At 44.1% G+C, this 57,671-nt stretch carries 48 protein-coding genes, 6 tRNA genes and 1 pseudogene (1 of these 55 running past the window's edge); 6 read left to right on the top strand and 49 right to left on the bottom strand.

The features are described 5' to 3' along the window. Nucleotides 1-137, bottom strand: the beginning of a protein-coding gene (locus tag I2D56_RS09940) for a sensor histidine kinase (protein WP_350019127.1). 448 nt of this gene lie to the left of the window's left edge; only the first 137 of its 585 coding nucleotides appear in the window; the start codon lies at nt 135-137; its stop codon lies beyond the left edge, outside the window. Here I2D56_RS09940 and I2D56_RS09935 point away from each other — a divergent pair. After that, nucleotides 92-205, top strand: a pseudogene (locus I2D56_RS09935) (hypothetical protein); the annotation flags it as partial. The gene I2D56_RS09940 and the pseudogene I2D56_RS09935 overlap by 46 nt on opposite strands. 666 nt (nt 206-871) lie before the next feature. Here the strand turns inward: I2D56_RS09935 and I2D56_RS09040 are convergent. The 5 genes from I2D56_RS09040 to I2D56_RS09020 form a co-directional block, all read right to left on the bottom strand. Next, on the bottom strand, nt 872-1,858 hold the full coding sequence (locus tag I2D56_RS09040; RefSeq protein ID WP_006595117.1) for a substrate-binding domain-containing protein: 987 nt from the start codon (nt 1,856-1,858) through the stop codon (nt 872-874). Nucleotides 1,859-2,077: 219 nt separating this feature from the next. After that, on the bottom strand, nt 2,078-2,473 hold the full coding sequence (locus tag I2D56_RS09035) for a single-stranded DNA-binding protein (protein ID WP_006595118.1): 396 nt from the start codon (nt 2,471-2,473) through the stop codon (nt 2,078-2,080). Between the two features lie 237 nt (nt 2,474-2,710). Then, nucleotides 2,711-3,337 carry a YtpR family tRNA-binding protein gene (gene ytpR / locus I2D56_RS09030; protein ID WP_006595119.1) on the bottom strand — a complete coding sequence of 209 codons (627 nt, stop codon included), beginning with the start codon at nt 3,335-3,337 and terminating at the stop codon, nt 2,711-2,713. Nucleotides 3,338-3,351: 14 nt separating this feature from the next. After that, complete coding sequence (locus tag I2D56_RS09025; protein WP_006595120.1) at nt 3,352-3,669, bottom strand: thioredoxin family protein; 318 nt, start codon at nt 3,667-3,669, stop codon at nt 3,352-3,354. Continuing rightward, nucleotides 3,666-3,956, bottom strand: a complete 291-nt coding sequence (locus tag I2D56_RS09020) for a DUF4651 domain-containing protein (RefSeq protein WP_006595121.1) — start codon at nt 3,954-3,956, stop codon at nt 3,666-3,668. The genes I2D56_RS09025 and I2D56_RS09020 overlap by 4 nt, the downstream gene beginning before the upstream one ends. 146 nt (nt 3,957-4,102) lie before the next feature. On the opposite strand from I2D56_RS09020, the gene pepA reads away from it, so the two are divergent. Beyond that, complete coding sequence (pepA, locus tag I2D56_RS09015; RefSeq protein WP_006595122.1) at nt 4,103-5,167, top strand: glutamyl aminopeptidase; 1,065 nt, start codon at nt 4,103-4,105, stop codon at nt 5,165-5,167. Between the two features lie 158 nt (nt 5,168-5,325). Further along, nucleotides 5,326-6,810, top strand: a complete 1,485-nt coding sequence (locus tag I2D56_RS09010) for a DUF1846 domain-containing protein (protein WP_006595123.1) — start codon at nt 5,326-5,328, stop codon at nt 6,808-6,810. Nucleotides 6,811-7,171: 361 nt separating this feature from the next. Here the strand turns inward: I2D56_RS09010 and folK are convergent, their stop codons facing one another. The 22 genes from folK to pbp1b all read right to left on the bottom strand — a co-directional run bounded on the left by folK (nt 7,172) and on the right by pbp1b (nt 33,615). After that, entirely contained in the window at nt 7,172-7,987 is an 816-nt protein-coding gene (folK, locus tag I2D56_RS09005; protein ID WP_040803178.1) for a 2-amino-4-hydroxy-6-hydroxymethyldihydropteridine diphosphokinase, read from the bottom strand. 26 nt (nt 7,988-8,013) lie between these two features. Further along, the gene (gene folE, locus I2D56_RS09000) at nt 8,014-8,568 is read right to left on the bottom strand and encodes a GTP cyclohydrolase I FolE (protein WP_006595126.1); all 555 of its coding nucleotides are present in this window, start codon (nt 8,566-8,568) and stop codon (nt 8,014-8,016) included. 1 nt (nt 8,569) lies between these two features. Beyond that, nucleotides 8,570-9,874 (bottom strand): bifunctional folylpolyglutamate synthase/dihydrofolate synthase, encoded by a 1,305-nt coding sequence (locus I2D56_RS08995; RefSeq protein ID WP_006595127.1) that lies wholly within the window; start codon nt 9,872-9,874, stop codon nt 8,570-8,572. A gap of 16 nt (nt 9,875-9,890) precedes the next feature. Next, the gene (gene folP, locus I2D56_RS08990; protein ID WP_023022082.1) at nt 9,891-10,847 is read right to left on the bottom strand and encodes a dihydropteroate synthase; all 957 of its coding nucleotides are present in this window, start codon (nt 10,845-10,847) and stop codon (nt 9,891-9,893) included. 159 nt (nt 10,848-11,006) lie between these two features. Further along, entirely contained in the window at nt 11,007-11,681 is a 675-nt protein-coding gene (locus I2D56_RS08985; RefSeq protein WP_229050209.1) for a CPBP family intramembrane glutamic endopeptidase, read from the bottom strand. A 152-nt stretch (nt 11,682-11,833) separates the two neighbouring features. Then, entirely contained in the window at nt 11,834-13,030 is a 1,197-nt protein-coding gene (locus I2D56_RS08980; RefSeq protein ID WP_023022080.1) for an acetate kinase, read from the bottom strand. Nucleotides 13,031-13,078: 48 nt separating this feature from the next. Then, nucleotides 13,079-14,032 (bottom strand): class I SAM-dependent methyltransferase, encoded by a 954-nt coding sequence (locus tag I2D56_RS08975; RefSeq protein ID WP_023022079.1) that lies wholly within the window; start codon nt 14,030-14,032, stop codon nt 13,079-13,081. Between the two features lie 31 nt (nt 14,033-14,063). Then, complete coding sequence (gene comGG, locus I2D56_RS08970) at nt 14,064-14,510, bottom strand: competence type IV pilus minor pilin ComGG (protein WP_006595132.1); 447 nt, start codon at nt 14,508-14,510, stop codon at nt 14,064-14,066. Continuing rightward, nucleotides 14,476-14,928, bottom strand: a complete 453-nt coding sequence (gene comGF, locus I2D56_RS08965) for a competence type IV pilus minor pilin ComGF (protein WP_040803180.1) — start codon at nt 14,926-14,928, stop codon at nt 14,476-14,478. Before comGF ends, comGG begins: the two co-directional genes overlap by 35 nt. Next, complete coding sequence (gene comGE, locus I2D56_RS08960) at nt 14,912-15,205, bottom strand: competence type IV pilus minor pilin ComGE (protein ID WP_006595134.1); 294 nt, start codon at nt 15,203-15,205, stop codon at nt 14,912-14,914. Before comGE ends, comGF begins: the two co-directional genes overlap by 17 nt. Beyond that, on the bottom strand, nt 15,171-15,596 hold the full coding sequence (comGD, locus tag I2D56_RS08955; protein ID WP_042507426.1) for a competence type IV pilus minor pilin ComGD: 426 nt from the start codon (nt 15,594-15,596) through the stop codon (nt 15,171-15,173). The genes comGE and comGD overlap by 35 nt, the downstream gene beginning before the upstream one ends. Beyond that, nucleotides 15,565-15,882: a competence type IV pilus major pilin ComGC gene (gene comGC, locus I2D56_RS08950; protein WP_023022076.1), complete on the bottom strand. Its 318-nt coding sequence runs from the start codon at nt 15,880-15,882 to the stop codon at nt 15,565-15,567. The genes comGD and comGC overlap by 32 nt, the downstream gene beginning before the upstream one ends. Next, nucleotides 15,879-16,901: a competence type IV pilus assembly protein ComGB gene (gene comGB / locus I2D56_RS08945; protein WP_023022075.1), complete on the bottom strand. Its 1,023-nt coding sequence runs from the start codon at nt 16,899-16,901 to the stop codon at nt 15,879-15,881. The genes comGC and comGB overlap by 4 nt, the downstream gene beginning before the upstream one ends. Next, nucleotides 16,843-17,784 carry a competence type IV pilus ATPase ComGA gene (gene comGA, locus I2D56_RS08940; RefSeq protein ID WP_129270326.1) on the bottom strand — a complete coding sequence of 314 codons (942 nt, stop codon included), beginning with the start codon at nt 17,782-17,784 and terminating at the stop codon, nt 16,843-16,845. The genes comGB and comGA overlap by 59 nt, the downstream gene beginning before the upstream one ends. Before the next feature lie 105 nt (nt 17,785-17,889). Further along, entirely contained in the window at nt 17,890-18,267 is a 378-nt protein-coding gene (locus I2D56_RS08935) for a DUF1033 family protein (RefSeq protein ID WP_006595139.1), read from the bottom strand. Between the two features lie 207 nt (nt 18,268-18,474). Beyond that, on the bottom strand, nt 18,475-19,578 hold the full coding sequence (locus I2D56_RS08930; RefSeq protein WP_195348404.1) for a glycosyl hydrolase family 8: 1,104 nt from the start codon (nt 19,576-19,578) through the stop codon (nt 18,475-18,477). Nucleotides 19,579-19,586: 8 nt separating this feature from the next. Continuing rightward, nucleotides 19,587-20,897 (bottom strand): glycosyltransferase family 2 protein, encoded by a 1,311-nt coding sequence (locus tag I2D56_RS08925; protein ID WP_117744984.1) that lies wholly within the window; start codon nt 20,895-20,897, stop codon nt 19,587-19,589. 142 nt (nt 20,898-21,039) lie between these two features. Beyond that, the gene (locus I2D56_RS08920; protein WP_129822642.1) at nt 21,040-21,828 is read right to left on the bottom strand and encodes a hypothetical protein; all 789 of its coding nucleotides are present in this window, start codon (nt 21,826-21,828) and stop codon (nt 21,040-21,042) included. A 2-nt stretch (nt 21,829-21,830) separates the two neighbouring features. Next, nucleotides 21,831-22,982: a non-hydrolyzing UDP-N-acetylglucosamine 2-epimerase gene (gene wecB, locus I2D56_RS08915; protein ID WP_195348403.1), complete on the bottom strand. Its 1,152-nt coding sequence runs from the start codon at nt 22,980-22,982 to the stop codon at nt 21,831-21,833. A gap of 387 nt (nt 22,983-23,369) precedes the next feature. Continuing rightward, nucleotides 23,370-27,023, bottom strand: coding sequence for a DNA-directed RNA polymerase subunit beta' (gene rpoC, locus I2D56_RS08910; RefSeq protein WP_123160787.1), 3,654 nt, complete (start codon nt 27,021-27,023; stop codon nt 23,370-23,372). A gap of 150 nt (nt 27,024-27,173) precedes the next feature. Continuing rightward, nucleotides 27,174-30,743, bottom strand: a complete 3,570-nt coding sequence (rpoB, locus tag I2D56_RS08905; RefSeq protein ID WP_195348402.1) for a DNA-directed RNA polymerase subunit beta — start codon at nt 30,741-30,743, stop codon at nt 27,174-27,176. Nucleotides 30,744-31,164: 421 nt separating this feature from the next. Beyond that, complete coding sequence (pbp1b, locus tag I2D56_RS08900; RefSeq protein WP_416385327.1) at nt 31,165-33,615, bottom strand: penicillin-binding protein PBP1B; 2,451 nt, start codon at nt 33,613-33,615, stop codon at nt 31,165-31,167. A 208-nt stretch (nt 33,616-33,823) separates the two neighbouring features. Between pbp1b and tyrS the strand changes: the two genes are divergently transcribed. Both tyrS and I2D56_RS08890 read left to right on the top strand, forming a co-directional pair. Beyond that, nucleotides 33,824-35,080, top strand: a complete 1,257-nt coding sequence (gene tyrS / locus I2D56_RS08895; RefSeq protein WP_023022070.1) for a tyrosine--tRNA ligase — start codon at nt 33,824-33,826, stop codon at nt 35,078-35,080. A gap of 56 nt (nt 35,081-35,136) precedes the next feature. Continuing rightward, entirely contained in the window at nt 35,137-35,979 is an 843-nt protein-coding gene (locus tag I2D56_RS08890) for a methyltransferase domain-containing protein (RefSeq protein ID WP_195348400.1), read from the top strand. Between the two features lie 50 nt (nt 35,980-36,029). Here I2D56_RS08890 and I2D56_RS08885 read toward each other — a convergent pair whose 3' ends face one another. The 10 genes from I2D56_RS08885 to I2D56_RS08840 all read right to left on the bottom strand — a co-directional run bounded on the left by I2D56_RS08885 (nt 36,030) and on the right by I2D56_RS08840 (nt 50,264). Further along, on the bottom strand, nt 36,030-37,328 hold the full coding sequence (locus I2D56_RS08885; RefSeq protein WP_195348399.1) for a response regulator transcription factor: 1,299 nt from the start codon (nt 37,326-37,328) through the stop codon (nt 36,030-36,032). Between the two features lie 12 nt (nt 37,329-37,340). Then, complete coding sequence (locus tag I2D56_RS08880) at nt 37,341-38,987, bottom strand: sensor histidine kinase (protein WP_195348398.1); 1,647 nt, start codon at nt 38,985-38,987, stop codon at nt 37,341-37,343. Between the two features lie 2 nt (nt 38,988-38,989). Next, nucleotides 38,990-39,601, bottom strand: coding sequence for a YesL family protein (locus tag I2D56_RS08875; protein ID WP_195214344.1), 612 nt, complete (start codon nt 39,599-39,601; stop codon nt 38,990-38,992). Nucleotides 39,602-39,795: 194 nt separating this feature from the next. Continuing rightward, nucleotides 39,796-41,277 carry an ABC transporter substrate-binding protein gene (locus I2D56_RS08870; protein ID WP_195348397.1) on the bottom strand — a complete coding sequence of 494 codons (1,482 nt, stop codon included), beginning with the start codon at nt 41,275-41,277 and terminating at the stop codon, nt 39,796-39,798. 63 nt (nt 41,278-41,340) lie between these two features. Further along, nucleotides 41,341-42,273 (bottom strand): carbohydrate ABC transporter permease, encoded by a 933-nt coding sequence (locus tag I2D56_RS08865; protein ID WP_023022064.1) that lies wholly within the window; start codon nt 42,271-42,273, stop codon nt 41,341-41,343. A 13-nt stretch (nt 42,274-42,286) separates the two neighbouring features. Continuing rightward, complete coding sequence (locus I2D56_RS08860) at nt 42,287-43,216, bottom strand: ABC transporter permease (protein ID WP_126403651.1); 930 nt, start codon at nt 43,214-43,216, stop codon at nt 42,287-42,289. Between the two features lie 217 nt (nt 43,217-43,433). Further along, nucleotides 43,434-45,314: a beta-N-acetylhexosaminidase gene (locus I2D56_RS08855; protein ID WP_195348396.1), complete on the bottom strand. Its 1,881-nt coding sequence runs from the start codon at nt 45,312-45,314 to the stop codon at nt 43,434-43,436. Continuing rightward, nucleotides 45,308-46,177 (bottom strand): ROK family protein, encoded by an 870-nt coding sequence (locus I2D56_RS08850; protein WP_195348395.1) that lies wholly within the window; start codon nt 46,175-46,177, stop codon nt 45,308-45,310. Before I2D56_RS08850 ends, I2D56_RS08855 begins: the two co-directional genes overlap by 7 nt. Nucleotides 46,178-46,261: 84 nt before the next feature. Continuing rightward, nucleotides 46,262-48,907, bottom strand: coding sequence for an alpha-mannosidase (locus tag I2D56_RS08845; RefSeq protein ID WP_154854095.1), 2,646 nt, complete (start codon nt 48,905-48,907; stop codon nt 46,262-46,264). 76 nt (nt 48,908-48,983) lie between these two features. Further along, on the bottom strand, nt 48,984-50,264 hold the full coding sequence (locus I2D56_RS08840) for a glycoside hydrolase family 125 protein (RefSeq protein WP_195348394.1): 1,281 nt from the start codon (nt 50,262-50,264) through the stop codon (nt 48,984-48,986). A gap of 193 nt (nt 50,265-50,457) precedes the next feature. Here I2D56_RS08840 and I2D56_RS08835 point away from each other — a divergent pair, with 193 nt between their 5' ends. After that, nucleotides 50,458-52,536: a GH92 family glycosyl hydrolase gene (locus I2D56_RS08835; RefSeq protein WP_195214348.1), complete on the top strand. Its 2,079-nt coding sequence runs from the start codon at nt 50,458-50,460 to the stop codon at nt 52,534-52,536. 60 nt (nt 52,537-52,596) lie between these two features. Here the strand turns inward: I2D56_RS08835 and I2D56_RS08830 are convergent, their stop codons facing one another. From I2D56_RS08830 to I2D56_RS08780, 11 genes are all read right to left on the bottom strand, one after another. After that, nucleotides 52,597-53,142, bottom strand: coding sequence for a DUF6287 domain-containing protein (locus tag I2D56_RS08830; RefSeq protein WP_195214349.1), 546 nt, complete (start codon nt 53,140-53,142; stop codon nt 52,597-52,599). A 384-nt stretch (nt 53,143-53,526) separates the two neighbouring features. Then, on the bottom strand, nt 53,527-55,026 hold the full coding sequence (locus I2D56_RS08825) for a zinc ABC transporter substrate-binding protein AdcA (RefSeq protein ID WP_195348393.1): 1,500 nt from the start codon (nt 55,024-55,026) through the stop codon (nt 53,527-53,529). 8 nt (nt 55,027-55,034) lie between these two features. After that, nucleotides 55,035-55,838, bottom strand: a complete 804-nt coding sequence (locus I2D56_RS08820) for a metal ABC transporter permease (protein WP_125374845.1) — start codon at nt 55,836-55,838, stop codon at nt 55,035-55,037. Further along, nucleotides 55,831-56,535: a metal ABC transporter ATP-binding protein gene (locus I2D56_RS08815; RefSeq protein ID WP_195324385.1), complete on the bottom strand. Its 705-nt coding sequence runs from the start codon at nt 56,533-56,535 to the stop codon at nt 55,831-55,833. The genes I2D56_RS08820 and I2D56_RS08815 overlap by 8 nt, the downstream gene beginning before the upstream one ends. Further along, the gene (locus I2D56_RS08810) at nt 56,535-56,972 is read right to left on the bottom strand and encodes a zinc-dependent MarR family transcriptional regulator (protein WP_195348392.1); all 438 of its coding nucleotides are present in this window, start codon (nt 56,970-56,972) and stop codon (nt 56,535-56,537) included. Before I2D56_RS08810 ends, I2D56_RS08815 begins: the two co-directional genes overlap by 1 nt. Before the next feature lie 186 nt (nt 56,973-57,158). After that, nucleotides 57,159-57,242, bottom strand: a tRNA-Leu gene (locus I2D56_RS08805). Nucleotides 57,243-57,251: 9 nt separating this feature from the next. Further along, nucleotides 57,252-57,323 (bottom strand) — tRNA-Gln (locus I2D56_RS08800). A gap of 13 nt (nt 57,324-57,336) precedes the next feature. After that, a tRNA-His gene (locus I2D56_RS08795) sits at nt 57,337-57,409 on the bottom strand. A gap of 12 nt (nt 57,410-57,421) precedes the next feature. Then, nucleotides 57,422-57,492 (bottom strand) — tRNA-Trp (locus I2D56_RS08790). Between the two features lie 6 nt (nt 57,493-57,498). Beyond that, nucleotides 57,499-57,579 (bottom strand) — tRNA-Tyr (locus I2D56_RS08785). Between the two features lie 16 nt (nt 57,580-57,595). Then, nucleotides 57,596-57,668, bottom strand: a tRNA-Phe gene (locus I2D56_RS08780). Nucleotides 57,669-57,671: the final 3 nt, after the last annotated feature.

Here is a 57,671-nt window from a genome sequence, read left to right as displayed (position 1 = left end):
CGTACCACCGTAGAGACCGATTGCAGCTGGGTCTTGGCACGACCAGGGTCAATATCAATCAGAACCCCAACTGCATCAATCCCAGCAGAAATGCCTGTCAAGGCATGGCCTAGAGTATCATGAATTTCCCGTGCTATCCGCTTGCGCTCCCGGTCCTCCGCAATCTTTTCCGAAAGGGCCATGTAGCTATTTAATTCCGTATTAACTTGCGATACCATTTCTAACTCTTTTTCGATTCGATGGTGCTCTGCTACTACCGATAAAATGTAAAAGAGAAGAGAAATAATAAAGACAACCATATTTAAGGAAGCTAGCGCATTTTTAGCAAATAGAATAAGCATCCGAATCGATGAAGGATAAAAGGCGATATAGGTATCCAGCGAAGGCAACTGTACAACGAGAGAGAGAATGTCATAATTGGTCACAAGGAGGACTATGAAACTCAGAAGGATAAAGGCAAACCAGTAGCGCCTGTCCTTGGAACTACTAAACTCTTTAGAACCATAAAAGATATCAGCAAATACCAAGAGGATGATCCCATTGTAGGAGAAGCTGAGGGACATCATGACACCTAACATCAGCAATATTTCTAGGATATTCCACTTGTCAAAAACCGACCACTCCTGTGTCCCTGGGCGCATCCGATAAAAGGTAATGAGAAGAATCCCTCCAAAGAGAAGGATGGAGATCCAAAAATTCTGAGCTGGGGAACTCGGTATTTCTCTCAATTGCTCCAACAATTGATAGCCTTGCCCCTTGGCGATGATGTAATTGGTCGCATGTAAGTAGAGCGAACTACTAAATAAAATGGCGATGAAATTAATAATTTTCAATAAAATCAAACTATAACGAATGCCACGAAGCTTGGTCATTACTGCCACCCGTTGACATCGTATCGGTCAACATTATCCTTATCAATCATCTCAACTGGAATCTTATATTGCTCCTTGTAGGATTTACCTGTCCTCATGCACTCAATCACTTGCATCACCTGTCTCCCCATTTTAAGAGGAGATTGGGCAACCGTCCCTTCGATATCATCCGTCGTTGAGAGCAATACCTTCATATCTGGAGAGCCATCGATTCCATAGATAGAAATCGGCATGGCTAGTTGGTTTTCCTTGATTGCCGCAAGGGCTCCGATGGCCGCTCGATCATTTAAGGCTACGACGGTATCAAATACCAGACCATCCTGAATGACCTGGGAAACAGCTGGCAAGGCCAATTCTGTTTGACCACGAGTCTCTTCTCTCCCAACAACCTGATAGGCAGGCTCCGACTGAATCGTATCTAAGAACCCTTGAATACGTTGCTCAGCCGACACTGTCCCCTTATGCTCTAAGAGTAGGATTTTCGCCCCATTTTTCTGCTTCATCAGGCGCTGGGCGACCAAGACCCCTGCCTGGTAATTATCCGACACCACACTGGCATCCACCGTGAAATGGCTGAGCTGACTATCCACTGCAATGATTTTAATCCCTGCTTGTTGGGCTCTCTTCAGGGAAGCAATGATTTTAGGACTATCTCCTTTTACAGGATTAATCACAATCACATTGACCTTTTGTTTACGAAAATAATCAATCTGTTGACTTTGTTTTTCTTCGTCTAACTCTGGATTACGAACTAGAAGCAAGTCCCCTTTTTCGTCAGCCACTCGTTCAATCTCTGCATTAAGCGTTTGATAGAATTCATTGTTCATGGTCATGTAAGTCACGCCAATCCGCATTTGACCAGGAACAGGCTTTAGTTGACTAGCATTCAAGTAGATGACCACTACCACAAAAATCAGGCTCCAAAATATCGCATAAATCATCGCTCGATTCCGTTTCTTTTGAACGATTTCCTCTTCTAATTCCATCTCTTCTCCTCTTAAAAACGGATTATTTTGCTACATCAAACATTTTCGTTCGCATTTAATACCTTTTATTATAGCATTTTTTACCAAGAGCTTGAAGGTCTCTCGGAAATGAATGCGTTTTACGTCTCTATCTAGATAATAACTTCTCCCTACAACTTCAGTAAGAAGTTTCGAAAAAGAAAAAACGACACAGCTGACCAGCTGCACCGTTTTCTTCTGTTAAAATGGAAGCTCTTCCTCTTCGAGGATCAGATCCGCTAAATCTCCTCCTGCTCCATTAGCCCGCATCGCTCGTTGAGCGCGACTTTCTAAGAGCTGGAATCCTTGACAGAGCACTTCTGTCACATATTGGGTCGTCCCATTCTTCTCATAACGTCTGGTTCGAAGCTCGCCATCTACTGAGAGCAAGCTCCCCTTGTTGGCATAGGATACAAGGGTCTCTGCTAATTTCCCCCAGACCACTAGGGTGATAAAGTCCGCCTCACGCTCGCCATTTTGATCCTTGTAACGCCGATTGACAGCCAGGGTCGCACGCGCAACGGACTTATCCGTACTGGTCTTATGAAGCTCCGGGTCAGCCACAAGGCGCCCGATTAAAATTACTTTATTGTACATATTTCTTCCTCCTACTTATATAATTCGTAGTTTTCTAGCTATTTGAGGAAAAAATAAAAAAAAGAGAGTGGGACAGAAATCGGTAATTCGTTAGAATTCGATTTCGTCGTCCCACCTCCGCACAGTTGAGTAGGGCTGTAAAAACTGATGAAATCAGCGTAGTAGAGCCCACTCAACCACTGCGTCTTGCTCGACAATCCAAAGACAATTGAGGGGCCGGATTTCTGTCCCACTCTCTTATCCTTGCCAGTGACGAGCGGGGTCAAATGGAGTTCCCACCTCTTCTGTATCCTGCAATTCAATAATACCACGTTTTTGTGGTGCATTTGGCAAGTGCAATTCGCGTGGGCTACACATCATGCCAAAGCTCTTTTCTCCACGAAGGGCTCCTGGGAAAATCAAGCTGCCATCTGGCATCATCGCACCTGGTAGAGCCACGATTGTCTTGAGGCCTTCACGCGCATTTGGTGCACCTGCTACGATCTGAACCGTCTTGTCTAGTCCAACAGCCACTTGGCAGATGTTGAGGTGGTCACTATCTGGATGAGCAACCATTTCAACGATTTGCCCCACGACAAACTTAGGCTCCTTGTCATTAACCAAGACCTCTGCAAATCCTTCAGCTTGTAATTCTTGATTGAGGCGTGCAACTTGCTCATCACTCAAGAAAAGTTGCCCCTTGCCGTCAAGGGCAAAGAAAGTCGAAGCCTCAAAAATATTCCAGGCCACTGTTTCTTGCTTGTCTTCACGGTAGACACGGGCTACTTTGCCTTTGCGCTCGACTGCTAACTTGGCATCCCCACTATTTTTCAAGGTGAGCATTAAGACATCACCGACTTGTTCTTTATTATAGGTTACAATCATTCTTTCTCTTTCTCCTACTTCAATCCTGCTAAAAATTCTGAAATCTGAGCCTTGGTTTTGCGATCACGATTGACGAAACGCCCCAGTTCCCGATCCTTGTCTAGGACCACTAAACTCGGAATGCCATAGATATCCCAAAGCTTAGCCAGGTCTAGATACTGGTCTCGGTCAACCAAAATGAAGGTAAATTCAGGGTTTTCTGCTTCAATCTCTGGCAAAAAGGGCTGGATATACCGGCAATCGCCACACCAATCCGCTGAAAAGAAGAAAACCTTCTTTCCTTCTTGCTCGACGTAGCGGGCTAATTCCTCTAAGGACTGTGGAATGATCATAGTTTTTCCTCTTCATACTGAAGGAGACCCTCTTCATAGACAAAGCGATAGTGGCGCTCATCCTCAAATACGATCCCTCCTACCAAACGCTCTTCGCTTGATTCATAGAGTTCCACATAAAGGGTCGCAATCTTCCCCATATTCTCCATTTGCTCACGGACTTCTGCGACTAACTCTTCTTGCGTCCGTAGACGTTTTTGATCTTTGGCAATTTTATAGGCCCCAAGGGCAAGAGCACTTGCACTAGCTGCTGCAAGGCTGGATAAAATGATTTTTTTAGCTTTCATACCTCATATTGTAACACAAAATACAAGCTGGGACAACGAAGGAGAATAGTTCTCCCCATCATGACGATCTGCTTTCATTCCCGTCAACTGCCACTACCATCTCAACTAAAAAAGTGATAAAATAACAATCAGAAAGAAGGTAACTTATGACTGATTTATTTTCTAAAATCAAAGAAGTAACAGAACTTCCTGCCATCTCTGGCCACGAAGCGCCTGTTCGCGATTATCTACGCAAACAGATCACTCCACATGTGGATGAAGTGGTCACAGACGGCTTGGGAAGTATTTTTGGGGTATGCCACTCAGAAGTGGCTGATGCTCCTCGCATCATGGTCGCAGGCCATATGGATGAAGTTGGCTTTATGGTCAGTGAGATCAAGGCAGACGGCACCTTCCGCGTGGTGGAAATCGGTGGTTGGAACCCTATGGTGGTCAGCAGCCAACGTTTCACCCTTTTGACCCGCGATGGCCATTCCTACCCTGTCATTTCTGGATCTGTTCCTCCGCATTTGACACGGGGCGCAAACGGTCCTGCCCTTCCCGCAATCGGAGATATTGTCTTTGATGGTGGCTTTGCCAACAAAGAAGAAGCTGAGAGCTTTGGGATCCGTCCAGGTGACACCTTGGTCCCTGAAAGCACTGCAATCTTAACAGCCAATCAGAAAAACATCATTTCCAAAGCTTGGGACAACCGTTATGGGGTCTTGATGGTCAGCGAATTGGCACAAGCCCTCTCTGGACAAGCCCTAGCAAACGAGCTCTATGTCGGAGCAACTGTCCAAGAAGAAGTCGGACTGCGCGGTGCAGGGACTTCTGTGACCAAGTTTGATCCGGAAATCTTCCTAGCTGTTGACTGTTCTCCCGCTGCAGATGTCTACGGAGGCCAAGGAGCCATCGGCGAGGGAACCCTCCTTCGCATCTTTGACCCAGGTCACCTCATGTTGCCAAATATGAAGGACTTCCTCCTCACCACCGCTGAAGAAGCCGGCATCAAGTACCAATACTACTGTGGAAAAGGCGGAACGGATGCTGGAGTAGCCCACTTACGAAGCGGTGGAGTGCCATCTACTACCATCGGAGTCTGCGCACGCTACATCCACTCCCACCAGACCCTTTACGCTATGGATGACTTCCTTCAAGCCCAAGCCTTCCTTCAAGCCTTGGTCAAAAAATTGGATCGTTCAACCGTTGATTTAATTAAGAATTATTAATATTTTTCCAAAATAATTCTTTTAAACCCCCATTTTGGGGTTTTTTTGATATAATACTGAATGAATATTGCAACGGGTGTTCTTTTGCACTCCCCTTTCCCTATGTGAAAGGCGGAGCACCGCTAAAGATCACCCTCGCTTCTTTATTGGAGGTTTAAATGAAGAAACAAGCTTTTAGTTCCGAAAAGTATTTGAATTTGCAACGCGATCACATCCTCGAACGCATCAACCAATTTGATGGCAAGCTCTACCTAGAGTTTGGAGGAAAAATGTTGGAAGATTTCCATGCAGCTCGTGTCCTTCCTGGTTATGAACCAGATAACAAAATTAAGCTTCTCCAAGAACTTCGTGACCAAGTGGAGATTGTGATTGCTATTAATGCCAATAACATTGAGCATTCAAAAGCGCGTGGTGACCTAGGAATCTCTTATGACCAAGAGGTCTTCCGCTTGATTGATAAATTCAATGAATTGGGCATCTATGTCGGCTCTGTCGTCATCACTCAATATGCTGGTCAACCAGCTGCAGACCTTTTCCGCAAACAGTTGGAAAAGAACGGTATCGCCTCTTACCTCCACTACCCAATCAAGGGCTACCCAACGGATATGGACCACATCATTTCTCCTGAGGGAATGGGGAAAAACGACTACATTCAAACTAGCCGTAATCTCGTTGTCGTGACAGCTCCTGGTCCTGGTTCTGGTAAATTGGCGACTTGTATGTCCAACATGTACCATGACCAATTAAATGGCATCAAATCTGGTTATGCTAAATTTGAAACCTTCCCAGTTTGGAACCTGCCTTTGCATCACCCAGTGAATTTGGCCTATGAAGCTGCTACTGCAGACCTTGACGATGTCAATATGATTGACCCATTCCACCTCCAAACCTATGGCGAAACAACGGTCAACTACAACCGGGATATCGAAATCTTCCCTGTCTTGAAGCGGATGTTGGAACGCATCCTTGGAGAATCTCCTTACGCTTCCCCAACAGATATGGGTGTGAACATGGTCGGCTTTGCCATCGTGGACAATGACGCAGCGATTGAAGCCTCTAAGCAAGAAATTATCCGCCGTTACTACCAAACCATTCTAGATGTGAAGGCAGAGCGTGTCGGAAACGGAGCTATTAAGAAAATTGAACTCTTGATGAATGACTTAGGCATTTCACCAAAAGACCGCCAAGTCACCGTCCTTGCCCGTCAAAAAGAGGAAGAAACCGGTGAACCTGCCTTGGCACTGGAATTGCCGAACGGAGAAACCGTGACAGGTAAGACTTCTGACTTATTTGGTCCAACGGCAGCTGTTCTCATCAACGCCATCAAGAAATTGGCCCATATTGATAAAGAAACCAAGTTGATTGAGCCAGAATATGTGAAACCAATCCAAGGCTTGAAGATCAACCACTTGGGCAGTCGCAACCCTCGCCTCCACTCAAATGAAATCCTCATCGCCCTCGCCATTACCGCCATGAACCATCCAGAGGCAAATCTTGCCATGCAAGAATTAGGTCGATTGAAAGGGAGCGAAGCCCATTCAACAGTCATGTTGACAGACGAAGATAAGAACGTTCTTCGCAAACTGGGCATTCATGTGACCATGGATCCAGTTTACCAATACGATCGCTTGTACCGCAAATAAAGAAAGGCAAGGCTAGACCGTTGGTCCTAGCTCCATATACAAAAAATCCCCTGAGTGCCTGAACCAGTTGGCACCCAGGGGATTTTTCATAGTTTAATTGGATGGAGAGTTACCTCTCCTTAAAAAGATAGAGGCCCACAATCAGTATCGGGACAAGGAGAAGGGGATACGCTTCTTTTGGCAGTAAGTCCGTTTCCAAACTCAACCAAAGGAAAAAAACAGCCAAGACAATCGCGATCAACCATTTTACAAGATAAGATTTCATGACGCCCACCTACCCCTAATCTATTTATGCATAGTATACTCCTGCTCAGTCAACCTGTCAAGGTAAAAAAGGTAGTTGACCTAAGGGTCAACTACCTTATGTTTCTTTCACAGCCTCCCACAGTTGTCGGATCTGTTTTCTTTGGACAGGATCCACAAAGTAAGGAGCAATTTCATTCAAGGATTCTAGGACAAATGCCCGTTCTGCCACATACGGATGAGGGAGAATCAAATCTGGACTATAGAGGATCAAATCCTCCATATAAAGGAGATCCAAATCGATGACCCGTGGTCCCCATTTGATCTCACGAATCCGGCCCATTTCTAGTTCGATTCCTAGCAAGGTCTCAATCAAGTCTTGGGGCGTAAACCAAGTTTCGACCTCTACGACTTGGTTGAGGAAGCTATCCTGCTCGACCCCTCCCCAAGGTGCTGTCTCAATCTGAGAAGAGGTTTGGAGAATCGTAAGCCCCTTTTCTTCTAGTCTAGATACAGCCGTCTCCAACTGTTGTCCCTTATCGCCCATATTGGTTCCCAGACCAATAAAGGCTCGTCTTTTTTCTCGTTCAATCGTGACCGAACAAGTATCCAAAGGTAGAGGAACTGGCGCCCAAGGTTTTTTCAGCTCCAGTCGAGCCTTTTTGACAAAGTCATAGGTTGCAAAAATCTTCTCCACAAGCTGAAAAGCTACTGTCTCAATCAAATCAATTTTCTCAGCTTGAACCCAATTTGTCAGTTGCTCTGCTAAGATTCCATAATGGATTGAAGCCGTCAAATCGCCCGTCCGAGCAGACTTTGTCATCTCATAATCGACACAGACATCCAGGACAAAGCGTTGCCCCAATTCCTTTTCAGCGGAAAACACACCATGATAAGCATAAATTTCCAAATCTTTGATCCGTAATTGATCCACCATCGTCACCTCAGTTTATCTAGGGATTAGTGTCCCATTAGTTTATAGGCTTCGTTTTTCAGGTCTTTATCTGTCTCTAACAAGCCACGCGCTGCTGTCGTTACAGTAGCTGTCCCTGGTTTGCGTACCCCACGCATGTTCATGCACATGTGCTCTGCTTCCACCCAGACAAGGGCTCCCTGCGCTCCCAGATACTCCATCAAGGCATCCGCGATTTCCACTGTCAAGCGCTCCTGGATTTGAGGCTTTTTGGCGTACACTTCCACTGTCCGAGCTAGCTTAGAGAGGCCCGCTACGCGCCCATTTGGGATATAGGCAATGTGGACCTTGCCATAGAAGGGCAAGAAATGGTGTTCACACATCGAGTGGAAGAAGATATCCTTTTCTACCACCATATTGTTGTCCACAATCTCAAAAGATTTTGATAGGTGGACTTCCGCAGTTTGGTTGAGACCTGCAAAAATCTCTTGGTACATCTTGGCAATGCGTTCTGGTGTTTCTTGCAAGCCCTCACGGCTTCCGTCTTCACCGACTGCGTCGATAATCATCTTCACGGCTTCTTGAATTTTCTTTGTATCCATGTTATCTCCTACTGATTTCTTCGATTAGAAAGGCTCTCACCTGAGCCAAAAAGTACAAGGATCCCGTCACTAAGAGGAGATCAGATTGTTGCAATTTTCTTTCTAGATATTGGGTTAAAAACACCTTCCATTCTTGATAAGGCAGGCCTTTTTGATGGGCTATTTCCTGCATGTCTCTCACGGAATAGGCGCGTGAATCCTCAAAGGTCGTCAAGGTTAATTGACTCTTTTCCAATCCGCTCCATAGTTCTAGCATCTCCTCAATCGCCTTAGTCTGGATACAGGTAAACAAGACTTGTTTGTCCAACTGTCCATACCGTTCTTTTATGGTGGCTACAAGAGGGGCTACTGCATGCGGATTATGGGCGCCATCTAGAATGATGAGGGGCTGGGTCGAAATAACCTCTAGGCGTCCCGGCCACTGGACCCCTTCCCAAGCTTGGAGGATTTCTTCTCGGCTTAAGAAAGAGAGCCCCTTTTCTTGACAGAAGGTATCGCAGAGAGCCAGGGCCAGTCCAGCATTGTCGACTTGATGAAGTCCCAAGAGCCCTGTCTTTAGTTGCATTTCTTCCCGATACTGGCTCTGATAGCCAAAAACTTCCCCGTCTGCCAGTGACTCTTGGTAGCTAACTAAAAAGTCCTGACCTAACAGCTCTACTGGTGCCGATAAGCAGTTCGCCCGCTGCACAATGACTTCTTGGGCTTCCAGTTCCATCCGGCCTAGCAAGACCGGAATCTTTTCCTTGATGATTCCCGCCTTCTCTTGAGCAATGGAGGCCAAATCCGGCCCTAAGAGAGCCACATGGTCCAAGCCAATCGTCGTGATGGCTGTCAAAATAGGCTGACAAACATTGGTACTATCGAGACGACCACCCATGCCCACTTCCAAAATGACCACATCCGGCTTTTCTGCTGCAAAATAATCAAAAGCCAGGACGGTCAGCAACTCGAACTCGGTCAAGCCCAGCAAGGTCTGATCAGAACTGTTTTTTGCAAGTAAGTCCTGATAGAGGGACAGATAAGTTTCTAAATCCTGATCTGAGATGGGAAGCCCATTAATACTGATTTGCTCATGAAAGGAAACTAGATAGGGGGAGGAGAAAACACCAACCCGCAACCCTTTCGCCTCTAGTAAAGACCGTAAATGGGCTAGGGTCGATCCTTTTCCATTGGTCCCAGCTAGATGGATTACAGGACAGGCTAAGTGTGGGTTTCCCCTCAAGGCCAGCAGGGCTTCCATTCGCTCCAAGCCAAAATGGGGCTCGGAAGAACGATAAGTAGCTAACCAACTGAGATCTACTGTCATATCTCTTCTCTTTTCTTTAGCGATATTGTTTCAAATGAAGGTCCTGCGCTTGATCGGCTTGGTAGATCGCACTACCGATAGCTACCGCCATCTTATGGAGGGGGATATCATGCACACGCACAATTTCTACCCCTTGGCTGGCAGCCACACTCGTCAAATGACTGGATGCCAAATCCCGATTGTAGAATCCTTCTTTCGTTTCAGGGTCAGTCTCAAATCCCTCTTCTTCCAGAATATTAACCACAAAGCGCTTCCGAGAGACTCCTAAAAAGATTGGATACCCCTTAGCATGAATGGTTTTTAAGTCCTGCAAAAGTTGGAGGTTTTCCCGCTTGGTCAAGCCAAAACCAATCCCAGGATCTAAGAAGAGTTGATCCGGACTCAATCCCGCCTCCTCTGCTAGCTCAAGGCTCTTAGCAAAGAAGGTCCACATGCAGTCTTGGATAGAGAGACCTTCAAACTGCGCCAACTCCTCTGATGAAAAGGCCGGCTCAAAACCAAAGGTCGGAAAAATGACGGAACTTGGATGATGAGGACGAGCCATGACTGGATTAAACATAAGAATGGCTCCAGCCTGAGCTTCTGCAATCACCCCAGCCATTTGCGGATCTCCTAGCAGGCCTGTGATATCATTGACCAAGTCTGCGCCAGCTGCTAGGGCTGCACGAGCGACCTCTGACTTCCAAGTATCAACCGAAATCAAGATATCACTCTCTGCTCGAATCGCTTCAATGACGGGCACGACTCGCTGGATTTCTTCCTGAATTTCCACAAAATGACTCCCTGGACGTGTGGACTCCCCACCAATATCCAGTATGCTTGCCCCTTCTGCTATTAACTTTCGAGCTTGCTCGAGAGCTCTATCTACCGTTTGGTAACGCCCCCCATCTGAAAAGGAGTCGGGGGTGACATTGAGGATGCCACATAGAAGTGTCCTATCCTTGCCTAGTTGTCTCCATTCACTCTTTGACATATCTTCCTTCATCTTTCTACAGAAATGCCAACCAAGCATAGAAAAGAGGTTAGAATCTTTCCAACCTCCGAGTTTGTCTCTATCTGCGCCTAGATGCTTCTTTGGTAGCTTACCAAAGCTTCTGAATAAAACCCATTGGTCCTATCATTCTACCATATTTTAAGCAGGAAGAAAAGAAACCAGAACAGTTATCAGAAAAGCAAAAGCATTCATGGTAAAGTGCAATAAAATCGAATATTCTACTCGTTTGTAGCGGTAGGCGACCCAAGTCAAGATGAGGGACATGCCACCATAGATGATCCAGGAACCAAGATTACTTGGTGTGTGTAAATAGGCAAATACAAGAGCCCCAACCAAATAACCAATTTTTTCGTGCCCCTTAAAGATCAAGCGAGGAATCACAGCTCGACAGATAATTTCTTCTCCTAAAGGCGCCACTACGACAATGAGCAAACCCATTGCCAGCTGAGGGGCCAAGGAAGCCACCCCTTGGATGGTCTCTTGGTTAGCTGTCGTCGCCTCTCCCAACTGTCGAAGAAGGTTAACCCCAAGAGCATTATTTGCCAGCAACAGGAGAAAATAAAGGAAATTTCGCCCAATATCTCTGCCTTTGATTCGTGAAAAATCTAGTGGATCAAGTGGACTCCATTTCATAAACCACCAAAGCAAATAGACGAGAAGCATGGTAACCCCAAGGACCAGGCTATTGATCGTCCAATTTGACCAAGCATTTTCAATCCCCAAGATCAAAGCGACCATCGGTAGTTGAGTTGCAAACAATAGCGGTATTCCAATTAGTAACCATAGACCATTTGAAATCCATTTTTTCTCCATCCAATTTTCCATTATTTTACCTCGATTATCAAACTATTTTTCTAGTATAGCATAGATGAGCTACTGGGGCAAGCCCAAGCAGAAGTCACACAACAGAAAAAAGAGGCGTTTCGAATCAGCCTCTTCTTTCTTGTTTTTTTAGAATAAAAGTCTTATCCCTTGTTTTTAAAGCGTTCAACATCACGGGCAATGACTAATTCTTCGTCCGTTGGGATGACCAAGACTCTCACTTTAGCATCCGCTGTTGAAATATCGCCTTCTGCACCAAAGACATTCTTTTCTGGATCAAGCTCACAACCAAACCAAGTTAAGCCGTCAATGACTTGTCCACGGATCGTTTTAGAATTTTCCCCGATACCAGCTGTAAAGATGATGGCGTCTGCTCCATTCAAGACAGCAAAGTATTGACCGATGTATTTCTTAATACGGTCGACAAAAATGTCGTTGGCCAAAAGTGCCTTGTCGTTTCCACTGCGCATGGCTTCGTGGATATCGCGCATATCACTAGAAAGCTCAGACACCCCTAGAAGACCAGATTCACGGTTCAAGATACGACTAATATCTTCTGGACTGTTGAAGTCCTCTGTGTGCTCCATCAAGTAAGGAATAATAGCAGGGTCAATATCCCCTGTACGTGTTCCCATCATGATGCCACCAAGTGGTGTGAAGCCCATAGACGTATCGACAGAAATCCCTTTGTCTACCGCTGTAATAGAAGCTCCATTCCCAATGTGGCAGGTGATTAATTTCAACTCTTCGATTGGTTTTCCAAGAAGCTTCGCAGCTTCGTGGGCTACATACTCATGGCTGGTCCCGTGAGCCCCATATTTACGAACCTTGTTTTCTGTATAGTACTTAGTTGGAAGAGGATAACGATAAGCTTTTTCAGGCATTGTTGTATGGAAAGAGGTATCAAATACAACAACGCTGGTAATATCTGGTAACAATTCTTTAAAGGCACGGATCCCAGCAGCGTTGGCAGGGTTGTGCAATGGGGCCAACAAAGAAAGTTCCTCAACCTTTTGAATGACTTCTTCATCTACAAGAGCAGACTCTTTGAAGTACTCGCCACCTGCAACGACACGGTGCCCTACTCCAGTGATTTCATCGTAGGAAGAAATAATATCGAAACGAATCAAATCATCGAGAAGGATTTTAACCGCTTGTGTGTGGTTCTCGATATCTAAAACCTGTTTTTCCGCTCGACCGTCAAATTTTACTGTCGAAATGGAATCTTTAAGTCCAATTCTCTCGATGAGCCCTTTTGCCAAAACTGTTTCTTCTGGCATTTGGTATAATTGCCATTTCAAACTTGAACTACCTGCATTAATTGCAATTGTTTTCGTCATTTTTTTACCTCTTTAAGCGTTTTCACTCCTATTATAGCAAAATTTTGTTTAAATTTCACTTTCTTTATTCCAGTTTTGAAAACTTTCACGGAATTTCATGAGGTCTTCCTGGTCTTGCAAATCAGTCAAAGGATAGACAAATGGTTGGACCACCGCTTCTTCTTGCTTGCGGAAAACAAAGATGGTTTTTGCTAGATTGGCTGATCGAAAGAGGTTCTCTGGCAAGGTCACCATGGCCAAGACCTGAGCATGATCCTGCATCCATTGTTTCAGCAGAGGACTCTGCTCGCTCGTCAAGAGATCATTCGGAGCTAGAAAAATAGCGACGCCACCTGGTTTTAAGTATTTTAGCGATTGTTCAATCAATAAATGATGGGCATAGGTGTGGCCCTGAGGGGAAGCGACCTGGTAACGACTCGCAATGGCATCATCTGGATAATAACCGACAGGTAAATCGCTGATAATCACATCGCTCTCTTTCAAAACTTGTGGACGAATGGCATCACCTTGGGCAAAATTCACATCCGCCTTCATCACTTCTGCCATACTAGCCGCAAGGTCAATCAAGAGATCATCAATTTCCAAGCCCAAATAATCTAAGGAACGCTGACAGTTGTTCATCAAGGTTTGGGCCAAGTTCCCTGTTCCACTCCCCATTTCTAGCACATCTACTTGATCGGAACTCGCCAACTGATCCACTAGGAAGACCAGAAGAAATCCAATCCCATCTGGCGTAAATTGGTGATTGGCCTGTAGGGGCTCTGTTTGGGCAGCCTTCATCAAAAGATACTGGAAGGAACGACGCCACTCTTCCTTGTTTAAGTTCAAGTCCTTCAGGCGCTGGTTGTTTTCCTTCACTAGAGTCAACTCTGTTTGCCCATCCAGATAGATGGCATTCTGCTCAACTAGAGCATCATAAAAGTTGGTCTGCAAATCATTTTGGATAGTTTGGGTATTCTCTAATAGGTAGCCGTAGGCTTTCTCAATTTTTTCGAAATTCATGCTTTCCTCCATCTCTTAATCATATCAAATTTTAAGAGTTTTCGCTATGCTTTTCGAAGGCCTGAGGCTTCTCTTCCTCAGTCGTGGTCGGGTGGTCTGTGGCCGAATCTGGAGCCTGCTTCTCCTTTTCCTTCTTGTCGGTTTTTTTCTTTTCACGAGGAGGTAGAGCAAAGGTGAAATGATAGCTTCCCCCATCTTGTAAGTGACTCGTTACGTTGGCAAAGCCCGATTTTTCTTCCAAATCGACTCGACCAGTTGAGAAGGTTATGGTTTTTTCTTCCCGATCCCAAGTATCAATCGCCAATTGAGCTTGCGCATAAGCCTGGATCCGGTGCTGACTAGCAAGGAGGATCCGTCTCTCTGCCACTTGTCTGTTCAGGTAAAACTGAAGCAAGAGACTAAAAACCGCCGACATAAAAAGGGCATAAAGAAGGATCCCGGCCTCAATCTGCTTCTTTTTTATCCTTTTCCACCACACGGTAGACCACCTCCCTTTCTAACCCTTCTTCAAAGCGCAGTTGAATAGACACCAGATCTCCTCTTTTTTCAATCCTGGCGGATTCAACTCCATCTATCATCGGTTGATAGCCACGGCCAGTCGCATCTGTCTTTCGGATATCTCCCCCCTTAGCCAGTCCAATGGCTATGGGTTTTTGATCCTGAACAAGATAGAATTTGTTATCTCTGACCTCTTCAAATTGGCTACGAGACAATTCAATGTCCAGCTGGTCCTGAAAGAGCAACCATTCCTCTTGCTTGATGTGACTTTGGTACTGGAGTTCTTGACGCAAAAGGCTTGTCAATCCTTGAAACACCAATAAACCACCGCTGATGACGAGCAGGGCAACCAAGGCCTCCAGTAAAGTAAAGGCTGGCAGTTTAGTTCTTTTCAACAGCAATCACAACCTTTCCTTCATGATAGACCTTTAAGGACTTGGCAGACCTCTCCACCTGGACACTGACCTGATTGATGCTCAATTGATCCTGCCTGGTCTGGATCGCCATTTTTGCGACTCGCAAGACTTCTCCTTGTCTCAACTCTTCTAAGCGCTGCTGTCGCGAGTCCCCTAGCTCTCCCAGCACAAGGGTCGTGAGGACACCAAACATCGCTAAGGCAATCAGTCCTTCTAACAAAAGACTAGCGGGGAGCCGTCGATTTTTTAATTTTTCCATTCCCAATTGCCAACTGATAAGTCACCACCTCTTTCTCTGTCTGAAATTGAATCTTGGTCAGGCTTGAATTGCCTCCTGCTGGATCAAAGGTCAGTTGCTTCTCTCTGACCACTTCCACCCCTTTTGGAAGCGGTAATTCTTGATAGGGACTATGAACCCCACCGTGGTCGATGGAAAGAAGAGCTCTCTCCTCTTTTGCAATACTCATCTTTTGTGTCTCCTGATAGACCCGTTCAAATTCCGAGAAAAACAATGTTTCTTCCACCTGCCCAAAGGCTTGATGGACTGACCCAGCTAGCAGCCAACATAGAAGACTGACGATACCTAGAGTTAGTAAGCTCTCTAGAAGGGTGAAAGCTTTAATCTGCAACCGCACGGTGATCACCTGCATTCTTCACATAGTGAGCACGGTAAGCTTCTGCTTGTTTTTGAGTGATTTGTCCTTCTGCGACAAGCTTAGAAAGACTAGCTTTTTCATTCTGATGATTGAGTTCATAGAGCTCAGCCTGGCTCTCCACGACTTTGACGACTGCTCGATTTCCTGTATCTGTTACCGAATCTTTCTGCTTGGTCAAGTTCGGAACAAAGAGCAAGAGAAGAACGCTGATAATGAGCAAAACAACTAACATTTCAATCAGAGTAAAAGCTTTTACCTTGAGTGTGCGCAATGATTTCATAAAGGAACCTCCAAATTTTCATAAATTGGCAGCAACATGGCTGCATAGAGCAAAACAATCATAAGAGCAACAAAGACAAAGACCAGTGGTTGGACGACATTCATGGCCTTGTTCAAACGATGGAAAAAGCCTGCCCAGGTCTTGTCTGCATAGATTTCCAGCTCACTACCGAGCTTGGACTTGGCCTCCCCATATTCAATCATGAGGGCCAGCTCTCGTTTAAAGAAAGGATAAGTCTGAATATGGTCAGAAAAAGACCTGCCACGAGCCAATGCCCGTTCTAAATCCTGTCCAATCTCTCGAAAGAGACGGGAACGTTGCCCCTGCATCACAGGAAAAATTTGATTCAGCTCCAACCCTTGGGCAATCATACTTCCCCATTCTCGAGCATAAAAAGCGGTCAGATAATCCTGTAAGAAGGGGCGAAGAAAAGGAAATCTAGCCAAACATGAAACCAGGGCCAGCCGTTTGGCACGACGGCCTAGGAAAAGGAGCATCAAAACTCCAATCGTCAGCAACACACTCCCTAACAAAACATACTGGGGAAAGATACTAATCAGTCGTGTCGCCCCATTTTGATTCTCCAACTGGGGCAAGAGATAATTTTTCAGCCCCAGCATAATCAAGATCAAAAATCCCAACAAGAGCACGGGATAGGTCGCCACCTCAACTAGTTTCTTTCGAACCTGGGTCAGATTTTCCAAGTAGCTACGGATTTTTTCCAAACTTAAGGTAACATTTCCATGCTGCTCCGCCAGTGCCAATTGAGTCGTTACCTGATCGGAGAAACCTAGATCAGAGAGAATGGCTGACAGGGGCTTCCCGTTGGCAAGTCCGACCTGCATCCTCTCGACAAAATCTGCCTCTACCAATTGACTGCGCCGAAGAAAGTCGATGACCTCTGATAGATGAAAGCCACTGCTGTAGAGATTGTGAAAGAGTTCAATGACATGTTCTTGCTTAGCAATCGATAATTTTTTCGGCTTGCGCCTGATCCAGCTCAATATGTCCCGCTTCATAAAGCGCATCCATTTGCTGGTTCCACTGCTGACTGGAGTGGTTTTGGTAATCTTGGATGGCAAAGTCAGTGACACCTCCTCCCTTTATCAAACGCTGGTAACAGATCCCTTGAAGGACAATCCGTAACTCCTCCTCACTCACCCCCAACTCCAGTAGGCGTTCATAGACCCCAGGAATGCTCTTGGCATGGATGGTAGAAAAGACCGTCACACCTGTCAGACTAGCCCGAATAACTGCACGAGCTGTCTCCGTGTCACGAATTTCTCCGATGAGGAGGAGATCCGGGCGATGACGCAGAGACAGTTTAATCAAGCTATCATAGGTCATGCCAATCGCTTCATTGAGCTGCAGTTGTAGCATCTCTTCTTGCTTAATTTCTACGGGATCTTCAATCGACATGACTTGTTGCCCCGAAAATTTTTTCTTGGCCAGGACATGCATCAGTGTCGTCTTCCCCGATCCGACTGGACCCGCAAATAAGTAGAGCCCCCGCTTACTCACCTTCTCTTCTAGCTCTTGAAGTTGGTCAAACCAGAAACGGAGCTCTCGGTCCTCATTATGGAGCAGGCGAATGACCAAACTCTCATACCCCCTATAGTCTCCCACAGTAGACAAGCGTAAGGACAAGACCTTATCCCCTAGAGAATAGTCACAAGATCCCAATTGACTCCGGCGCCTTTCCCCCACATTCATCCCTGCCATAAACTTAAAATGGCTGATGACCGCTACCATTTGTTCTTGCGAATAGGTCTCGACAAAGCGTCGCTCATCCCCAACCCTTAGAAAGAGCTGATAGTCTGATGCTCGAGGAACAAAATAAATATCCTGAGCTTCGGCATTCGATGCCATTCGAATTATGGATTGTGCAATTTCTTGAACCATATTTCCTCCTTTCACTATATAATTCGCAATAAATTGGCCAACTAGCGTTGGATTTAGAAAAAAGAGCAAAAAAAAGAAACTCAACTGCATATTGAATTTCTCTTCCTATAGATTATTGCTCTCGTAGTCTAGCTTACAAGAGCGATGAGCCGTGTGGGCATTCTCTTTTTCGTAGCCTGGACGGCGCTTGCTTCTCGGTATCTTCTGATCGTTTTCTAACAAGGCGACTGAATGATATTGTTGCACGTATTCCGCACACTCTTCACACCAGCGCTGATCCTCAGGATCCCAAAAAATTGTCATTAAATCACTTCTACTTTTAAATAATGGGGATTGCTCTCTTAAAAGTAACCATTGGCGTTTGTAGTATTTTAGGGCTTCATAATAGTCATCAAAACTCTGACTAGTGACAATGTCCTTCTCCCAATCTTCTAAAAACCACCAGGGTTCGTAATCCCCATACATTTCAATTACTTGATACATATTTCTCTCCGTCCTTTGTATCCAATATTATATATAAAATCCTTTGATAACAAAAGAATTCTGCTTATGAAAGAAAAATGCAGTAAATTTTCCGAACATTTTCACTGTTTTCTTTCAAAATCTCCCCTTATGGAGGAGAGAAAGGCTATTTTTTGACAAGAAAAAACTGAGAAGCCTAAAGTTCTCAGTTTTTCAAATGATGATCCATTAGAACAATTGAAGGGCAATCATGGTTGTCATGGTTGCATCGTAATAATTTTCTGTTGATAGATCTTGCATAAAGATAAACTTGTTCTGCTGCACCAATTTGAGATAGCCATCTCCATTTTCAGCCGCATAAGATACCGGAGCAATGAAGCTAGCTGCTTGGTACTGATGAAGGGCATTGCCTTTCAGATCATAGCCGGCATAGATATTCCGTTGCTTCATAAAGAAGTCCAGCATCTTCTTAGCCAATTTTTGACTGGTCTTGTCCTGGCTTTGAGCCAAGTTGTATGGCAGACGACAAGCATTGTAAGAATAAGCACCATCGTACTTGGATTCGATGGTAACTGGATCCGCTACACGCGCCCCTTGTTCATCTACCCACATAAAGTCTGGCAGAAGTCCTGTTTTAGTTTGCGAACTGATGGCGTCAAGCTGGGCCAACATCTTCTCTTTAATACTTAACCATTGTTCATTTCCAGTCAACTCATAGAAGGATTGGAAAAAGGATGGAAGGATATCAGAGGTTCTCATCAAGTGATAGAATTCGGAATCTTGATTGGCCCAATTCCCAACGGTCAAGACACCCGTTGTCTCATTGTAGTTGTACTTGAGGATGTCGTCCAAGATAGCCTTGGCTTGCTGTTGATAGCCTTTACCTTTTTCAGGCCACTGTTTTGCTGCCTCCATCAAGGCATAGGCTATATATAGATCACCATCCGTCGCATTTTGATGCTCAGATGAAAGCTCCCCTTTTTTGATGATTTGTTTCCAGGCCATCAATTGGGTGTCATCAAAGCGATTGTTTTGATAATAACGATACAGACGGTCAAAATCCTCTTGATTGGCTAAGTCTTTCTTAGCAGCCTCTACTGTGATCAGCATGCCATAACCTTGTGCTTCTGATAAGACAACCGTTTCTTGGTCGCTGTTTGTTGTACGAACATAGGACTGTTTTCCATCCGTCACGAGGTAGTGTTCCGTCCATTGCCGATAGAGGCGATTCCGCATCTCCACCTTACTTCTTGACCGAGCCAAAAAGAGAGTCAAACAAAAGACTGCCAGGATGACCACAAACCATAAATATTTCATTTTTTTTGTTCTCATAAGTCCTCCTAACCAGCAAACCGTTTCGTTTTCACCCACTTGGTTCCCTCGCGGTGAAGCAATTTATCCATGATAATCGATGAAATCGAATCAATCGAAACAATGATAAAGAGTTGGGAATAGCTAAAGTAGGCTGCTAGGGCCAACCAAATCTGTTTCACTGTCGCCTGACCAAATTGAGAAGCCATGGCAATATTGATTTGCAACAAATACAAACCAATCATCAGCACCCAGTTAAAGAGCATCAATTGGGCAATGTAGATATTTTCCGAGTCAAAAGCAAACGGAATCTGTACTCCAGGAGCAAAAAGATGGATAAACATGGCAGCGACATTGGCAAAGAAAATCAAGTCTGATAAGACAATCGCTGCATTAAACCAGAAGAAAATACATGAATAGTTGAAGACCTCTAATTTTACCCGCCAGTTTGCTTTTCCGAATAAGTGTTTAAAGTTAGAAAGTACAACCTCATAGTTTCCTTTTGCCCAACGTTTCCGTTGCATATAGTAAGTTTTTAAGGTCTCTGGTTCTTGTTGGAAGGCTTCCGAGTTGTAGGCTAAAGCGATCAACTTTCCGCTTTGCATGATTTTGAAGGAAATATCCGTATCTTCCGTCAAGGCACCATTCTTCCAACCACCAATACTTTTGACAAATTCTGTTTGAATAATAAAGTTGGTTCCTGGAATCCGTCCAATTTTGAAAAGATTCCACATACCGACGTGATGAACCCGCTGGGTCACGACGATTTCTTGGTTGATACAACGCGTCAAAAAGTTCTGGTTAGCATTTCTCGTCTTGTTGCGTCCAAATGAAGCCACATGGCGTTCTGGATCTTTAAGAACTTCCTTAACCAAGAAATAAAGAGCATTTTTCTCAGGCATAGCATCCGCATCATAGACGCAGATATAATCTCCTGTCGCCATCTTCAAGGCATCATTCAAGACCCCAGCTTTTCCACCTGTACCAGTACGATCAATAATGGTCACATCCCGTCCAGCGTATTCAGGAAGGGCTTTGACAGCCAGACACTCCTCATAGGTACGATCTGAGCAGTTATCGGCAAAGAGAAGCAATTCCACACGATCATGAGGGTAATTCATATCCAAAATAGCCTTAGCAGTTTGAGCAATGACCACATCTTCGTTATGAGCGGGTACCACAATGGTTACTTTTGGATAATAGAGAAGCGGGCTCGTATCCACACGGAAATCACTGTGTTTCAACCAGAATTGAACTGCTGAAATCAGGATCACCAAGCCCCAGGCTAGAGATAACCAGATAGAAATCAAGGTGAAAATCATTAAAATTTGACTAATCATGGTCCACCGCCTTAAAGTTTTTGTTTACCCGATGGTAGATGACCAAATAGGCAATAAATAATGCACAAAAGCATACAGCAAAGAATAGACTAATCCCTAGGGCCAGCCCAAAAAATAGATTTGTAAGAGTCATCGGTCCCTCCTAATATTCCACAATAATATCCGTTTCAAGTTGACGTTTCAAGTTACTAATGGCTTCCTGGTAGCTATGGAATTTCGTCCGATTGGTCGAATCCACCACCAAGTAGCCTTTTTGGAATTGAATGGCTTGATTACCATCTTCTCCCTTAAAGACCAGAGATTCTAATTGATTTTTTAAATACAACTGATAATATTCTTGCAAATTTCGTTGCTGGCTATTAGTAAGCACTAGGAAATTGCCGTCTGAAACATAATAAAGTCTCTCATCTTGTATCAGATGGTGGCCAATCAGATAATGAATTTGGTTCAGCGTCCGATTATACTCACGAGGATGGATTTGATAGAAGAGTTCCTCATGAGACCAATGAATTAAGAGGGCTTGTAATTTCTGCTCCTGTTGAAAGCCAGAACTTTCAAGTAAAGATCTGTAGGCGACTTCCGCTTCCTCTTCTTGGTTTTGAACCTTAGCAACCTCTTTAAACAGGTAGTAGCGAATTTTCGACAGAATTCCAACAAGAATCGGGAAAGAGAAAAGCAATAACAGTGCTTGGTTCGCAGGGATATACACGACCCCTGCTACCAGAAAGACAATTCCTAAACCGACTGAAATTAAAATCGTCCAGGTAAGCAGCAAATTGGATAAGACCAGTGAAGCAAACAAGGCTAACACGAGAAAGAGAGCTTCCTCAATGATAATTTCACGTGCAAAGAATAGACAGTACAGCAGGACGGCCAATTCAAAACCGACCAAAATAAGCATCCAGTCTCCTAAATGATTCCTTCTTTTCATTCCTAATTCTCTCCCTCTATAAATTCAGACACCACGTCAACGAGTCCATAATAGTGCTGAATGGCTTGAACAATCCGCTCAGATGCCTTCCCATCTCCATATGGATTTCGGGCCGAAGACATTTTTTGATACAGATCTGGATCCGTCAACAGAGCAGTCATTTCTTCCTTGACGCGCTCAGGATCCGTTCCGACCAATTTTAAAGTTCCAGCTTTGACACCTTCTGGACGTTCGGTCGTATCCCGAAGGACTAAGACAGGCTTGCCTAAGGAAGGGGCCTCCTCCTGAACTCCTCCCGAATCAGACATAATAAAGTAACTTCTCGATGCTAGGTTATGAAAGTCAAAGACGTCCAAAGGAGCAATCAAATGAATACGGTTGTGATCTCCTAAGATCTCCTTAGCCGCCTCTTGAACAGCCGGACTGAGGTGGACTGGATAAACAACCTCCAACTCCGGATGAGCATCTACCATTTCTCTCAAGGCAGCAAAGACAGCTCGCATCGGTTGGCCTTGGTTTTCCCGACGGTGCATGGTCACTAGGACCAGTTTCTTCTGTGGATCTAACTGATCAAGCACCTGGTGGTGATAATTCTCTTGCACGGTTAATCGCAGGGCATCAATCGCCGTATTCCCCGTAATGAAAATGGACGACTCTGGATGATGTTCCATGAGAAGATTGGCCTTGCTTTCACTGGTTGGAGCAAAATAGAGATCTGCTAGGTTATCCGTCATTTGACGGTTCATTTCCTCAGGGAAAGGCGAATACTTATCGAAGGTTCTGAGACCCGCCTCTACATGACCAATACGGACTTGATTATAAAAAGCAACAAGACTGGCTGCAAAAGTCGTCGTTGTGTCCCCATGGACCAAAATCATATCTGGTTGCACTTCTTTCACGACTGGGTCAAATTTTTCAAGGATTTTAGCCGTAATATCTAGAAGAGATTGGTTTTTCCCCATAATATCTAGATCATAATCCGGTTGAATACGGAAGGTCTCTAGCACTTGATCTAACATTTGACGATGCTGAGCAGTCACCACTGTAATCGTTTCAATGGTCTCACTTTGCTTTTGAAGCTCTAAAACCAGGGGAGCCATTTTAATAGCTTCTGGGCGCGTTCCAAAAACAACCATCACTTTAATCTTTTTCATCATCTCACCTTTTTAACCTTGTGAATTTTTTAACAAAATCGACGACACTTTTCCCATCCATTCTACCTTCAATAGCTTCAAAAGTCAAACTATCTCAATGCTTTCGTAATACATTTAATCGAATTTTAATAATCTGTAATTTATATGTAACATTCGAATCTTTCGAACCCTTAAAACCCTTGAAATAGCTGGTTTTTATACTATTTTTTTTTAACATTCAAACCTTTATGAAGTTTCATTTTCATTACTAAAATATTCATTATTTTAAATATATATTTTTTTTGCGCATATTTTTAAACTGATATTATAGGAAAAAGCGGTGACCATATGGTTATTTTTAGGCATAAAAAGAAGCCCTACTGAAGATCAGTAAAGCTTCTTTTAGGATTAATTTTCTTCCACTACAATTGATTCAACAGTTTCAGTTGCTTCTTCTGTAACAGGAACTTCTTCGATAATTTCGACTTCATTGACTGCTTGTGGTTCCAAGTTACGGTAACGAGCCATACCTGTACCAGCAGGAATAATCTTACCAATGATAACATTTTCCTTGAGTCCAAGGAGATGGTCTTTCTTACCGCGAATCGCTGCGTCAGTGAGGACACGAGTTGTTTCCTGGAAGGAAGCCGCTGACAAGAAACTATTAGTTTCAAGAGAGGCCTTGGTGATTCCCATAAGGACTGGACGAGCCGTTGCAGGAACCCCACCAGAAATGACCACATCACGGTTAGCATCTGTAAAGTCTGTAATATCCATGAGGGTACCCATGAGAAGGTCTGTATCTCCTGGATCCATAACACGAACCTTACGGATCATTTGACGCACCATTACCTCGATGTGTTTGTCGCCGATTTCTACCCCTTGGCTACGGTATACTTTTTGTACTTCCGCAAGGAGGTAAGTTTCAACAGACAAGACATCACGAACGGCAAGGAGACGTTTTGGTTGGATAGAACCTTCTGTCAATGCTGCACCACGAGAGACTTGATCTCCCACTTCGACTTTCATGCGGGCTGTGTAAGGGACAACGTATTCTCCCTCACCAGTCGCACCACGAACAAAGACTTTCTTGGTACGTGTAGAAGCATCTTCTTCAATGGCTGTGACTTCCCCTTTAACCTCAGTGATGACCGCTTCCCCTTTCGGATTGCGGGCTTCAAAGATTTCTTGGACACGAGGAAGACCTTGCGTGATATCGGTATTTGAGGCAACCCCACCCGTGTGGAAGGTACGCATTGTAAGCTGTGTACCAGGTTCCCCGATAGATTGGGCTGCGATGGTTCCGACTGCTTCACCAACTTCAACTGCATCACCAGTCGCCAAGTTGATACCGTAACAGTGACGGCAGACACCATGGCGGGTGTTACATGTAAAGACAGAACGGATAGTAACTTCTTCGACACCAGCATTGACAATTTCACGTGCTAGGTCTTCTGAAATCAAGGTATCTGGACCAACAATGACTGCACCTGTTTCAGGATGTTTGACAGATTTCTTCGTATAACGACCTGTTAAACGCTCTTCCAATGGTTCAATCATTTCTTTGCCATCGGTAATCGCACGGATCACGAGTCCACGGTCAGTTCCACAGTCATCCTCACGGATAATGACGTCTTGGGCAACGTCAACCAAACGACGTGTCAAGTAACCTGAGTCGGCTGTCTTGAGGGCCGTATCGGTCATCCCTTTACGAGCACCGTGAGTAGAGAAGAACATTTCGAGTACTGACAAACCTTCGCGGAAGTTTGAAAGGATCGGCAATTCCATAATCCGTCCGTTTGGAGCAGCCATCAAACCACGCATACCGGCAAGCTGTGAGAAGTTTGAGATGTTACCACGAGCTCCAGAGTCCATCATCATAACGATTGGGTTCTTCGGATCTTGGTTATCTACCAAGCGTTTTTCCAATTTCTCACGGGCTGCACGCCATTCAGCTGTAACGGCATTGTAACGCTCATCATCTGTAATCATCCCTTTACGGAACTGTTTGGTGATTTGTTCTACACGTTTGTGAGATTCTTCAATGATTTCAGCCTTATCTTCAACAACTGGAATATCGGCAATACCCACTGTCAATCCTGCAAGAGTTGAGTGGTGGTAACCTAAATCTTTCAAACGGTCCAAGAAAGCAGATGTTTCTGTTGTACGGAAGCGTTTGAAGATTTCTGCGATGATATTTCCAAGATTTTTCTTCTTGAATGGAACGTTTAATTCCAATTGCTCAATCGCCACTTTGACATCTTGACCAGGCTCCAAGAAGTACTTAGCTGGAACACCTTCTGTCAAGTTGGCATTATTTGGCTCTTGGAGGTATGGAAGTTCTGCAGGCATGATATCGTTAAAGAGAATCTTACCAACAGTTGTCAAGAGAATCTTGTGTTGTTGAGCTTCTGTCCATGGTTTGTTCAAGCTATCCGTCGCAATTCCGACACGTGTATGCAAGTGAACATAACCATTGCGAAGGGCCATGACCGCTTCATCACGGTCTTTGAAGACCATTCCTTCGCCTTCACGACCAGCTTCTTCCATAGTAAGGTAGTAGTTCCCCAAGACCATATCCTGAGATGGGGTAACAACTGGTTTTCCATCTTTCGGGTTCAAGATGTGCTCAGCAGCCAGCATCAAGATACGGGCTTCTGCTTGAGCTTCTTCCGAAAGCGGTACGTGGATGGCCATTTGGTCACCGTCAAAGTCGGCGTTGTAGGCTTCACAGACAAGCGGGTGCAAGCGAAGAGCTTTCCCGTCAATCAAGACTGGCTCGAAGGCTTGGATCCCCAAGCGGTGGAGGGTCGGTGCGCGGTTCAAGAGAACTGGGTGTTCTTTGATCACTTCTTCTAGGATATCCCAGATACGCTCATCTCCACGTTCCACCAAGCGTTTAGCGGCTTTGACGTTTTGCACGATATCACGTGCAACGATTTCACGCATGACAAATGGTTTGAAGAGCTCGATAGCCATTTCACGTGGCACACCACATTGGTACATCTTAAGGGTTGGACCAACGGCGATAACGGAACGTCCTGAGAAGTCTACCCGTTTCCCGAGCAAGTTTTGACGGAAGCGTCCTTGTTTCCCTTTGAGCATGTGGCTCAATGATTTAAGCGGACGGCTACCTGGTCCTGTGATTGGACGACCACGACGACCGTTGTCGATCAAAGCATCAACCGCTTCTTGGAGCATCCGTTTTTCGTTTTGCACGATGATACCAGGAGCATTCAACTCAAGCAAACGAGCCAAACGGTTGTTCCGGTTGATCACACGACGGTAAAGGTCGTTCAAGTCAGAGGCAGCAAAACGGCCACCATCCAATTGGACCATTGGACGAAGATCTGGTGGAATAACAGGAAGGATGTTGAGAACCATCCATTCTGGTTTGTTTCCAGATTTGTAGAAGGCATCTAAGACATCCAAACGGCGAACAGCCTTCACACGTTTTTGACCAGTTGCAGTCTTCAATTCTTCTTTCAAGACAGCAATTTCAGCTTCCAAATCCACTTGTTTCAAGAGGTCTTGGATCGCTTCTGCCCCCATCTTGGCAACAAAGGAACCTGGTCCGTATTCACGCAAGCGTTCACGGTATTCGCGTTCTGTCATGATGGATTTGTGCTCAAGCGGTGTATCTTTTGGATCGATAACCACGTAAGCTGCGAAGTAGATGACTTCTTCAAGGGCACGAGGACTCATGTCCAAGGTCAATCCCATACGAGAAGGGATTCCTTTGAAGTACCAGATGTGTGATACAGGAGCTTTCAACTCGATATGCCCCATTCGTTCACGACGAACCTTGGCACGTGTTACTTCCACACCACAGCGGTCACAAACAATCCCTTTGTAACGGATTCGTTTGTATTTTCCACACGCACATTCCCAGTCTTTTGTAGGACCAAAGATGACTTCATCAAAGAGACCTTCACGTTCTGGTTTCAATGTACGGTAGTTGATTGTTTCAGGTTTCTTGACCTCTCCATAAGACCATGAACGGACCTTGCTTGGAGAAGCTAGGGTGATTTGCATACTTTTAAAACGATTTACATCAACCACTATTTCTTACCTTTCTTTATGTTCATTATCGATTGTATGTTCTTTTGCTTTTTGTGAAGGAGAGAAGGAATTTTCTTCACACCTTCAACTCTAAAGCTTCGAGATAGACAACCTTCTCAGGTTTTCTACTCTCTTGAACTACATATTTTATTAATCTTCTTTCCCTTCAGCTTCGAAAGCTGCGCGAGCTTCCTTAGCTGCTTTTTCACGTGCTTTTTCTAGATCATCTACGTGGATAACATCGTCGTCTTCCCCTTCGTCAAGGTCGCGAAGTTCAACTTCTTTGTCATCTTCATCTAGAACACGCATATCCAATCCAAGTGATTGCAATTCTTTCACGAGTACTCGGAAGGACTCTGGCACACCTGGTTTTGGAATTGGTTTTCCTTTGGTAATCGCTTCATAAGCTTTCAAACGTCCGTTGACATCATCTGACTTGTAGGTCAAGATTTCTTGAAGGACATTAGACGCACCATAAGCCTCAAGGGCCCAAACTTCCATTTCCCCGAAACGTTGTCCACCAAACTGAGCTTTACCTCCGAGTGGTTGTTGGGTAACCATTGAGTATGGTCCGACAGAACGAGCGTGGAGTTTATCATCAACCATGTGGTGAAGCTTGATCATGTACATGACACCGACAGAAACACGGTTGTCAAATGGCTCACCTGTACGGCCATCGTAAAGAATGGTCTTAGCATCGCTATCCATACCTGCTTCACGAACAGTATCCCAGAGGTCTTCTGAGCTTGCTCCGTCAAAGACTGGTGTTGCGATGTGGATACCCAAGTTACGAGCTGCCATACCGAGGTGAAGTTCCATAACCTGACCGATATTCATACGTGATGGCACCCCAAGTGGGTTCAACATGATATCAACCGGTGTGCCATCTGGAAGGTATGGCATGTCTTCAACAGGAACAATACGAGAAACAACCCCTTTGTTTCCGTGACGACCGGCCATCTTATCTCCGACGCGGATCTTACGTTTTTGTGCGATGTAAACACGAACCAACATGTTCACACCCGATTGCAATTCATCTCCGTTTGCACGCGTAAAGATCTTGACATCGCGAACAACACCATCTCCACCGTGAGGTACACGAAGAGAAGTATCACGCACTTCACGAGATTTATCTCCAAAGATAGCGTGGAGGAGACGTTCTTCAGCAGAAAGATCTTTTTCACCCTTCGGTGTTACCTTACCAACTAAGATATCGCCTTCTTTTACTTCCGCACCGATACGGATAATACCCATTTCGTCAAGGTTTCTGAGAGCATCTTCCCCAACGTTTGGAATTTCACGAGTGATTTCTTCAGGGCCTAACTTAGTGTCGCGCGTTTCTGATTCGAATTCTTCCAAGTGAACAGATGTATAGACATCTTCTTTCACCAAGCGTTCGCTCATGATAACGGCATCCTCGAAGTTGTAACCTTCCCATGTCATGTAGGCAACAATTGGGTTTTGACCAAGGGCCATTTCCCCTTTTTCCATCGATGGACCGTCTGCGATAAAGTCGCCTTTTTCAACGACATCGCCAACTTTTACAAGGGTACGTTGGTTGTAAGCCGTACCTGAGTTTGAACGACGGAATTTTTGGATATGGTAAACATCAAGAGATCCATCTTCCCGACGAACTTCTACCTTGTCAGCATCGGCATAAGTAACCTTCCCATCATGTTGCGCAATGACTGCAGCTCCTGAGTCATGGGCTGCTTGGTATTCCATACCAGTACCCACGTAAGGCGCTTTTGGATCGATCAATGGCACAGCCTGACGTTGCATGTTGGCACCCATGAGGGCACGGTTGGAGTCATCGTTTTCCAAGAAAGGAATACATGCTGTCGCAACGGCAACTACCTGTTTTGGAGATACGTCCATGTAGTCGACTTGATCAGATGGGAACTCTTGGTTGTTACCACGGTGACGTCCCATAACGATCGGCTCAGCAAAACCACCTTTTTCGTTCAACTTAGAGTTGGACTGGGCTACGATGTACTCATCTTCTTCATCAGCTGTCAACCAAACGATTTCGTTAGTGACCACACCTTTTTCACGGTCTACTTTACGGTATGGCGTTTGGATGAATCCATACTTGTTCAAGTGTCCGTAGGATGACAAGTTGTTAATCAAACCGATGTTTGGTCCTTCAGGTGTTTCGATTGGACACATACGTCCATAGTGAGTGTAGTGCACGTCACGGACTTCGTATCCAGCACGGTCACGTGTCAAACCACCAGGCCCTAAAGCTGATAAACGACGTTTGTGAGACAACTCAGAAAGTGGGTTGTGTTGGTCCATGAACTGGGACAATTGGGAAGAACCAAAGAATTCTTTGATTGCTGCAGTTACTGGACGGATGTTAATGATTTGTTGTGGTGTTAATACTTCGTTATCTTGAACAGACATACGTTCACGAACGTTACGTTCCATCCGTGAAAGTCCAAGACGAACTTGGTTGGCAAGCAATTCACCAACGGCACGAATACGACGGTTTCCAAGGTGGTCGATATCATCCACGCGTCCAAGACCTTCAGCCAAGTTAAGGAAGTAGCTCATCTCAGCGAGGATATCGGCTGGAGTGATGGTACGAACCTTATCATCTGGATTAGCATTGCCGATGATAGTGACAACGCGGTCTGGATCCGTTGGTGCCACAACCTTGAATTTTTGAAGAACGACTGGTTCTGTCAATACTGCTGAATCATTTGGAGTGTAGACAATCTTGTTCAAATCACCGTCCAAATGTTCTGAGATGCTGTCGATGACTTCGCGTGTCATCACGGTACCAGCTTCTACAAGGATTTCTCCTGTTTCAGCATCTACCAATGGTTCTGCGATCGTTTGGTTCAACAAACGGTTCTTGATATTGAGTTTCTTGTTGATCTTGTAGCGACCAACTGGGGCCAAGTCATAACGACGTGGATCAAAGAAACGGGCTACCAACAAGCTACGTGAGCTTTCCGCTGTTTTTGGCTCACCTGGACGAAGACGCTCATAAATTTCTTTGAGGGCTTCATCTGTACGAGAATCCATTGGGTTTTTGTGGATATCTTTTTCAACTGTGTTGCGAACCAATTCGCTATCCCCAAAGATATCAAAAATCTCGTCATCCCCAGAGAAACCAAGGGCACGAACCAAAGTCGTAAATGGAATCTTACGCGTACGGTCGATACGAGTATAAGCAATATCTTTTGAGTCTGTTTCAAGCTCTAGCCAAGCTCCACGGTTCGGAATAACCGTTGATCCATAGCCAACCTTACCGTTCTTGTCCACCTTATCATTGAAGTAGACACCTGGTGAACGCACGAGCTGAGATACGATGATCCGCTCTCCACCATTGATGATAAAGGTTCCCATCTCGGTCATGATTGGGAAATCACCAAAGAAGACTTCTTGAGTTTTGATTTCGCCTGTTTCCTTGTTGACCAAGCGGAAGGTTACAAAGATTGGGGCAGAATAGCTCGCATCATGGATACGTGCTTCTTCCAAGGTATACTTTGGTTCTCTGATTTCATAGCCGACGAATTCCAACTCCATTGTGTCTGTGAAGTTCGAAATTGGCAATACATCTTCGAAAACTTCTTTCAAACCATGATCCAGAAAATCTTTAAATGAATCCGTTTGGATTTCAATCAAATTTGGTAAATCAAGAACTTCTTTGATTCTTGAAAAACTACGACGGGTCCGATGTTTCCCGTATTGAACGTCATGTCCTGCCAAAGTTTTAACTCCTTTTCTATACTAGGATACCAGCTAGGGGAAGGTCCTCTCTGAAAATCCGGTTTCTAGATCGCTTCTGACCACATCAGAATGGTTCTGATCCAGTCGAAACGATGTTATGAAGGGGGTGTGATCTACATCACGTGAGAAGAAATCTCCTCCGTATCATTCATCCTTTTTGGAATTTTTAGAAAGATTAAGTTTGTGTGACAAGCTCCGTTTTTTCTAAAAATAGGCACAAAAAGAGCAGCTAAATCGACTTTTATAAAGTTTGATTTAACTGCTGTAAGCTTCTATTTGGACAATATTTCAAATAAAGCGCACGACAAATTACTTGTCCTTATTATATCGTATTTTCATAAAAAACACAAGGTTTTCTCTAGACATGAAAACGATTTTATGGTATTGCAACTCGTTATTTTTATCTGTTTTGTCCACTAGATGATGAACTAGCTGTCGTGTTCGAACTACTTGGCGTGTTCGAATTGCTTGTCCGGTTGCTATTGCGATTTCCATTGGAAGTATTAGCTGAACCGCCTAGAATTCCAGCCCAGGCACTAGCATAATCACTATCCGATCCACCAATTGCGAAGCGGTAGGTCGTTTGTGGAGCGCCATTTTTAGCCCAATAGCTGGTAACCGTCGCACCCGACACATCGATATCACGACCATTGACATTGACACGACCAGGTCGTTGTCCTGTCGATTTGAGAACAGTCGATGAAATAACACTGCTATCTAAGGTAAAGCGATCTTGCACGCCCCAAGCAGCTGGATCCGCCTGGTAGATGGCATTCGCTAAATAGGCCATGTAACTTGCGTTATTATTGTAGCCTGTCAACGGAGCCATGGAAGCATTGTTGTCATGTCCAATCCAGCCACCTAAGGTAAGATTTGGAGTAGACAGCATGAGCCACATATCTCCATTCACATTGGTGGTTCCGGTTTTCCCAATCCAATCGGCATTAGCAAGAGTTGGATTGACCTGGCTGATTCGGCTCTTAAAGGTCGTTGTCGCACCAGAGCTGATGACACCTCTTAACAGGTCCTGCATGATAGTCGCAGTTGCTGCTGAGTAGACGCGGGTCGCCTTGCTCTCATGTTGGTAGACCACTTCCCCATTGCGATCCATGATTTTTTCAATCATGTAGCGTTTTTGGTAATTTCCATTATTTGCAATGGTTTGATAACCATTTGTATGTTGGGCGACGCTTACTTCGATCCCGCCTCCCATTGGCAGACTTTCAATGCCGTACTCAGCGATATCGTAGCCCATTTTTTCCATATAGCCTGGGACATCGACACCCTTTTCACGGAGAGTACGATAGGTCCAATAAGCTGGGATATTCCATGAGGTATTAAGGGCCTCTCGGAGGTCCATCATCCCAGTCCCCCGGTTATCCACGTGCATAATTGGCTCTCCACTAGAAAAGTTAGTTGGGTAATTGGAGACGATGCTATTGCTTCCCATCAAGCCTTGGTCAATGGCGATTCCATAAGCTAGCAAGGGTTTAATAGTAGAACCTGGAGAACGCTCTGTATCAAAAGCGTGGTTATTCTGATTCCCGTCAAAATTCCGTCCCCCAACAAAGCCGAGAATCGCTCCTGTTCGGTTGTCCATGAGGACATTTCCGACTTCTACCGTACCCGTTCCATCGTCCAAGATACCGCCATAATTGGCAACTGCTTCTTGCATGGCATTGTAGATAGCTTTGTTGATAGTGGTTTGGACCGTATAGCCACCCTCTCTCAATTCTTTCTTCGCTAACTCTTGATAAGACTTAACCGTTGAATTGTTTTTTAGGTCGTGACTAGAAACGTTGTCTCTCTTGATTAGATACTCATACATAGCATCTTCCGCTTCACTAACAGCTTGGAAATACAAGTAGTCGTGTGGTGTCTTCTCGATGCCATTTGAAGGAAGGAAATCCTTGCTTAGATCATATTGACTATATTGGTCGTACTCTTCCTTGCTGATAGCACCTGTCCGATACATATTGTACAAGACATCCTTGGCACGATCCAATCCTAAAGCTTGATTTTCCTGAGTCTTGAGGCTGCCATCAGAAGCGTATGGTGAGTAGACAATTGGACTCTGTGGCAAACCAGCAATAAAGGCTGCCTGTGGAACAGTCAAATCTTTGGCAGAAACACCAAAAATCCCTTGAGCTGCAGCTTCCACTCCTGCAATATTTTGTCCCCGGTTGTTTCGACCAAATGGAGAGACATTGAGGTAGGTCGTTAAAATTTCGTCCTTATCCATTACCCGCTCAAGAGCAAGGGCATCGATAATCTCAGCAGCCTTCCGTGAGAAGGTCGGTGCATCTCCCACAACTTGTTGTTTAATCAACTGTTGGGTCAGAGTTGAACCACCACTAGAGGACCCTACTCCAGCAACTGAACCCAAGGTAGCCCGGATCACCGCTTTCGGAACGACCCCGTTATGACTATTAAAATTCTCATCTTCTGTGGCAATGACAGCCTTTTTGACATTGTCCGAAATCGCATCCTTTTGAACAGGGATCCGAATCAAGTCACTGTCAATATCAGAAATGATGCTTCCATCTGAGTAGGAAATCTTTGAAACGCTCGAAATATTTCGCACTTGTTGAACCAATTGGGTCGGATCCGGCGTCTCTGTCTCATTAAAGAGGCTAGCTGCATAGCCAATCGCAATCCCTGCACCAAACAAGAGACCACCCAAAGCAAACACCAGTAGCACATCCCAAAGGAGTTTCATCGTCCGTAGAACCGTCGCTAGGAGATCTCCTAGTGACCAGCCCTCCTTGTCTTCTTTCTCATTGACTTCAACCGTCATTTTGGCAAAGAAGTCTTTTATTTTCTTCCCGCACTTTGTAAAAAATTCTCTCATTTGACTCACTCTATTTCTCCTTGTCCTTCCCATTATACCAAATGGACCTCTTTCTTTTCAATTCCTAAAGTTGAGAACACTGCTTCCGATTGGATTTTTTTCGTCCATTCATTGCTATTTCAAGTCATTATGGTAAAATAGAGAGAAACCATACAGATACTGGACTGTTTTCATCGATCTGGCCAGTAGCTTAGAAAAGGAGAGAACGATGCACATTTTTGATGAGCTAAAAGAACGTGGTTTGATTTTCCAAACGACTGACGAAGATGCTTTGCGTAAAGCCCTAGAAGAAGGACAAGTATCGTATTATACTGGCTACGATCCAACTGCTGATAGCTTGCACCTTGGGCACCTTGTTGCAATCTTGACCAGTCGTCGCTTACAATTGGCAGGCCACAAACCTTATGCGCTTGTCGGTGGTGCGACCGGACTCATTGGAGACCCTTCTTTCAAAGATGCCGAGCGCAGTTTACAAACTAAGGAGACTGTAGACGGTTGGGTCACTTCTATCCAAGGGCAATTGTCTCGTTTCTTAGATTTTGAAAATGGGGAAAATAAGGCTGTCATGGTCAATAACTACGACTGGTTTGGCAGCATCAGCTTCATTGACTTCCTTCGCGACATCGGAAAATACTTTACTGTCAACTACATGATGAGCAAGGAATCTGTGAAGAAGCGGATTGAAACAGGGATTTCTTACACTGAATTTGCCTACCAAATCATGCAAGGCTACGACTTCTTTGTTCTGAACCAAGACCACAATGTTACCCTGCAAATCGGTGGTTCTGACCAGTGGGGAAATATGACAGCTGGTACCGAATTGTTGCGTCGAAAGGCTGACAAGACTGGTCACGTCATCACTGTTCCACTCATTACAGATGCGACTGGTAAGAAATTTGGTAAATCTGAAGGGAATGCGGTTTGGCTCAACCCTGAAAAGACTTCTCCATACGAAATGTACCAATTCTGGATGAATGTCATGGACGCTGACGCTGTTCGCTTCTTGAAAATCTTTACCTTCTTGTCTCTTGATGAGATTGAAGAGATCCGCAAACAGTTTGAAGCTGCGCCACATGAACGCTTGGCTCAAAAAGTCTTGGCGCGTGAGGTGGTCACCCTCGTTCACGGTGAAGAAGCCTACAAAGAAGCCCTCAACATCACAGAACAACTCTTTGCAGGAAATATCAAAAACCTTTCTGTCAAAGAACTCAAACAAGGCCTTCGTGGTGTGCCAAACTACCAAGTCCAAGCAGACGAAAACCTCAACATCGTAGAATTGCTTGTATCTTCTGGCGTGGTCAACTCCAAACGCCAAGCTCGTGAAGATGTACAAAATGGTGCCATCTACATCAATGGCGACCGCATCCAAGACCTTGACTATGTCTTGAGCGATAGCGATAAATTGGAAAACGAATTGACCGTTATCCGTCGCGGTAAGAAAAAATACTTTGTTTTGACTTATTAAAAAGAAGACCTCTGAAGCTATGACTTTCAGAGGTTTTTTGGTACACTAGAAGTATCATGACGATCAAACCAAAATTACAACGATTTCAGACTGCATCGGCTTTTGCCTGTCCCATCTGTCAAGAAGCCCTCGACCTGGTCCAACAAAGCTTGGCTTGCCCCAACCGCCACTCCTTTGACCTTGCTAAGTTTGGCTATGTGAACTTGGCGCCACAAGTGAAGGCCTCCAAGGACTATGACAAGGAAAATTTCCAAAACCGGCAACTCGTTCTAGAGAATGGTTTCTACAACCATATCCTTAATGCCCTGTCAGAATGCTTGTCTCCACTGGCCCATCCAGCCAACATTTTAGATATTGGTTGCGGGGAAGGCTACTATTCGCGCAGCTTACAAGAACGCCATCCAGACCATTCCTTTTACGCCTTTGATTTGTCGAAGGAATCGATCCAGCTGGCTGCCAAAAGCGACCAGGAATGGAAGGTCAAGTGGTTTGTCGGAGACCTGGCTCATCTCCCTCTTTTAGACCAGAGCATGGACCTCCTCCTAGATATCTTTTCGCCAGCAAATTATCAGGAATTTAAACGGGTCCTGGCCCCAGATGGTCGCCTCATCAAGGTCATCCCAACTGCCACCCATCTGCAAGAGATTCGTCAAAAGGTGAAGGACCACCTAGACCAGGTAGATTACTCCAATGAGCAGATTATTCAACATTTTTCTGATCATTTTACGATTGAAAATACCATCCATTGCCAGGAAAGGTTCGAACTGACTCCAGCATTGCGGGAGGCTCTTCTGAGCATGACGCCTCTCCTCTTTCATGTCGATCCAGCTCAAATTGACTGGACCGATCTGACTCAAGTCACGATTTCTGCTACGATTTTGATTGGAAGAAGCAACTAAAAAATACCCTCCATTTTTAATCAATGGAGGGTATTTTTCATGTTTACAGATTAATCACTTTCCTCTACGCCGATTTGTTGACGGTAGGCTTTAGGAGACTTGCCACACAACTTGCGGAATACCTTGTAAAAGTAACCAACATTGCTGTAGCCGACCTCATAGCAAATATCTTCAATACTTTCCGTTGTGGATAAAAGCAACTGTTGGGCAGCTTTGATCCGTTGTTTATTCAAGAGTTCTGCAAAGGTGGAATTGGTCTCACGTTTGATCAATTGCCCTAAATAAACGGGATTGATATAGAGATCTTTGCTGATATCCTTGAGCGACAGTTCCTTCCGATAGTCGCGTCCAATTACTTCTAGGACGGTCGCCACATTATTGTTCATCCGATATTGAGAAAAGAAACTCTCCAATTGGTTCCGAACGCAGGTAACAAGATCCTCGAAAGTCGGTGTATCATGAACGGCTTTCACAATTTCTGTCAGGTCATCACCGTGCAGGTGTTCAAATAAATGAAAGACATCCATAATGAACTGAATAAAGAGTTGCTTGGCTATCGCCACTTTTGGAGTATGGCTTTTCACAGTTTCTTCTAACCAGTTTAACTCCTCCAAAATTTGCTGGATATTCCCCTGAATGATGACACGGTAGATGGGTTCATAGTAATTAAAGACACCATCTTCTTCCTCCAATGGGATATCCCCATAAAACAGACTTCGTTCAACAAGCTCTTTAAATTGTTGAAAATGTTCCTTATAAGGTGCTTGGAAACGGCGCTGTAGGAAAGCCCCTTCATCCTCATCGGAAAGATAGAGTTGAAGATTTTTTCCTAAGACCTGATAAGATGAACTGGCAAAGCCCTTCCTTTCCTTATCCACTCCAATCCAGAGTTGTTTTCTTCCTCGGATGGCTTGTTCGAACTCTTCTTCTGACCAATCTTCATGAAGGAGCCGATTGGCCGTCGCTTGATCTGGGTTTTTCAGAGTTTGGGATAATTTTTCTAGGATATTCCCCAGCTCCACCTTATTGACAGGCTTTAACAGATAGTCTGCTACTCGGAGGTTTAAGGCTTTTTTTACATAAGCAAAATCTTGGTAACCTGACATAATGATATAAGCTGCATGGGGAAGCATGGACTGCATTTGATCAATCATTTCCAGACCAGTTTTTCCTGGCATATTGACATCTGTAATCACGATATCCACTGGATAATCCGCAACATAGGCCAAGGCTTGATCTGCATCCTCTGCTGTGTAAACAACCTCCATGTCCCATTTTTCAAAGGGAATCAGTTTTTTCAACCCCTCAGTAATCATATATTCATCGTCAACCAATAAGACTTTATACACGATTTTTTCCTCTTAAGTGTCCTCGATGGTAATCGTATAGAGAACACCTTTTCCTTTTTCTGATGTAATTTGAATGTGGTAACGATCCCCAAAGTAGAGAAGGAAACGCTCGTGGACATTGACAATCCCAATCGATTGTCGCCCCTTACTCTCTTCTACTTCTTCTCGTGGATCCCTATGACTCAATATTTGTTGAATTCGTTGCAGTTGGCTCGGTTCCAGTCCTCTCCCATTGTCTTGAACCCGAATTTCCACAGCTCCTCCAACATGACGGACTTTGATACTAATGACATTGTCCTTGCGCTTGTGATCAACTCCATGAACAAAGTAATTTTCCACTAGTGGCTGAAGAGTAAACTTCGGAATAATCATCTCTTCTAGACCCGGTTCAATTTTAAAGCCATAAGCAATCGATTTTGGATAACGCACCATACAGAGATAGCTGTATTTTCTACAAAATTCCAACTCATTTTCTATGGTCGTTTCTTTCTCCTCTGAAATATTGTTTCGAAGGAGACTACTAAATTCGTAAATAATATCAGCTAATTCTTCTTGATCCTGCATAACTGCATACATGCGAATAAACTCCATGGTATTATACATAAAATGCGGATTAATCTGCGCTTGCAAGGCCTTCAAATTGGCATCTTTTTGGCTCAGTTGTAGCTGATAGATATCACGGATAGACTTGTCCATATTGTCTAACATGGCATTGGTCGTTTCTGCAACTAAAAGGAGCTCCTGCTCTTTGGTATCCACATTGATCCGTCGCTCAGAATCCCCCTGGCTGATGGCTTCCATGGTATCTACCAAATCCAAAACTTGTTTTTGGTAATTACGGAAAATTCGTTGAAGCAAGAGATACAAGACCAAGAATAGGATTAAGGCGACCGAAATCATCCAGGTAAAACTAAATAAGGCCGTTCGAACCGTGTAAGAAGTCGGAATTCCAACCCAGATTTGATAGCCGTAAGCAGTATCTCGCACAATCCACTGGCTATGATCTTTAGGGTTGATATCCCCTCTGTGGTAAAAAACCTTGCCCAAGGGATTATAAATTTGGACAGCAACTGGAATCGTGTCTTGAATATTGTCGACAACAGAATCCAAAAGTGCTGGATTAATTTTAATGTAAGCCAGTCCAATATCCTGGCCAGTCGTCACATCTGTCAAGGAAACTGGGATGGCTTGCGAGCTAGCTATGTATTGATCCGCTGGAACTTGTTCTCCCCCTTTTTTATTCTTACTGGAAACAAAGACTGTTGTATAATCGTTTAACACCAAATCGATTTGGTCGAGTGCATCGTGTTCCAAATAAAGAGTCTCAACATTGCGGTGTAGGGAGACTTGAATATAGTTGGAAAAATAATTGTCCAGACGCCAACTTTCGTATTCCGAAGGCGACATTGAAAAGTACTTGTAAACTCCTTCGAGCTTGGCAGGGTTTTCTACCAGACTCTTTCCCCATTGTGTCGATCTTTTGTAGATATCCTCTACCTCAGCAGTCAAGCGAGAGGAAATCAACTGAGCGATCCGATCGGTTTCTGCTCGCTGATTATGCCAATAGACCAAGGATACCGTCACGCCTAAGGTCGTGATGATCCCCACCATGATATAGGCATAGAATTTCAAAAGAGTCGCTAACCATATTTTTTTCATAATTAAGAAACCACTTTAGAGCGAATTGTTTCATAGACTGGTTGAAAAATATCATTGACAAAGAAATGCCACAAGCCCAGTAAAACAAAGAAAAACAAAGCCGGAACGAAATGGGTAACAACCCCTAACAGAAAGGTCCCCAAGAGAAACTTGGTCACTGCACGAATATCCAGAAAAGCACCGATGAAACTCAACTTCAAGCTGTTGAGATAGGACAAGTCAAAATGGACTTGAAGCTTGAGATAGACTGCAAAAGTCAGGGGAGCCACCAATAAGAAAATCAAATTGACCAATAAGATAAAAATCTGAAACAGGGACAAGTGGGGCAATTGAACCATCAGATACATTCCATAAATAAGAATGGCTTCTATTAAAAAAAATGTATAGAAAACCTGGTTGGCTCGACGGAAATTTTCTTTATAGAGCGCCCAAGCCTCAGACCAACCATATTGCTTGTAATCAGATCCATGTTCGGCATATAGACTCATAATCGTTGCACTAGCTGGCCCAAACCCGAATAGGATGCCTCCACAGAAGGTTAAAGCCCAAAAGATCCCTGTTGCCAACATGGCTAAATAGACCCTTGTAAAAATTAATTCAATCATTCTTCCCATAATTTGTCTCCATGTTCATTTGCTGTAGAGGGGAACTTACGACTTAGTATAGTTTCCCTAGTACAACTGATGATTATACCCTATATTATAGCACATTTCCCCTGATGCTTTCGATTTCAAAATCCTCAACAGAAAAGACTTTGAAGTGCGAAGACCTCAAAGTCTTTTGATAGACTTAAGCAAGTAATGTTAGCTTATTTCTTAGAAGCAAGGTACTCATCGTATTGTTTTTGGATTTCATCCAATACTTTTTGGTAAGCACCTTCTGATTTCAATTTTTCAAGCATCTTAGGAATTTCAACTTCAGGATCTACTGTACCTGTATTGATGGCACTTGTGAATTGGTTCAAAGTGTTTGTAAGGGCAGTGATTTCTGATTTCACGTTTTCAGTGTTGAAGATGAATCCAAGTGCTGGAGATTCTTTTGCAGTTTCCAAGTCTTTCTTAGATTGTGCAATTTGCTCATCCGTTACGTTTTCGTTGATGTAAAGAATCCAGTTGTTACCAGTGTTCCATCCAGACATGTGAGTGTTTCCGTTGTATCCATCCAAGACTTTCACACGGTTTTCTTTACCTTCAACTTTTTCCCAGTTCTTGCCTTCTGGACCATAAACAAGACCGTTCAAGAGTTCTGGGTTTGTGTTCAAGAGGTTCAATACTTCCATTGCTTTTTCTTTGTTCTTAGAGTTGTTTGAGATGACAAAGTTTGCAACTTGAGTAGTGTTGTTTTTCTTGTAAAGTTGAGTGAATGGTTTGATCTCGATCTTACGGTTTGCTACACGAGTAAGCAAGCTGTTACCGTAGTCAGCAGGTCCTACTGTTTCTTCACGTACCAACCAAGTATCTTGAGAAAGGTCATATCCAGTGTCGCTTGTAGCTACGTCTTTTGGAATGTAGCCAGCTTCATAGTATTTATGAAGAGTCTTCAAGTTTTCAACATAACGTGGAATAGTGTAACGGTCAACGATTTTAGTTGTGTCACCTTGCAAATCGACAACGAATGGAAGTCCATCTACTGCAATGTAATCGAAGTCATCAGAAGGTCCACCGTAGCTCTTGTTCATTGCGAATGGAACAACGTTTGGATCTTTTTCTTTGATCGCTTTCAAGACTGGTTCAAGAGAAGCATAGTCAGTGACGTTTGAGATGTCGATACCATATTTTTCAAGAAGTGGTCCGTTGAAGGCAAAGTTTTGTGAAGATGCAACGTTGGCTGCAACTGGAACAGAGTAGATCTTGCCGTTTACAGTATTCCCTTTGATGTAAGCTGGGTCAAGTGCTTCATAGAGCTCTTTCCCTTCTTTCTTGTACAAGTCTGTCAAGTCAGCGTAAGCACCTTTTTGAGCGTTGATGACATAGTTGTTTGCGAAAGCAATATCGTAGCTTTCACCAGATGAGATGATAACGTTCATCTTCTTGTCGTAGTCACCCCAACCAAGGTATTGGATGTCCAATTTAACGCCAGCTTTTTCTTCGATGATCTTGTTCGCATTTTCTAACAAGGTATCCAAGTTATCCGGTTTGTCACCGATTTGGTACATTTTGATAACTGTTTTGCCGTCTTCACTCTTAGATGATTTTTGGTTATCACCTGTCAAGTTACCACAAGCAGCAAGAGTTGCTCCAAGTGCGAGAACGCTAGCAGAAGCTAAAGCATATTTTTTCCAATTTTTCATGAGAAAAACTCCTTTTTTATTTTTCTTTATTAACATTATGAAGGGTGGGTGAGAAAGGTTCGCTTACTCTTTCACACCACCGATAGTCAATCCTTTTACAAAGTAACGTTGGAAGAATGGATAGAGGATAGCGATTGGAACTGTTGCCACCACCACCATGGCCATCCGTCCAGTTTCCTTAGGAAGGGATTGGACTGCACCAGCGATTTGGCTAGATGCACCGACTGATTTAGAGATGTAATCCATATTATTTTGGATTTGCATCAGCAAGTATTGAAGAGGATAGAGGTTTTCACTCTTGATATAGAGGAGAGCGTTGAACCAGTCATTCCAGAAGCCGAGGGCTGTAAAGAGACTGATGGTTGCAATCCCTGGGAGAGAAAGTGGTAAACAGATCTGGAAGAAGATCCGTGTTTCACTGGCTCCATCTATCCGAGCAGACTCAAGAATAGCTTCTGGGATCGTCCGTTTGAAGAAGGTCCGCATCAAGATGATGTTAAAAGGACTCAATAACATCGGAATGATGAGGGCTCCAACCGTATCTCCTAAATGAAGCAACTGAGTGGTAACGATATATCCTGGTACCATCCCTGCACTAAAGAGCATACTCAAGAGGGCAAAGACAGTAAAGAAGTTTCTGTACTTAAAGGTTCTACGAGAGATGGCATAGGCGTAGGTCGTTGTAATAAAGACATTACATGCTGTCCCTACAATCGTTACAAACAAGGTAATGAAGAGGGCTTGAAGAATCTTATCCTTAAATTGAACAAGGAAAAGATAGCCATCTGCACCAAACTTAGCAGGCCAAAATTGGAAGCCGTGAATTGCCAAACTTTGTTCATCTGTCAAGGAAATCATGACAACGAAGATGAAGGGCAAGATACAGGATAGAGCAACCAAGCCGACGATGCTACTAAAGAAGATGTCTGCTTTCTTACTGAAGGAGTGGATTCCAACATTATCAACTTTTTCTTTTTTAATTTTTGATTTTGCCATGGTATCCTCCTTTCTAGAAGAGCGCTGCATTCTTATCAATCCGACGTGCTACAATATTAGAAAGTAAAACGAGAATCAATCCGACAACTGATTGGTAAAGACCAGCCGCTGCGGCCATCGCAATATCTCCTGATTTAGCAAGTCCGTTGTAGACATAGACATCAATTACGTTTGTCACACTATAAAGAGCACCTGAGTTATGTGGGATTTGGTAGAACAATCCAAAGTCAGCACGGAAGATATTTCCGATGGCAAGGATGGTCAAGACCGTAATCAAGGAAGACAACTGAGGAATGGTAATGTGGCGGATTCGCTGCCACTTAGATGCTCCATCCACTGTTGCGGCTTCGTAGAAGGTTGGGTCAATCCCCATGATGGTTGCATAGTACATAACACTGCTATAACCAAAGCCTTTCCAGATTCCTAAGAAGAGGAGAAGCGCTGGCCAAATGGCAACCTCTGTATAGAAGTTGATTCCTTTCATCCCAAGTGATGTTAAGATGTGGTTAATCAAGCCTTTATCGACGTTTAAGAAGGCATCTGTAAAGAAGCTGATGATAACCCATGACAAGAAATAGGGGAACAACATTGATGTTTGAAACACTTTAACCAACCGTTTGGAACGCATCTCACTAAAGATAATGGCAATCCCAACAGAAACAATCAAGCCCAAGAAAATAAAGGCTAGGTTGTAAAGGACGGTATTTCTTGTAATGATATAAGCATCTTTAGAACTAAAGAGGAATTTGAAGTTATCAAATCCTACCCACTTACTCTTCATTACACTATCAATAAATCCCTCTCCGGTGATATGATAGTCTTTAAATGCGACAACGTTTCCCAAAACAGGTATGTAGAAGAATAAAATCAACCACGCTGCACCTGGTAAAACCATCAAGAAGAAAATGAGATTTTCTCTCAAGGTCTTAACAAACTTTTTCATCTGACTCCCCCCTTTGTCATTTTATTTTTTTGGTAACGTTTACATTTTTTATTATAAAACTCTATGAAAACTTTTTCAAACTCCTAATTATAGAAAAAATTCTACAAATTTATGACATAGCCTTAAAAATGGAGAAAAAAGGAGAAGAAATTCCTCTTTTCATTGGAAATCCTTCTCCTCCTTAAAATTCATTTTCTTTAAAGACAGCCTTTTTGAATTAGGTCGTATAAATGGTCGAAGCTGTCGCAATGGTATGCCACTGGTTGGCTGTTGTAGCTGCGAAGTCCTTGTCTCCGTAGAAATCATTAAATGGCAGGATGTCTACTTCTAGTTCGTCGATACGAGAGATTTCGCCTGCTAGGTAGTTTTCAATACGGCTTTCTGCGCGCTTGATCCGTTGCAAGAGTCCTCCCATACGAATATCCACAGTATCCAAGCCAAAGACCTTGTTTTCTTTCAACCATTGGTGGCTAAAGAGGGCATGGAAGGTTTCAATCTGGCTTCTGAGTTTTGGCAATTCTTCCTGAGCGATTTGTTGCAAGCTCTCTTTATCGCCTGCTTGATAGGCTTGACGGATGCGTCGACCTACATCCACCTTACTACTTAAAATAGCATTCAACTGAGCTTGAGTTTCGAAAAGATAAGCATAGTTGCCTGCTTTTTCTTTAATAGCAGCAAGAGTCTCAGCTGCTTGGGCAAAGTGTGGTTTGTCCTGATCAGGAGTCATGTGCTTATCAAGGATTGGACAGAGAACATCCTGATAAAAGACATAGCGATTAGGGTTGATCCCACTGAGATTGTCTGGTAGGTCTGGCAAGAGGTTGGCCAGATCCAGCTGCATAAAGTCCTCAACTGAGAGGCCAGTATTGGTCTTGAAATGGGCAGACAGACGCTCTAAGTTATTGCGGTAGCTGAGCTCTGCCCAGATTTGCAAGCTTGGCAGAATAGAGAACTGGGCTGTTTCCCCACCATTGTCCCCCCAACCCGTCACGATGACTTCCTTGATCTGGTTTGCGCGGCATGCTTTATTGGCTTCGACTGCAATGAGACGGCTGAAATGGTTGTGGGGTGTAAAACCAATCCACTTCCAAGCACCACCAGCAAAGGCGATATCCTGGCTAATCTTGTGGTGATTACGGAAGTTTCGGTTGTATTTTTCTTCGCTATCCTGATAATAATCCCAGTAACCCAAGGTGACACGGTCTTTGAGACGATCTAGGTAAACACGAGTTTCTTCTGGAATTTCCACCTCACGGTCGTACTGGCCATCTGCTGACATGAGCTTGAAGAACATATCGCTCCACATCTGGCAGTGGAAACCATACTTGTCTGCAATATCCAGCACACGCTCCAAGTGTTGGCACATGAGAAGACTACGGTCCACCACACCGTTTAGGATAAGGTAACGTCCCAAACCAACCAAGTGAGCTTCGTCCATCCCGATATTGACCTTGCGAGTTTGTAGTTTAGACAAAGTAGCAAACATACCGTCAATCAGGTCGTAGACTTTTTCTTCACCGATGAGGAGAATATCCTCTACATCGCGGAGTTCTTGCACTTCTTTGACACCCCATTTGACAAAGGCTGATAAGTGAGCCAAAGTTTGGATGCATGGGACAAAGGTCATGTCAAACTGCTGGGCGTAGGCTTCAATTTCCTGTAACTCTTCAGCAGCATAAGCTCCACGGAAATAACCAAAGTAAGGGTGCCCCTCAATCTGATAGGTGTCCTCCATATAGAGCTCAAAGGTTGAGTAGCCCATGAGAGCCAAGACCTCAATCATCAGCTTGGCAGATGCGACATTGAGCACGGCATTGCGCGAACAGTCTGCCATGTAGGCTAGATCTTCATAGGCAGCTTTTTCCTCAATCTCTACCTTGTCCCCTTCTGCTAAAGCTGTTGCGAGCACAGACAAGGCACGGTAGAGTTGATGAGGTTTGCGGTAGGTCAGTTGATACTGCCCATTCTCACCCTCGATAGAGATAGAAGCTTGGTCAGACTGAGCGACCGCTACTTCTACATCTGGTAGAGAAATGTGATTTTTTAATACTTCGATAGCTTGGGCTTGTTTGGGACTAAGTCCTGTAAATCTTACCATTGGTTTTCCTCCTGTAACCAGTTGACAAGGGCACCGTAGAGATTGGCATCTGCCTGGTAGGTGCAGGTTTGAATGACTGGAGCGATGGTATATTCTTCATATCTTTCCACAAAAGCGTCTACTGCTTTTTGAACCCCTTTGATAAAATCTGGGTTCTGACTGATAGAACCACCTAGGCTAATCACATCTGGATCAATCAGGTACTGGATATTGAGCAGTCCTTGAGCAAGATTACGATTCATACGCTCAATGGCTTCTTGGCAGAGGGTGTTTCCTGCTGCAGCCTCATGGTAAATCTTTCGTCCGTCCCAATCAGACTGACCAGATTTTTCAATGACGTAGCGCACCATACTTCCCGTGGAAGCGAGTTGTGACCAGTTGTTGAGTTTTTCTGCAGGCTCGATGGTGGTCATGTAGCCAAACTCTCCACCTAAACCATGACGACCTCGATGAAGTTTTCCATTGATAATCATAGCACCACCGATTCCTGTACCAATCACGACACAGGCTGCATTTTCAATTTCAGGATGAGCTAACAGTTCACTCAGTCCAACACAGTTGGCATCATTTTCTAGATGAACAGGGAGTTGGTGATGAGCAAGGGCCTCATACCAAGAAAAACCATGGATGTAAGGGATGGCACTAATTCCTTCAATCACTCCTGTTTCTTGATTAACGGCTCCTGGCACACTCATAGCAATCCCACGATAGTCCTGTTCTGACAAGCGTTGGTCCAACCAAGCCAGCAACTCTTCTAGAGTCTCTGGAGTCGGGGTGCTGGCCTTATCTAAAATCTTTCCATCAGGAGTGAGACTGGCAAACTTAATCCCAGTCCCTCCGATATCAATGGTTGCAAGGGTCATGGATTTCACCTGTAAAAAGGAGCGAGTCAGTAGTTTGTTCTTACTTTTTCGCTCCTCCTTTCTGTTTATGTTTTCTTGTTGAAATTAAATTTCTTCTTTTTTGATCAATTCTGTACGAATTTCTTGTGGCGCCAATAGTCCTGAATGAACTGGATATGGGCGTTCTAGCAAGTCAAGAATCGTTTGTTGTTTGTCAGACACACGAACATTTTCTTGGCTCATGTTGTAGTAACGAAGAACATAACCTTCTTCATTTTCAGCTACCTTAAAGGCTGTTGGACAAACTTGTGGCAAACTGAGTGCTGGATGGTTGAAGAGACTACCTGTTGCTGCAACGCTACCTTCTTGTTTGGCTACCTGAAGAGCTGTAAATGGCACTTGGAAGGCTTTGGCACGACGGAAGGCTGAAAAACGATCCTGAGCCTGATGGCATTCTACTGCAAACTCAACTTCGATATCGCGCAAGCATTGTGCTTCTGGTGTTGGGAAGTAGCCCCAGTCACCGAGTTCCCCTGAAGCACGGAGAAGGGTTACAGCTATGGTGTCGTCTCCAAGGATTTCGTATTCATGCAATCCTTTATTGGCCACTGTTACCCCTTTGACATCATCATACAAGCTGACAAAGGCTTGTTGGTGCTGAGGATTTTCAGGATTTTCCCAAGAAGCTGCTGGTTTATTCGGCCGTGTCACCACCTCATAAATGCTTTCCGAGTCATTGCTTGGACGTGTGTTATGAGTTTTGACCAAGAGACGGATACGGTGGTCTTTGGCTGTATTGGTGAAGCGCGTCTTGAAGCGAATTTGTGGGTCATCCACAAAGACCGTCATCTCAGTCTCAAGAGGAATGGTTGTCAGCTCTTCTGAACGCCCTGCTTCTCGGTTCATAAACTCGATAATACCTCTTTGCTCCGCATCCAATTGTTCATCTGCGCTGACCGGAATGGTCAAGTCATGTTTGAGCAAGATTTTGGCATAGCGAGCATTATTTTCCAAGACCTCATGAGCTTTCAGCTCCGCGTAGATTGGTTCGGTTCCTTTTGGTTGGAAGTAAATATATTCATTTCCAATATCACCGCGGTCTTCGAAGCCAAGGAAGTCCTCATAAGCCTCATTGGTCGTCTTGTCGTAAAGGGTCAAGCCATCATCAATACTGAGGGTTACAAATGGTGTATCGAGAACCCCATTTTGGTAAATACCATCATGATGGGAAGCTTTTCCTTCCAGAAGCTGGAAGGTAGTCCAAGAAAGAGGTGCTAGGTGAACTGGCACCGTCACGCGCACTTGACGCGCAATATAGGGTTGACGGAATTTATCCTTAGGCAAGGTATAGCCAAAGCTTGCCCCCAAGTCTTCAATCTCCGCTTCTACAAGATGCCCCTCTAAATCCTCTACATGGTAATCTGGCAAGGTCAAAGCCGCCATCTTCTTGAAACCTTCTGTCGGGTGCAATTCCTTAAATGGACAAACCGCTACGTCGACAATCGTGCTGACAGTGTCCACCTTGCTATGCAAGCCCGTGTTAATAACCGTAAAGAGGTGCTCCCCCTGAGCTTTCTGAGTCGCAAGTTTAGCTTTCCATTCATTCAGAAGGTTGGTCTTGACAAAGTTTCCAACTTGGTTGACCTTGGCAAAACGAACTTCCATTTCCCGGTGAACTTCGTCAATACTACAACCACAGATACTATCGTGTGGCGCATTTTGTAAGAGTGTCTTCCAGGCATAGGTCAATTGATCCTTGTGATTGTGGCCACCTGTAATGATAGTCAAAGGTTCCACTACTTGCTCTAGCAAGATGCTGTTTTCTTGGAAGGCTTGTTTAAGGTAAACGCGTGAAGAAGAGGTATTGGCAAGGGTGTACCAGCCATCGGTTTCCTGACTGGTCAATTCCCCCGTAACCGTTGATAATTGTTCAGGAAGTGCACTTTCGACAGCTTGAACGTATTCATCAAAGGAACTATGAATAAAGGTCACATCAGGGAACAGTTCGTTGGCCACGCGAATAGCTTCACTCAAGTTTCGTTGAACCGGTTGGTGGTCGCAACCGTTCATCATCAACCATTGGTTGGTTGAGGCATAGTCACGAACATCTGCCAATTTTTGTTTCCAAAAAGCTAAAGCCTCATCTTTATCTACTGGAATTTCGTTCCCGTTACTGTACCAGTTGGCAAAGAGAATACCTAGCACACGGCTACCATCAGCACCCTGCCAGTACATCTCAGAAAATTGAGAGGTAAACTGCTCATCTTCGAGGACTTGGTTGTCAAATCCGATTGGTTTGACCCCACGCCCAAAGGCTGCTACGTGAATCCCTGATTTTTGAAGGATTTGAGGAGCTTGTCCCATATTTCCAAAGGTATCAGGGAAGTAACCAATTTGAGTTGATTTGCCCCATTTGGCACATTCAGCTTGACCAATCAAGGTATTGCGGACGTTGGCTTCACTGGAGATTAGGTAATCATCCTGCAAGATATAAAAGGGACCAATCTTAAGCTTGCCTTCGTCGATATAACGTTGCACCTTGTCGCGGTTTTCAGGGCGAATTTCTAAATAGTCATCGAGGACGATGGTTTGGCCATCCAAGTGGAAACTTTTGAATTCAGGGTCATTTTCAAAAAGATCAAAGAGATTGTCAAAGAGTTCCACCAATTGCATGCGGTGACTTTCAAAAGGTAAATACCACTCACGATCCCAGTGGCTGTGAGAGATGATATGTACAACAACATTTTCCATGAGTAAAACCTCATTCTAACTTAAATTTAAAGATATATGTGTGATTTTTGACAAGAATCTGTCGAGCGACAGCTCATTAGCGAATATCCAAGTAATCCAAGACCAATTCGCAGAACATCATGTTGGCCCAAGAGAACCATTCGCGCGAGTATTTAGTAGGATCATCTACGTGGAAGCTTTCGTGCATGACACCCGTACCACCATCACAAGCAACCAACTGGTCAAGCAAGAATTTCTTCTCGGCTTTATCTGTAGCTGTTAAACCTTGGATCGACAGGGCAATCGGCCAGATATAGCGGTAGAAAGTATGAGAGCTTCCGAGACCGCTAGCGTATTCTCCTTGGTAGAAGTAGGGATTTTCAGGGCTGAGAATGGTGCGACGAGTGGCTTGATAGACCTCATCGTTCACATCGCAGTAACCAAGATATGGAGCAGCTAACAAACTTGGTACGTTAGGGTCATCCATGATGCTAGCATTTCCTAGACCATCCACTTCAAAGGCATAAATCTTTTCACCCTTACTGTTAGTGGTGTAGGCATAATTTTCGATCCCTTCTTGAATCTCAGCCTGCAGACGTTTGGCATCAGCAATCATGCTTTCACTATCAGCTAGATTCAATGTAGTAAAGATTTCTTGGACATAACCTAAGACAACGACCGCAAACATATTGGACGGAATCAAGTAGCTATATTGACAACAATCATCACTTGGACGAAAGGCTGACCAGGTCATGCCTGTCACAGCAAAGTCAGGGCCAAAGCCGTCATTTACCAAAGTATCTTCCTTACGGTCAGTATCCCGAACAAAGCGATATGGTGAGTTCTTGTGGTCTTGCTCCACCGTCCAGAGATGGAGAATCTCCTTAGTCGCTGTAACAAAAGTCTCATCAAACTGGCTAGTCTCACCAGTTTCCTTCCAAAGAAGGTAAGCCAATTGCAAGGGGTAGCAAAGCGAATCCACTTCATACTTACGTTCCCAAATCCAGCCATTGAGGTCTGTATGGTCTGTCTCGTGATGACCCTTCCAGTTCTCCTCAATATTGAAAGAGTTGGCATAGGGGTCCTTGAGAATCAAAGTCATCTGGCGTTTAACCAGACCTGCAATGGTTTGACGCAAGAGAGGATCTCTTTTAGCCACATGAAGATAAGGTCTCAATTGAGCCGTTGAGTCACGCAACCACATAGCTGGGATGTCCCCTGTCAACACAAAAGTTGAGCCATCTTCTAAGATTTCAACTGTATTGTCTAAAGTGTCTGTATAGCAACGCTCAAAGACATCCACCCATTCAGGGTAATCCTTAGCACGTTCTGCTACTTGATCCAACCATTCTCTAACGATTTCTTTTGAATAGGTCATTTGTTTTCCTCACACTTGTCGATTCTTTCCTATTCAGTATAAAAGATTTCAAAGGGGAAATACATACGCAAATTATAGCCCTTTTTCTACAAACTTTTCTAGTTTTGAAAAAGACTTTCCGATTTGAGTAGCTTCTGCTAAAATAAAGAAAGAAAAGGGCTTGAAGACTCTAGTATGAAACAGGAGGTCCCGCATGAAGACCGATATTACTCGCATTGATACCCGCTTAGGAACAGACAATCACTCAGCTTATTCCAACGGCAACACCCTCCCTTATACAGGAGTTCCTTTTGGGATGAATTATTTTCTCCCACAGACGACACATGAACAGGGTGCTTGGTTTTTCAACCCCAACCTTCCAATCTTTCAAGGCATCCGCTTGACCCATCAGCCTAGCCCTTGGATTGGGGATTTTTCTTGGTGTCTCCTTACCCCACTAACAGACATTCCGAGTCAAGAAGACCTCTATTTTAGACAGAGCAGTTACCGGATCCAAGAAGCTATCTTTCAGCCCCATTATTTAGCCCTCACCTCAGAGCGCTATCAAATCCACTCAGAGGTGACGCCAAGCCTTTATGGAGCCTTCCTTCGCTTTAAAGGGCCGTCTACACTAGCGCTTGCCTTGCACTGTCCCAATGGACTAACTGAGGTGAAATTCGGAGAAACGGATCTTCACTTCCACATCTTAGACCAAAATCACACAGACCAACAAGACTTTCCTTTCTATCTTCATTTCGAATTCGACCAAGCTATCACCCGAACTCACTGGCTGGGTCAAGATTTGATCCTAGAGTTTGACAGCCCCACGCTGGAAGCTCGATTAGGCACTTCCTTTATTAACTCTGAGTTGGCCAAATCTCACCTCCCTAAAGCAAGCTTTGAAGAGATAAAAGAAGAAGCCAGCCACCAGTGGCAAGAGCTAATGGACCGATTTGAAATTTTAGATACAGGTGGAGAGGATCGAACCTTTTTCGATCACTGTCTCTACCGTAGTCTGCTCTTTCCTCAGACTTGTTATGAAGTGACCCCTGAGGAGAAAGCAGTCCATCGCGACTTCGCTCACAACCGCATTCAAGAAGGAAAATACTTCACTAGTTTGGGCTTCTGGGACCTCTTTCGGACCACCTTTCCTCTCTATAGCCTAGTCTATCCCGAGCTCTACCAAGATTTTCTCGAAGGATTCCTCAGCCATTACCGGGATACCGGTTTCCTTCCTAAATGGCTAGCGCCGGACGAAAGAGGCATGATGCCTGGAACCCTCATTGACGGAGTCATTGCAGATGCTATTCAGAAAAGCCTAGCCCCCGACCTCCACACGGAGCTTTTTGAAGCCATGTTGGATACAGCTAGGAAAGAGGATCCAAATGGTCATTACGGTCGACGAGGAGCTAAAGAATATCAGGAGTTAGGCTATCTATCCACCGACTATCACGAAAGCGTGAGTCACACCATTGACTTCTCCTATAGCGACTTTTGTATTGCCCAAACAGCCCAGCTACTTGGCAAGGAAGAGTTGGCCAAAGAATATGCCCAGTCTAGTCTTTCCTATCGAACCCTCTTTGATCCAGAAACAGGTTATATTCGGGCCAAAGATAAGAAAGGTCATTTTAGACCAGACTTCTCGCCCATCAGTTGGGGACGCGACTATGCAGAGTGCTCTGCCATTCAGGCAACCTTAGGCGCCCTTCACGACATCGAGGGCCTCAAGCAACTTTTTGGTGGAGAAGAAGGCTTCACCCACTATTTAACTCGACTAGCCACTCAAGCACCGCATTATGAGGTGACGGGCTATGGCTACGAAATTCATGAAATGAGTGAGATGGCCCAAGCTCCTTTTGGGCAAATTGCCATTTCAAACCAACCGAGTTTTCACATCCCCTATCTCTTTCGCTATAGCCAACACCCGGAATACACTAGCGTCCTGATCCAAGCCCTTCGCAAGGAAGCCTTCCAGCCAAGCTTCCAAGCCTATCCAGGAGATGAAGATAATGGCAGTCTATCTTCTTGGTATATCTGGTCGGTTTTGGGACTCTATCCGACTTGTCCAGGCAAGCCAGTCTATGACCTAGGAATCCCCCTCTTCAAACACCTGCGTCTCTATCTCCCTCAAGAGAAAAAATGGCTGCATATCCATCGTACAGCCCACACAGCCCAGGCACACTTCCTTCAAGATGTTTCCCTTGATGGGAACAGAATCGATAGAGTGAGCCACCAAGACCTCTTGAAAGCAGAGAAGCTGGATTTCCACCTTTCTTGGCTCCCTAAGATCTAAAAAACGAAAAAGAATGAAGAGTTGGACACTCCTCATTCTTTTCTATTTCATTTATACGACCTAATCCCCAACCTTATAGAGGAAAGACCCTTGTTCGGTAAAACTGTACATCCCAGTTCCAGTCCAGAGACGATCCTTGCTGGCATCAGAGTTATCATGGAAGACGACTTCTCCATTTTCATCCGTTTGATCATCAATCGTAAGCCCAGCAGGGATGAATTCCATTAAAAATCCACCTGTGATTCCTCCGTAAACTCCTCCCGAAACAGTCCCATAATCCGTCAAGGAGAGACCGTAAGATTCATATTCGTTAGAGACCAAACCATTTTGATCAAAGACCAATTTATTCCCCTTGTCATCTTGCCAGACACCAGCTACGCTACTATAATCCCCTTGAGCAATTGCTTCAATATCCATCTTTGTTTTCTCTTTCTTATCACTCGAACTCTCAGCTTTCTTTGCTTCACTAGTAGCTGAGCTGTCCTTCGATTGACGAACCGTACTTTCTTTACTTTCAGACCCTGTCTCCTGCTTTTTCTGACCGCAGGCTCCAAGGAAAAACAATAGAGCAGAAAGCAATAATAGCAAACGATACTTTTTCATCATGAATCTCCCTCAATTCAATGTATTCTCTAAGCCTAATTTTATCCTTTTTCTAGCAAATTGACAAGTTTCTGTTACTATCAAAAAAGGAACCAGCTGGTTCCTTCTTGAATGCAGACAAACTATTGTTTTACATAAAACAGCTAGATGATTTTCAAAAAATGATTATATTTTTTAATAATTTAAGAAGATGAAAAACTTTCCGCTGTGAGAAAAGTGCCTGAAACAGAGTTGTTTCAGGCACTCGGGAGTTTTGGAACCTTAGATCCAAAACTAAGTCATGGAACTTCTTCGAAGTTCGCTGACGTCCGTACTCACCTAAGGAAAGTTTCTAAAATTACTTTGTCTTCAATCTGAAAGGAACCAACTGGTTCCTTCTCTATTTGATTAGTGGGCCAACATTTCCTGCGCAATTTCGAATCCGGATAAGTCACTTGGGTAGTAAGTAGGCCAATTTTCCAATTCCTCATAAAGTGCCTCTTGGCTTTCCCCACCGAAGAAAATATGGAAGTGAGCTGCCTTATTAGGAGCAATTTGGTGGTCACTGAATTGAACATACTTGAATTCACCCGCATTCGGATCAGTTGCTTCGAAGAGATACCGCACTCCACGATTCCCTTTTGTATAGGTTAGCGTATGCTTCCCAGCATAGCGGTATTCGAACTTCTTCTCTTCGCCATTCTTATAGAAGGTCATGGTTTTGTCTGTAATAACAATCCGGTCGACATCTGTTTTATAACCGGTGGTGTAGTAGGCTTTATATTCTTCAGCTGTTTTGGACTTGGTTAATTTGGCTTTGTAGTCAAAGACTTGATCCAAGGTTCCATCTTTTAGATAAGGATACACAGACTGCCAATCACCTACATAGTCTGAAAGAGTTCGATCCTTAATAGCACTGTCTTCAAAGTAGCCATTGGCTACTGTTTTGGTGTCTTCTTCCTCTTCTGGAGCGATTTCTTTTCCGGCTTGAGTCGTTGTTAATTCCAAAGATTTGAGGTTGGCTCCCATGATAGAGATGTAGTCTTCACCATCTTTCATCTGCTCATCTGTCAAGCTCTCTAATGGATTCAAAACAGCTAGATCCACACCGGTTTCAGCAGACAAGGTTTTCGATAAGGATTTAGAAGCATTTTCTTCAAAGTAGATAACCTTGATGTCGTTCTTCTTGATGTACTCTGTCAATTCACTCAAGCGAGTTGCAGACGGTTCACTATCTGGTGACAAACCTGAGATAGAGACTTGATTCAAACCATAGTCCAGGGCCAAATAACGGAAAGCTGCGTGTTGAGTAACAAAGTTTTTCTGTTTCGCTGCAGACAAGCTCTTCGTATAGCTATCATCCAATTTTTTCAACTTGGCAATATAGGCATCCGCATTAGCGGTAAAGCTAGCCTTTTTATCTGGGTACTGTTTCACCAGTTGATCACGAATCGTTTCCACCATTTTAATAGCTCTCTGTGGAGAAAGCCAGACATGGGGATCATAGTCATGATGGTGTTCTTCCCCTCCCTCATGGTCATGCTCTTCTTCACCACCTGGTAAAAGCAGCATATTTTCCGTCGCTTTGACAACCTTAGTTTTCTTGCCATCCATTGATTTCAACAACTGAGGCACCCAAGTTTCCATGTTCTCGTTCTCATAGACAAAGACATCTGACTCTTGGATTTTTGCGCGACCCTTGGCAGACAATTCAAAATCATGGGGTTCCGAACCAGAGCCAATCAAGAGCTCCACATCTCCCTCGTCTCCAACGACTTGCTTAGTAAATTCATAGACAGGATAGAAAGTCGTCATGACTTTCAATTTCCCTGACTGATTTTGACCACCACTACAAGCTACTAAAAGAAGACTACAAAAGGCTAATACCAGCCATGCAAGTTTTTTCATAAGATCACCTATTTTCTAAATTTAACAAAAAGATTTGAGAGCAAAAAGAAGGATACAAATAAGAGGGTAATGGTCGCACTAACCGGTGTATCCGGGTAATAAGAAAGAATGAGACCACTGACCATCCCTACAAAACCAATGACCACTGCCAAAAGCATGACTGAACGGAAGGTTTTTCCTAGCTTTAAAGCAATACTAGCTGGCAAGACCATGATGGTAGATACCAACAAGGAACCCGCAGCCGGAATCATCAAGGCAATAGCCACCCCTGTCACAATATTAAACAAGATAGACATGAGACGCACGGGTAAACCATCTACATAAGCTGTATCCTCATCAAATGTAAGGATATACATGGGACGAATAAAGAGAATCGTTAAAACTAAAACAATGGCTGCAATGATAAACAAAGCAAGCACTTGCTCATCCGTAATGGTCAAGGTAGAGCCAAATAGGTACTGGTCCAAACTCATGGAACTTTTACCGCCACCCTTCATGATCACCAAAGCCAAGGCCAAGCCGGTCGACATGAGAATCGCTGTCCCAATTTCCATAAAATCTTTATAGACTGTTCGTAAGTACTCTAGAAATACAGCAGCTATGATGACCACAATGACTGTAGAAATAGTTGGAGAGAAACCAAGGAAGAGGCCAAAAGCAACCCCTGATAGAGAGACGTGGCTCAGTGTATCACTCATTAAGCTCTGACGACGCAAAATCAAAAATACACCTAAGATAGGGGAGAAGAGACTCATGGCAACCATCGCTAACAAGGCCCGTTGCATAAAGTCATATTGAAATAAACTAAGCATGCTCCTCACCTCCATCTTTCTCATGGACATTAAAGCAACGCCATGGAGAATTTTGTTTTCTCACCAAATGGATATTGCGATCGGCAAAATGACTCACTTCTTCAGGATCATGCGTGATCATTAAAACAGCCTTTCCGTGGTGATGGGCACTGTGGTGCATCAATTCATAAAACTCATCCTTGCTACCAGCATCCATCCCAGTAGTCGGTTCATCCAACACAAAAATATCTGGATCAGACGCAAACATTCGTGCAATGACAGCCCGTTGTTTCTGGCCACCGGATAGAGCCCCTAAAGGTTTATCACGATGCTCTAACATCCCAACAGCAGATAAACTAGCTAAAATGTGCTCCTCATCGTGATGATTTAACCGACGAAACCAACCCTTACGAGGATACCGTCCCGATTTCACAAACTCATAAACAGAACTGGGAAATCCAGCATTAAAGCTTGCAATTTGTTGGGGAAGATAGGCAATGCGTAATTTTTTACCAGCTATATTTTCCTTAGCAATTTCAACCGTCCCTACTTTTGGTTTTAAGATGCCAAGACTTGCCTTGATCAAAGTAGATTTGGCGGCACCATTCTCACCAGTCAGCGTCACAAACTCCCCACTATCCAAGTAGTAATTCACACCTTCAAGCACAGGCTCTCGATCATAATAAAACGAAAGATCTTTAACAGTAATATAACGCATTAACGAAGATCCTCCAATAAGCGAGATAAAAACTTAGAAATAACCTTTTGTTCTTCTTGAGAGAATTCACTCAAAACTTGATTATACACAGCCAAAGTATGATCATGATGATGAGAATGCTCTTCAGCAACCGGACGTCCTAAATCTGTTAACCGGTACAAAACGATCCGAGCGTCTTTATCATCTTTCAAAGCTTCAAGCATCCCAAAAGAAAGTAATTGTTTAACAGCCTTAGTAACAGCGGCTTGACTAACATTCAGCAATTTAGCAAGCTCAGAATTAGAATAATTATTCTTTGATAATAACATTAAAATGTGTTCTTGCGTATTGGTTAACGAAAAACCACTAGTACAAGAACCTATCAATACTTCATGCTGATTCTCAGAAATAAGTAAGATAGAATTCAAAAACTCATCTATCTGATTAGCAACCTTCATAGGAACTTCCTTTCTATTAACCAGTAAATACTTTACCGGTTAATTATAACACAGTAAAGGAAAATAGTCAAAGTGTTTTCAGAAAACAATAAAAACAATTTTTAGTAACTAATAGGTAACTCAACGTTAAAAAATTAAAAGAATAAAAGAAAAAGACAAGGTCCGAAAACCTTGTCTTTAATACTATACCGGCGGCCGGGGTCGAACCGGCACGTCCTTGCGGACACTGGATTTTGAGTCCAGCGCGTCTGCCAATTCCGCCACGCCGGCAAAGTATAACTGGGGTAGCTGGATTCGAACCAACGCATGAGGGAGTCAAAGTCCCTTGCCTTACCGCTTGGCTATACCCCAATAATATAAAATAGGCGAGTGATGGGGATCGAACCCACGCATGCCAGAGCCACAATCTGGTGTGTTAACCACTTCACCACACCCGCCATATTCTTATACACGGGCAGTAGGAATTGAACCCACACTGAAGGTTTTGGAGACCTTAGTTCTACCTTTAAACTATGCCCGTAAAGGATGGAAGGGGAGGGATTCGAACCCCCGAACCCGAAGGAGCGGATTTACAGTCCGCCGCGTTTAGCCTCTTCGCTACCCTTCCGAATAATATTAAATTATGGCGCGAGACGGAATCGAACCGCCGACACATGGAGCTTCAATCCATTGCTCTACCAACTGAGCTACCGAGCCAAA

This window comes from Streptococcus australis, from assembly GCF_015553625.1.
GTDB classification, from domain to species: domain Bacteria; phylum Bacillota; class Bacilli; order Lactobacillales; family Streptococcaceae; genus Streptococcus; species Streptococcus australis_B.
This window is presented reverse-complemented; position numbering and strand designations above follow the sequence as displayed.

Bases quoted from the DNA above. Each gene is read 5' to 3' on its own strand.
- I2D56_RS09040 (WP_006595117.1), bottom strand. From the start codon at position 1,858: ATGGAATTAGAAGAGGAAATCGTTCAAAAGAAACGGAATCGAGCGATG.
- I2D56_RS09035 (WP_006595118.1), bottom strand. From the start codon at position 2,473: ATGTACAATAAAGTAATTTTAATCGGGCGCCTTGTGGCTGACCCGGAG.
- ytpR (WP_006595119.1), bottom strand. From the start codon at position 3,337: ATGATTGTAACCTATAATAAAGAACAAGTCGGTGATGTCTTAATGCTC.
- I2D56_RS09025 (WP_006595120.1), bottom strand. From the start codon at position 3,669: ATGATCATTCCACAGTCCTTAGAGGAATTAGCCCGCTACGTCGAGCAA.
- I2D56_RS09020 (WP_006595121.1), bottom strand. From the start codon at position 3,956: ATGAAAGCTAAAAAAATCATTTTATCCAGCCTTGCAGCAGCTAGTGCA.
- pepA (WP_006595122.1), top strand. From the start codon at position 4,103: ATGACTGATTTATTTTCTAAAATCAAAGAAGTAACAGAACTTCCTGCC.
- I2D56_RS09010 (WP_006595123.1), top strand. From the start codon at position 5,326: ATGAAGAAACAAGCTTTTAGTTCCGAAAAGTATTTGAATTTGCAACGC.
- folE (WP_006595126.1), bottom strand. From the start codon at position 8,568: ATGGATACAAAGAAAATTCAAGAAGCCGTGAAGATGATTATCGACGCA.
- I2D56_RS08995 (WP_006595127.1), bottom strand. From the start codon at position 9,874: ATGACAGTAGATCTCAGTTGGTTAGCTACTTATCGTTCTTCCGAGCCC.
- folP (WP_023022082.1), bottom strand. From the start codon at position 10,847: ATGTCAAAGAGTGAATGGAGACAACTAGGCAAGGATAGGACACTTCTA.
- I2D56_RS08985 (WP_229050209.1), bottom strand. From the start codon at position 11,681: ATGGAGAAAAAATGGATTTCAAATGGTCTATGGTTACTAATTGGAATA.
- I2D56_RS08980 (WP_023022080.1), bottom strand. From the start codon at position 13,030: ATGACGAAAACAATTGCAATTAATGCAGGTAGTTCAAGTTTGAAATGG.
- I2D56_RS08975 (WP_023022079.1), bottom strand. From the start codon at position 14,032: ATGAATTTCGAAAAAATTGAGAAAGCCTACGGCTACCTATTAGAGAAT.
- comGE (WP_006595134.1), bottom strand. From the start codon at position 15,205: ATGGAAAAATTAAAAAATCGACGGCTCCCCGCTAGTCTTTTGTTAGAA.
- comGD (WP_042507426.1), bottom strand. From the start codon at position 15,596: ATGCAGGTGATCACCGTGCGGTTGCAGATTAAAGCTTTCACCCTTCTA.
- comGC (WP_023022076.1), bottom strand. From the start codon at position 15,882: ATGAAATCATTGCGCACACTCAAGGTAAAAGCTTTTACTCTGATTGAA.
- comGB (WP_023022075.1), bottom strand. From the start codon at position 16,901: ATGAAGCGGGACATATTGAGCTGGATCAGGCGCAAGCCGAAAAAATTA.
- comGA (WP_129270326.1), bottom strand. From the start codon at position 17,784: ATGGTTCAAGAAATTGCACAATCCATAATTCGAATGGCATCGAATGCC.
- I2D56_RS08935 (WP_006595139.1), bottom strand. From the start codon at position 18,267: ATGTATCAAGTAATTGAAATGTATGGGGATTACGAACCCTGGTGGTTT.
- I2D56_RS08930 (WP_195348404.1), bottom strand. From the start codon at position 19,578: ATGAGAACAAAAAAAATGAAATATTTATGGTTTGTGGTCATCCTGGCA.
- I2D56_RS08925 (WP_117744984.1), bottom strand. From the start codon at position 20,897: ATGATTAGTCAAATTTTAATGATTTTCACCTTGATTTCTATCTGGTTA.
- I2D56_RS08920 (WP_129822642.1), bottom strand. From the start codon at position 21,828: ATGAAAAGAAGGAATCATTTAGGAGACTGGATGCTTATTTTGGTCGGT.
- wecB (WP_195348403.1), bottom strand. From the start codon at position 22,982: ATGAAAAAGATTAAAGTGATGGTTGTTTTTGGAACGCGCCCAGAAGCT.
- pbp1b (WP_416385327.1), bottom strand. From the start codon at position 33,615: ATGAGAGAATTTTTTACAAAGTGCGGGAAGAAAATAAAAGACTTCTTT.
- tyrS (WP_023022070.1), top strand. From the start codon at position 33,824: ATGCACATTTTTGATGAGCTAAAAGAACGTGGTTTGATTTTCCAAACG.
- I2D56_RS08890 (WP_195348400.1), top strand. From the start codon at position 35,137: ATGACGATCAAACCAAAATTACAACGATTTCAGACTGCATCGGCTTTT.
- I2D56_RS08880 (WP_195348398.1), bottom strand. From the start codon at position 38,987: ATGAAAAAAATATGGTTAGCGACTCTTTTGAAATTCTATGCCTATATC.
- I2D56_RS08875 (WP_195214344.1), bottom strand. From the start codon at position 39,601: ATGGGAAGAATGATTGAATTAATTTTTACAAGGGTCTATTTAGCCATG.
- I2D56_RS08870 (WP_195348397.1), bottom strand. From the start codon at position 41,277: ATGAAAAATTGGAAAAAATATGCTTTAGCTTCTGCTAGCGTTCTCGCA.
- I2D56_RS08865 (WP_023022064.1), bottom strand. From the start codon at position 42,273: ATGGCAAAATCAAAAATTAAAAAAGAAAAAGTTGATAATGTTGGAATC.
- I2D56_RS08860 (WP_126403651.1), bottom strand. From the start codon at position 43,216: ATGAAAAAGTTTGTTAAGACCTTGAGAGAAAATCTCATTTTCTTCTTG.
- I2D56_RS08855 (WP_195348396.1), bottom strand. From the start codon at position 45,314: ATGGTAAGATTTACAGGACTTAGTCCCAAACAAGCCCAAGCTATCGAA.
- I2D56_RS08850 (WP_195348395.1), bottom strand. From the start codon at position 46,177: ATGACCCTTGCAACCATTGATATCGGAGGGACTGGGATTAAGTTTGCC.
- I2D56_RS08845 (WP_154854095.1), bottom strand. From the start codon at position 48,907: ATGGAAAATGTTGTTGTACATATCATCTCTCACAGCCACTGGGATCGT.
- I2D56_RS08840 (WP_195348394.1), bottom strand. From the start codon at position 50,264: ATGACCTATTCAAAAGAAATCGTTAGAGAATGGTTGGATCAAGTAGCA.
- I2D56_RS08835 (WP_195214348.1), top strand. From the start codon at position 50,458: ATGAAGACCGATATTACTCGCATTGATACCCGCTTAGGAACAGACAAT.
- I2D56_RS08830 (WP_195214349.1), bottom strand. From the start codon at position 53,142: ATGATGAAAAAGTATCGTTTGCTATTATTGCTTTCTGCTCTATTGTTT.
- I2D56_RS08825 (WP_195348393.1), bottom strand. From the start codon at position 55,026: ATGAAAAAACTTGCATGGCTGGTATTAGCCTTTTGTAGTCTTCTTTTA.
- I2D56_RS08820 (WP_125374845.1), bottom strand. From the start codon at position 55,838: ATGCTTAGTTTATTTCAATATGACTTTATGCAACGGGCCTTGTTAGCG.
- I2D56_RS08815 (WP_195324385.1), bottom strand. From the start codon at position 56,535: ATGCGTTATATTACTGTTAAAGATCTTTCGTTTTATTATGATCGAGAG.
- I2D56_RS08810 (WP_195348392.1), bottom strand. From the start codon at position 56,972: ATGAAGGTTGCTAATCAGATAGATGAGTTTTTGAATTCTATCTTACTT.